58 protein-coding genes, 1 tRNA gene and 1 pseudogene (2 of these 60 only partly in view) are annotated in these 55163 nt (G+C 64.6%); 27 read left to right on the top strand and 33 right to left on the bottom strand.

Annotated features, from left to right (window positions below):
- Positions 1-56, top strand: the final stretch of a protein-coding gene (locus Q4G22_RS01115) for a helix-turn-helix domain-containing protein (RefSeq protein ID WP_303384053.1). The gene continues 1207 nt to the left of window position 1, outside the view; 56 of the gene's 1263 nt are visible here — the last part of the coding sequence; its start codon lies beyond the left edge, outside the window; it ends in the stop codon at positions 54-56.
- A gap of 63 nt (positions 57-119) precedes the next feature.
- Here the strand turns inward: Q4G22_RS01115 and miaB are convergent, their stop codons facing one another.
- A complete protein-coding gene (gene miaB, locus Q4G22_RS01110) occupies positions 120-1436 on the bottom strand; it encodes a tRNA (N6-isopentenyl adenosine(37)-C2)-methylthiotransferase MiaB (RefSeq protein WP_303384052.1) in 1317 nt (438 codons plus the stop codon).
- A gap of 63 nt (positions 1437-1499) precedes the next feature.
- Between miaB and Q4G22_RS01105 the strand changes: the two genes are divergently transcribed.
- Both Q4G22_RS01105 and Q4G22_RS01100 read left to right on the top strand, forming a co-directional pair.
- The gene (locus Q4G22_RS01105) at positions 1500-1832 is read left to right on the top strand and encodes a TfoX/Sxy family DNA transformation protein (RefSeq protein WP_303384051.1); all 333 of its coding nucleotides are present in this window, start codon (positions 1500-1502) and stop codon (positions 1830-1832) included.
- 126 nt (positions 1833-1958) lie between these two features.
- A complete protein-coding gene (locus Q4G22_RS01100; protein ID WP_303384050.1) occupies positions 1959-3329 on the top strand; it encodes an aminotransferase in 1371 nt (456 codons plus the stop codon).
- Positions 3330-3355: 26 nt separating this feature from the next.
- On the opposite strand, the gene Q4G22_RS01095 is transcribed toward Q4G22_RS01100, so the two are convergent.
- Complete coding sequence (locus Q4G22_RS01095) at positions 3356-5572, bottom strand: ComEC/Rec2 family competence protein (protein ID WP_303384049.1); 2217 nt, start codon at positions 5570-5572, stop codon at positions 3356-3358.
- Positions 5573-5676: 104 nt separating this feature from the next.
- Between Q4G22_RS01095 and gltX the strand changes: the two genes are divergently transcribed.
- The 3 genes from gltX to Q4G22_RS01080 all read left to right on the top strand — a co-directional run bounded on the left by gltX (position 5677) and on the right by Q4G22_RS01080 (position 9326).
- Positions 5677-7068 carry a glutamate--tRNA ligase gene (gene gltX / locus Q4G22_RS01090; protein WP_303384048.1) on the top strand — a complete coding sequence of 464 codons (1392 nt, stop codon included), beginning with the start codon at positions 5677-5679 and terminating at the stop codon, positions 7066-7068.
- A 66-nt stretch (positions 7069-7134) separates the two neighbouring features.
- A complete protein-coding gene (gene gltA, locus Q4G22_RS01085; protein WP_303384047.1) occupies positions 7135-8427 on the top strand; it encodes a citrate synthase in 1293 nt (430 codons plus the stop codon).
- Between the two features lie 236 nt (positions 8428-8663).
- Complete coding sequence (locus Q4G22_RS01080) at positions 8664-9326, top strand: SDR family oxidoreductase (protein WP_303384046.1); 663 nt, start codon at positions 8664-8666, stop codon at positions 9324-9326.
- 40 nt (positions 9327-9366) lie between these two features.
- Here the strand turns inward: Q4G22_RS01080 and Q4G22_RS01075 are convergent, their stop codons facing one another.
- Entirely contained in the window at positions 9367-10413 is a 1047-nt protein-coding gene (locus Q4G22_RS01075) for a dipeptidase (protein WP_303384045.1), read from the bottom strand.
- Between the two features lie 96 nt (positions 10414-10509).
- On the opposite strand from Q4G22_RS01075, the gene Q4G22_RS01070 reads away from it, so the two are divergent.
- From Q4G22_RS01070 to parA, 5 genes are all read left to right on the top strand, one after another.
- A complete protein-coding gene (locus Q4G22_RS01070; RefSeq protein WP_303384044.1) occupies positions 10510-11562 on the top strand; it encodes a TRAP transporter substrate-binding protein in 1053 nt (350 codons plus the stop codon).
- On the top strand, positions 11559-12056 hold the full coding sequence (locus Q4G22_RS01065; RefSeq protein ID WP_303384043.1) for a TRAP transporter small permease: 498 nt from the start codon (positions 11559-11561) through the stop codon (positions 12054-12056). Before Q4G22_RS01070 ends, Q4G22_RS01065 begins: the two co-directional genes overlap by 4 nt.
- Positions 12053-13363 (top strand): TRAP transporter large permease, encoded by a 1311-nt coding sequence (locus Q4G22_RS01060; protein ID WP_303384042.1) that lies wholly within the window; start codon positions 12053-12055, stop codon positions 13361-13363. The genes Q4G22_RS01065 and Q4G22_RS01060 overlap by 4 nt, the downstream gene beginning before the upstream one ends.
- Positions 13364-13409: 46 nt before the next feature.
- Positions 13410-13733 (top strand): antibiotic biosynthesis monooxygenase family protein, encoded by a 324-nt coding sequence (locus Q4G22_RS01055; RefSeq protein WP_303384041.1) that lies wholly within the window; start codon positions 13410-13412, stop codon positions 13731-13733.
- A gap of 66 nt (positions 13734-13799) precedes the next feature.
- Positions 13800-14435 (top strand): ParA family partition ATPase, encoded by a 636-nt coding sequence (gene parA, locus Q4G22_RS01050; RefSeq protein ID WP_303384040.1) that lies wholly within the window; start codon positions 13800-13802, stop codon positions 14433-14435.
- A gap of 104 nt (positions 14436-14539) precedes the next feature.
- Here parA and Q4G22_RS01045 read toward each other — a convergent pair whose 3' ends face one another.
- The 5 genes from Q4G22_RS01045 to Q4G22_RS01025 all read right to left on the bottom strand — a co-directional run bounded on the left by Q4G22_RS01045 (position 14540) and on the right by Q4G22_RS01025 (position 20198).
- On the bottom strand, positions 14540-16342 hold the full coding sequence (locus Q4G22_RS01045; protein WP_303384039.1) for an aminopeptidase P family protein: 1803 nt from the start codon (positions 16340-16342) through the stop codon (positions 14540-14542).
- Entirely contained in the window at positions 16339-17031 is a 693-nt protein-coding gene (locus Q4G22_RS01040) for a metal-dependent hydrolase (protein ID WP_303384038.1), read from the bottom strand. The genes Q4G22_RS01045 and Q4G22_RS01040 overlap by 4 nt, the downstream gene beginning before the upstream one ends.
- Positions 17032-17130: 99 nt before the next feature.
- Entirely contained in the window at positions 17131-18867 is a 1737-nt protein-coding gene (gene recJ, locus Q4G22_RS01035; RefSeq protein WP_303384037.1) for a single-stranded-DNA-specific exonuclease RecJ, read from the bottom strand.
- 70 nt (positions 18868-18937) lie between these two features.
- A complete protein-coding gene (gene glpX, locus Q4G22_RS01030; protein WP_303384036.1) occupies positions 18938-19903 on the bottom strand; it encodes a class II fructose-bisphosphatase in 966 nt (321 codons plus the stop codon).
- 37 nt (positions 19904-19940) lie between these two features.
- Positions 19941-20198 carry a BolA family transcriptional regulator gene (locus Q4G22_RS01025; protein WP_303384035.1) on the bottom strand — a complete coding sequence of 86 codons (258 nt, stop codon included), beginning with the start codon at positions 20196-20198 and terminating at the stop codon, positions 19941-19943.
- 70 nt (positions 20199-20268) lie between these two features.
- On the opposite strand from Q4G22_RS01025, the gene Q4G22_RS01020 reads away from it, so the two are divergent.
- On the top strand, positions 20269-20898 hold the full coding sequence (locus Q4G22_RS01020) for a J domain-containing protein (RefSeq protein ID WP_303384034.1): 630 nt from the start codon (positions 20269-20271) through the stop codon (positions 20896-20898).
- Positions 20899-21014: 116 nt separating this feature from the next.
- On the opposite strand, the gene lnt is transcribed toward Q4G22_RS01020, so the two are convergent.
- From lnt to Q4G22_RS01005, 3 genes and pseudogenes are all read right to left on the bottom strand, one after another.
- The gene (gene lnt / locus Q4G22_RS01015) at positions 21015-22547 is read right to left on the bottom strand and encodes an apolipoprotein N-acyltransferase (RefSeq protein WP_303384033.1); all 1533 of its coding nucleotides are present in this window, start codon (positions 22545-22547) and stop codon (positions 21015-21017) included.
- Between the two features lie 495 nt (positions 22548-23042).
- Positions 23043-24500 (bottom strand): annotated as a pseudogene (locus Q4G22_RS01010) (DEAD/DEAH box helicase); the annotation flags it as partial.
- Positions 24501-24717: 217 nt separating this feature from the next.
- Complete coding sequence (locus tag Q4G22_RS01005; RefSeq protein ID WP_303384032.1) at positions 24718-26247, bottom strand: calcium-binding protein; 1530 nt, start codon at positions 26245-26247, stop codon at positions 24718-24720.
- A gap of 177 nt (positions 26248-26424) precedes the next feature.
- Here Q4G22_RS01005 and argS point away from each other — a divergent pair, with 177 nt between their 5' ends.
- From argS to Q4G22_RS00970, 7 genes are all read left to right on the top strand, one after another.
- Positions 26425-28167, top strand: coding sequence for an arginine--tRNA ligase (gene argS, locus Q4G22_RS01000; RefSeq protein ID WP_303384031.1), 1743 nt, complete (start codon positions 26425-26427; stop codon positions 28165-28167).
- A gap of 73 nt (positions 28168-28240) precedes the next feature.
- Positions 28241-29407, top strand: coding sequence for an SPOR domain-containing protein (locus Q4G22_RS00995; RefSeq protein WP_303384030.1), 1167 nt, complete (start codon positions 28241-28243; stop codon positions 29405-29407).
- On the top strand, positions 29404-30375 hold the full coding sequence (locus Q4G22_RS00990; RefSeq protein ID WP_303384029.1) for a glycoside hydrolase family 3 N-terminal domain-containing protein: 972 nt from the start codon (positions 29404-29406) through the stop codon (positions 30373-30375). Before Q4G22_RS00995 ends, Q4G22_RS00990 begins: the two co-directional genes overlap by 4 nt.
- Before the next feature lie 168 nt (positions 30376-30543).
- The gene (locus tag Q4G22_RS00985) at positions 30544-31350 is read left to right on the top strand and encodes a ScpA family protein (RefSeq protein WP_303384028.1); all 807 of its coding nucleotides are present in this window, start codon (positions 30544-30546) and stop codon (positions 31348-31350) included.
- Complete coding sequence (gene scpB, locus Q4G22_RS00980; RefSeq protein ID WP_303384027.1) at positions 31347-32012, top strand: SMC-Scp complex subunit ScpB; 666 nt, start codon at positions 31347-31349, stop codon at positions 32010-32012. Before Q4G22_RS00985 ends, scpB begins: the two co-directional genes overlap by 4 nt.
- Positions 32009-32212: a hypothetical protein gene (locus tag Q4G22_RS00975; RefSeq protein WP_303384026.1), complete on the top strand. Its 204-nt coding sequence runs from the start codon at positions 32009-32011 to the stop codon at positions 32210-32212. The genes scpB and Q4G22_RS00975 overlap by 4 nt, the downstream gene beginning before the upstream one ends.
- A 56-nt stretch (positions 32213-32268) precedes the next feature.
- Positions 32269-32427 (top strand): hypothetical protein, encoded by a 159-nt coding sequence (locus Q4G22_RS00970; protein ID WP_303384025.1) that lies wholly within the window; start codon positions 32269-32271, stop codon positions 32425-32427.
- A 94-nt stretch (positions 32428-32521) separates the two neighbouring features.
- Here the strand turns inward: Q4G22_RS00970 and Q4G22_RS00965 are convergent, their stop codons facing one another.
- The 4 genes from Q4G22_RS00965 to ihfA form a co-directional block, all read right to left on the bottom strand.
- Complete coding sequence (locus Q4G22_RS00965; protein WP_303384024.1) at positions 32522-33589, bottom strand: 2'-deoxycytidine 5'-triphosphate deaminase; 1068 nt, start codon at positions 33587-33589, stop codon at positions 32522-32524.
- Between the two features lie 54 nt (positions 33590-33643).
- Positions 33644-33721, bottom strand: a tRNA-Pro gene (locus tag Q4G22_RS00960).
- A gap of 85 nt (positions 33722-33806) precedes the next feature.
- Complete coding sequence (locus Q4G22_RS00955; protein WP_303384023.1) at positions 33807-34499, bottom strand: MerR family transcriptional regulator; 693 nt, start codon at positions 34497-34499, stop codon at positions 33807-33809.
- 11 nt (positions 34500-34510) lie between these two features.
- Positions 34511-34813 carry an integration host factor subunit alpha gene (ihfA, locus tag Q4G22_RS00950; protein WP_303361732.1) on the bottom strand — a complete coding sequence of 101 codons (303 nt, stop codon included), beginning with the start codon at positions 34811-34813 and terminating at the stop codon, positions 34511-34513.
- Positions 34814-35005: 192 nt separating this feature from the next.
- On the opposite strand from ihfA, the gene Q4G22_RS00945 reads away from it, so the two are divergent.
- Positions 35006-35281, top strand: a complete 276-nt coding sequence (locus Q4G22_RS00945) for a DksA/TraR family C4-type zinc finger protein (RefSeq protein ID WP_303384022.1) — start codon at positions 35006-35008, stop codon at positions 35279-35281.
- Between the two features lie 44 nt (positions 35282-35325).
- Here the strand turns inward: Q4G22_RS00945 and Q4G22_RS00940 are convergent, their stop codons facing one another.
- On the bottom strand, positions 35326-36528 hold the full coding sequence (locus Q4G22_RS00940) for a pyridoxal phosphate-dependent aminotransferase (protein ID WP_303384021.1): 1203 nt from the start codon (positions 36526-36528) through the stop codon (positions 35326-35328).
- Between the two features lie 84 nt (positions 36529-36612).
- On the opposite strand from Q4G22_RS00940, the gene Q4G22_RS00935 reads away from it, so the two are divergent.
- The 6 genes from Q4G22_RS00935 to Q4G22_RS00910 all read left to right on the top strand — a co-directional run bounded on the left by Q4G22_RS00935 (position 36613) and on the right by Q4G22_RS00910 (position 40385).
- On the top strand, positions 36613-36972 hold the full coding sequence (locus tag Q4G22_RS00935) for a helix-turn-helix domain-containing protein (RefSeq protein ID WP_303384020.1): 360 nt from the start codon (positions 36613-36615) through the stop codon (positions 36970-36972).
- The gene (locus Q4G22_RS00930; protein WP_303384019.1) at positions 36965-37252 is read left to right on the top strand and encodes a succinate dehydrogenase assembly factor 2; all 288 of its coding nucleotides are present in this window, start codon (positions 36965-36967) and stop codon (positions 37250-37252) included. Before Q4G22_RS00935 ends, Q4G22_RS00930 begins: the two co-directional genes overlap by 8 nt.
- 98 nt (positions 37253-37350) lie before the next feature.
- Positions 37351-37881 (top strand): MarR family winged helix-turn-helix transcriptional regulator, encoded by a 531-nt coding sequence (locus Q4G22_RS00925; RefSeq protein WP_303384018.1) that lies wholly within the window; start codon positions 37351-37353, stop codon positions 37879-37881.
- Positions 37882-37952: 71 nt separating this feature from the next.
- A complete protein-coding gene (locus Q4G22_RS00920) occupies positions 37953-38726 on the top strand; it encodes a LamB/YcsF family protein (protein WP_303384017.1) in 774 nt (257 codons plus the stop codon).
- Complete coding sequence (locus tag Q4G22_RS00915) at positions 38723-39403, top strand: allophanate hydrolase subunit 1 (RefSeq protein ID WP_303384016.1); 681 nt, start codon at positions 38723-38725, stop codon at positions 39401-39403. Before Q4G22_RS00920 ends, Q4G22_RS00915 begins: the two co-directional genes overlap by 4 nt.
- Positions 39396-40385, top strand: coding sequence for a biotin-dependent carboxyltransferase family protein (locus Q4G22_RS00910; protein ID WP_303384015.1), 990 nt, complete (start codon positions 39396-39398; stop codon positions 40383-40385). The genes Q4G22_RS00915 and Q4G22_RS00910 overlap by 8 nt, the downstream gene beginning before the upstream one ends.
- Here Q4G22_RS00910 and chrA read toward each other — a convergent pair.
- The 8 genes from chrA to Q4G22_RS00870 all read right to left on the bottom strand — a co-directional run bounded on the left by chrA (position 40326) and on the right by Q4G22_RS00870 (position 48114).
- Positions 40326-41588 carry a chromate efflux transporter gene (gene chrA, locus Q4G22_RS00905; protein ID WP_303384014.1) on the bottom strand — a complete coding sequence of 421 codons (1263 nt, stop codon included), beginning with the start codon at positions 41586-41588 and terminating at the stop codon, positions 40326-40328. The two genes, Q4G22_RS00910 and chrA, sit on opposite strands and share 60 nt — an antisense overlap.
- A 183-nt stretch (positions 41589-41771) precedes the next feature.
- A complete protein-coding gene (preA, locus tag Q4G22_RS00900; RefSeq protein ID WP_303384013.1) occupies positions 41772-43070 on the bottom strand; it encodes an NAD-dependent dihydropyrimidine dehydrogenase subunit PreA in 1299 nt (432 codons plus the stop codon).
- A 24-nt stretch (positions 43071-43094) separates the two neighbouring features.
- Positions 43095-43484: a hypothetical protein gene (locus tag Q4G22_RS00895; protein ID WP_303384012.1), complete on the bottom strand. Its 390-nt coding sequence runs from the start codon at positions 43482-43484 to the stop codon at positions 43095-43097.
- A complete protein-coding gene (locus tag Q4G22_RS00890; protein WP_303384011.1) occupies positions 43481-44824 on the bottom strand; it encodes an NAD(P)-dependent oxidoreductase in 1344 nt (447 codons plus the stop codon). The genes Q4G22_RS00895 and Q4G22_RS00890 overlap by 4 nt, the downstream gene beginning before the upstream one ends.
- A 144-nt stretch (positions 44825-44968) precedes the next feature.
- Positions 44969-45697, bottom strand: a complete 729-nt coding sequence (locus Q4G22_RS00885) for a VPLPA-CTERM sorting domain-containing protein (RefSeq protein ID WP_303384010.1) — start codon at positions 45695-45697, stop codon at positions 44969-44971.
- A gap of 124 nt (positions 45698-45821) precedes the next feature.
- Entirely contained in the window at positions 45822-47120 is a 1299-nt protein-coding gene (locus tag Q4G22_RS00880) for a HAMP domain-containing sensor histidine kinase (protein WP_303384009.1), read from the bottom strand.
- Positions 47117-47788 (bottom strand): response regulator transcription factor, encoded by a 672-nt coding sequence (locus Q4G22_RS00875; RefSeq protein WP_303384008.1) that lies wholly within the window; start codon positions 47786-47788, stop codon positions 47117-47119. Before Q4G22_RS00875 ends, Q4G22_RS00880 begins: the two co-directional genes overlap by 4 nt.
- The gene (locus Q4G22_RS00870; RefSeq protein ID WP_303361751.1) at positions 47785-48114 is read right to left on the bottom strand and encodes a PepSY domain-containing protein; all 330 of its coding nucleotides are present in this window, start codon (positions 48112-48114) and stop codon (positions 47785-47787) included. Before Q4G22_RS00870 ends, Q4G22_RS00875 begins: the two co-directional genes overlap by 4 nt.
- Before the next feature lie 135 nt (positions 48115-48249).
- On the opposite strand from Q4G22_RS00870, the gene Q4G22_RS00865 reads away from it, so the two are divergent.
- Complete coding sequence (locus Q4G22_RS00865; protein WP_303384007.1) at positions 48250-49101, top strand: hypothetical protein; 852 nt, start codon at positions 48250-48252, stop codon at positions 49099-49101.
- Positions 49102-49143: 42 nt separating this feature from the next.
- On the opposite strand, the gene Q4G22_RS00860 is transcribed toward Q4G22_RS00865, so the two are convergent.
- The 9 genes from Q4G22_RS00860 to hydA form a co-directional block, all read right to left on the bottom strand.
- Positions 49144-49749, bottom strand: coding sequence for a YitT family protein (locus Q4G22_RS00860; protein ID WP_303384006.1), 606 nt, complete (start codon positions 49747-49749; stop codon positions 49144-49146).
- Positions 49750-49854: 105 nt separating this feature from the next.
- Positions 49855-50841, bottom strand: coding sequence for an ABC transporter substrate-binding protein (locus tag Q4G22_RS00855; RefSeq protein ID WP_303384005.1), 987 nt, complete (start codon positions 50839-50841; stop codon positions 49855-49857).
- 33 nt (positions 50842-50874) lie between these two features.
- Positions 50875-51822, bottom strand: a complete 948-nt coding sequence (locus tag Q4G22_RS00850; protein WP_303384004.1) for an ABC transporter permease — start codon at positions 51820-51822, stop codon at positions 50875-50877.
- Positions 51819-52682 carry an ABC transporter permease gene (locus Q4G22_RS00845; RefSeq protein WP_303384163.1) on the bottom strand — a complete coding sequence of 288 codons (864 nt, stop codon included), beginning with the start codon at positions 52680-52682 and terminating at the stop codon, positions 51819-51821. The genes Q4G22_RS00850 and Q4G22_RS00845 overlap by 4 nt, the downstream gene beginning before the upstream one ends.
- Positions 52679-53122, bottom strand: coding sequence for a GNAT family N-acetyltransferase (locus tag Q4G22_RS00840; protein ID WP_303384003.1), 444 nt, complete (start codon positions 53120-53122; stop codon positions 52679-52681). Before Q4G22_RS00840 ends, Q4G22_RS00845 begins: the two co-directional genes overlap by 4 nt.
- Before the next feature lie 58 nt (positions 53123-53180).
- The gene (locus Q4G22_RS00835; RefSeq protein ID WP_303384002.1) at positions 53181-53957 is read right to left on the bottom strand and encodes an ABC transporter ATP-binding protein; all 777 of its coding nucleotides are present in this window, start codon (positions 53955-53957) and stop codon (positions 53181-53183) included.
- Positions 53954-54652: an SDR family oxidoreductase gene (locus tag Q4G22_RS00830; RefSeq protein WP_303384001.1), complete on the bottom strand. Its 699-nt coding sequence runs from the start codon at positions 54650-54652 to the stop codon at positions 53954-53956. Before Q4G22_RS00830 ends, Q4G22_RS00835 begins: the two co-directional genes overlap by 4 nt.
- A 13-nt stretch (positions 54653-54665) precedes the next feature.
- Positions 54666-55142, bottom strand: coding sequence for a hypothetical protein (locus tag Q4G22_RS00825; protein WP_303384000.1), 477 nt, complete (start codon positions 55140-55142; stop codon positions 54666-54668).
- On the bottom strand, positions 55142-55163 hold the 3' portion of the coding sequence (gene hydA, locus Q4G22_RS00820) for a dihydropyrimidinase (protein ID WP_303383999.1). The gene runs 1433 nt beyond the window's last position; 22 of the gene's 1455 nt are visible here — the last part of the coding sequence; the start codon falls outside the window, past its right edge; the stop codon is at positions 55142-55144. The genes Q4G22_RS00825 and hydA overlap by 1 nt, the downstream gene beginning before the upstream one ends.

Here is a 55163-nt window from a genome sequence, read left to right as displayed (position 1 = left end):
CACAGATGGTGGCAGTTGCACAGATCGCCCCGGCGCCGGGTTTGCGGGACGAATAGGCTTACTTCGGGGGAGAAGTCGCGCCCCCGAAGATGCGTGTTGGGCAAACAGGAAGCCGCAGGTCAGTTAACCAATTCACCGCGCAGCGAATTCGGCGCGCTTTCGGCGATGCGCACGGGCAGCAGGTCGCCGACCTGCGCATCGGGTGCCTGGACAAAGACGGCGTGCAGGTAATCGGATTTGCCGACCATCTGCCCCGGTTCGCGGCCCTTTTTCTCGAACAAAACGCCAAGAGTGCGGCCGACCATACCGTTTTGCGCGGCTTTTTGCTGGCGGGTCAGCAGGGCTTGCAATTCGTGCAGGCGGGCATCCGCGACGGCATCGGGCACAGGGTCGCGCCCGGCGGCGGGTGTTCCGGGGCGGGGCGAATATTTAAAGCTGAACGCCGTGCCAAAGCCGACCTGTTCGATCAGGCGCAGTGTGTCGGCGTGATCCTGATCCGTTTCGCCGGGAAAGCCGGTGATGAAATCGCTGGTTAGCATGATGTCGGGGCGGGCGGCGCGGATGCGGTCGATCAGGCGCAGGTAATCGTCTGCGGTGTGTTTGCGGTTCATCGCCTTCAGCACGCGGTCGCTGCCGGATTGAACTGGCAGGTGCAGATAGGGCATCAGCTTGGCCACGTCGCGATGCGCGCAGATCAGATCGTCGGCCATGTCATTGGGGTGGCTGGTGGTATAGCGGATGCGGTCCAGCCCGTCGATTTCAGCGATCTGGCGGATCAGGTCGCCAAAGCCGGACGCGCCTTCGCCATGCCAGCCGTTGACGTTCTGGCCCAGCAGGGTGATTTCGCGCACGCCGCGCGCCACCAGATCGCGCGCCTCGGCCAGAATGCGGGCGGCGGGGCGGCTGACTTCGGCGCCGCGGGTGTAGGGGACGACGCAAAAGGCGCAGAATTTGTCGCAACCTTCCTGCACGGTCAGAAAGGCCGCCGGGGCGCGGCGGGTTGCGCGGTTCTCGGTCCTGCGGGGCAGGTGGTCGAATTTGTCTTCCTCGGGGAAGTCGGTGACGATGGCCGGTGCCTCGCCCCGCGCCATGGCGGGCAGGCGGTGATAAGCCTGCGGGCCGACGACCAGATCGACCAGCGGCATCCGGCGGGTGATTTCCGCCCCCTCGGCCTGCGCGACACAGCCGGCGACGCCGATCTTCAGATCAGGCCGTTCTGCTTTCAGCGGTTTCAGCCGGCCCAGGTCGGAATACAGCTTTTCGGCGGCCTTTTCGCGGATATGGCAGGTGTTCAGCAGCACCATATCGGCCTGTGCCTGATCCTCGGTCAGTTCATAACCTTCGGTGGCCATCGCCTCGGCCATGCGCTGGCTGTCATAGACGTTCATCTGGCAGCCATAGGTCTTGATGAACAGCTTTTTCGGCGCGTCGGTCATGGGCGGGTTCCTTGCGGTAATCCGTGCTGATACACCAGTCGGGCCAGTAATGCAAAGGATGCGATGAGCGATCTGACCACCATTCCGAACATCGGTCCGGCCACGGCGCGGGCGCTGATCGCGGCGGGCGTGCCGGATGCGGCAGCGCTGCGGGCCATGGGGGCGGATGCCGCCTATGCCGCGCTGCTGGCCTCGGGCGAGCGGCCGCATTTCATTGGCTATTATGTGCTGCATATGGGTTTGCAGGGGCGACCGTGGAACGATTGCCGGGGCGCGGAAAAGGCGGCGCTGCGGGTGCGGTTTGATGCGCTGGTCGGCGGTTCAGGCGCGATTCCGCCGGGGATCGAGGCGGCACTGGACCAGATCGGACTGCCTGCGGTGCGGCGATCTGTCTGATCGGCTGGGCGTTTGGCAGCGGATTGGTCGGCAGGGCAGGCAGATTGCCCGGCGCTGATGCGGCCCCATTGAACGGGCTGGCGTGCGCAGATAGCTTGGACAAAATCTTTCCGACAGGAGCCGAAGATGAACGAGGTCAAACCGCAAAGCTGGGAAGCGCGTGCCGAAGAATATTCCATGTATGGCTTCACCGACCTGCCCAGTGTGCATCAGCGCGGAACTGTGGTGGTGACGCATGGCGAGGGGCCGTATATCGTTGATACCAATGGAAAACGCTATCTGGATGCGAATTCCGGCCTGTGGAACATGGTGGCGGGCTTTGACCACAAGGGGTTGGCTGACGCGGCCAAGGCGCAATATGATCGGTTCCCCGGCTATCACGCCTTTTTCGGGCGGATGTCGGATCAGACGGTGTTGCTGTCGGAAAAGCTGATCGAGGTGTCGCCATTCTCGCGCGGCAAGGTTTTCTATACCAACTCGGGGTCCGAGGCGAATGATACCATGGTGAAAATGCTGTGGTTTCTGCACGCCAGCGAAGGCAACCCGAAACGGCGCAAGATCCTGACCCGCTGGAACGCCTATCACGGGGTGACGGCGGTTTCGGCCTCGATGACCGGCAAACCCTATAACGAAGTGTTCGGCCTGCCGTTGGACGGTTTTATCCACCTGACCTGCCCGCATTATTGGCGCTTTGGCAACGAGGGCGAGACCGAGGCGCAGTTCACTCAGCGGTTGGCCGATGAGCTGGAGCAGGTGATCGCGCGCGAAGGGGCCGACACCATCGCCGGGTTCTTTGCGGAACCTGTGATGGGCGCGGGCGGGGTGATTCCGCCGTCCGAGGGTTACTTTCAGGCGATCCAGCCGATTTTGCAGAAACACGGCATCCCGCTGATTTCCGACGAAGTGATCTGCGGTTTCGGGCGCACCGGCAACACCTGGGGGTGTGAGACCTATGGCTTTGTGCCCGATGCGATCATTTCGTCGAAAAACCTGACCGCCGGGCTGTTCCCGATGGGTGCGGTGATCCTTGGGCCAGAGCTGTCCGACCGGATGGATGTGGCGGTCGAAAAGATCGAGGAATTCCCGCATGGCTTCACCGCCTCGGGGCATCCGGTGGGCTGTGCGATTGCGCTGAAAGCCATCGACGTGGTGATGAACGAGGGGTTGGCCGATAATGTGCGCCGCCTGGCCCCCCGTCTTGAGGCGGGGCTGCGTGCGATTGCCGAACGGTCTGATAACATTGGCGAAGTCCGTGGTATCGGCTTTATGTGGGCGCTTGAGGCGGTCAAGGACAAGGCGACGAAAACCCCATTTGACGGCAAGCTGTCGGTCAGCGAACGCATCGCCAACACCTGCACCGATATGGGGTTGATTTGCCGCCCGCTGGGTCAGTCCATCGTGCTGTGCCCGCCGTTCATCCTGACCGAAGATCAGATGGATGAGATGTTCGACAAGCTGGAACAGGCGCTGCACAAGGTCTTTGCCGAGGTCGCCTGATCCGTCCCTGATATGCGGCGCGCGGCTCAGCGCGCCGCCCATGGATAGCGCGCGCCGGTTTCGGCGGCGCTGACGATAACTGGCGCGCCGTCCGGGCCAAGGTTGATCGCCAAAGATCCGGTTTTGCGCAGGCTGCCCTGGTGAATCAGCAGGCAGACAGGGCGTTCCGGGGGCGGGCTGATCGGCGCGGCGACCACCAGAATGCGGTTCGGCTGACACTCGGGCAGGGCGCGTTCGTCTGCCCCTTTGCCGGTGAAGTGCCAGACCTGCCAGACGCCGCCGGGCAGGTCGGCCACGCGGTCACGGCGGTCGCCCCGCCATGCCGGGCGGGCGGCGGATTGTTCCTGTGTGGCGATGTCGCCATCCTCGGTCAGCCAGTTGCCAACGACAAACGCCCCGCCCGAGGGTTTTGACATGGCGCGGCCCGCCGGGGTCATCAGGCCCACGGCCTCGCCTTCGGGTGCGATCAGCAGTAGCGGGCGCTGGACCATGGCCCAGCCGATTGTGCCCGCAGCGATCAGCATCAGCCCGGTGGCAAACCCTGTCAGCGCCGCGCCGCGCCGGCGCATATGGCCGCGCCGCCACGACAGCACGCACAGGCAGCCACCAAAGCACATGACCGGCATTACCCAGAACGGCGGCAGCGGCAGCCCCGTTACGGCCCCCCGCAGCGCGGCGACCTGCTCGGCCACGATCAGCATCCATTCGGTGCCGACCCCCATCACCCACAGCGCAGGCCCCGCCAACCCCAGCGGAGCCAGCAGCGCGGCAATCACCCCGGCTGGCATGACCAGCGTGCCCATGACCGGCACCGCCAGCAGGTTGGCGATCAGCCCGTAATGCGCCATCCGGTTGAAATGTGCCGCCGCCATGGGCGAAGTGACAAAGCTGGCCACCAGCGAGGTCGCCAGCAGCATCAGCGGTCCGCGAGAGATCGGCGGCAGGCGCTGCGCGAACCGCGCCCACGGCCCGGCCATCAGGATCAGCGCCAAGGTGGCGCCAAAGCTCATCTGAAAGCCCGGCGAGGCGACCGATTCGGGACTGTAGATCAGGATCAGGACGGCCGAAACCGCGATGGTGCGCAGCGAGATCGCCCGCCGGTCCGCCAGAATCGCGCTCAGCATCACCGCCACCATCAGAAAGGAACGCTCGGTCGCGACGCCACCGCCCGACAACCACAGATAGATCGCGGCCGCGATCAGCGCCGCCAATGCGGCGATCTTGTGCCCCGGCCAGCGCAGGCGCAGCCCCGCCCCTGCGGCTGCTGCCAAAGGAATGCGCATCGCCGCATAAACGAACCCGGCCAGCATCCCCATATGCAGCCCGGAAATCGAGATGATGTGATACAGGTTCGAGGCGCGCATCACCTCATTCGTGGCCTCGTGGATGCCGGATCGGTCGCCGGTCATCAGCGCCGCCGCGACCGCGCCAGCCTGTCCGCCGATGCGGTCCTGCATCGCGCGCGACAGGTCCATGCGGACGCGGTGCATGGCCCAGATGCCCCCCTCGGGCGGGGTGACGGTCATTACCGGCGTGCGGGCATAGCCGACGGCGCCGATCTGTTCGAACCATGCCATCAGTCGGAAATCAAAGCTGTAGGGGCTGGCCGGGCCGGGCGGTGGCCCCAGATGACCCGTCAGCATCACCCTTTGCCCCGGCGCAGGCAGGTTGTCGGTGGCCTGATCCATCAGCGACAGCCGCACTTTGACCGGGGTGCGCAGGGGCGACATATCGCGCAGCACCACCTGATCCAGCGTCAGTCGCATCCGGTCGCGGCCAGAGCGGTCCACCATGACCACCCGCCCCTCAACCGGGCCGTAATAGCGGAATTCGAGCACCGGGGCGGCGGTCATATGGGCGCGCAGCCCCGACAGCCCCAGCCCCGCCGCGATCAGTGCCGTCGCCAGACCCGTGTGACGCAGCCATTCCGCCGCCGTCCAGCCAAGCCGCCCGGCATCGGCCCAATGCGGCGCGCGCCAGGCAAGCGCCAGCCCGGCCGTGCCGGTCAGCGCCACCGCGACCCAGATCGCCGCATGCTGCACCGGCGCGGTCAGCCAGATGGCGATGCCAACCGACAGCAGCACCGGCACCCACGGCAGCAACCCGGCCCGCGTGGCGGCGGCTGGCCGGGGGGGCTGCGGCGTGTCGCGCCGGTCGGGCACCCGCACCTGCTGTGCGACCACCGCCCGCAGCCGGTTGGCGCGGGTTTGCGGCGGGGCAGGGGGATCGGCCAGAGTGGCCATTCTTGTCCTTTCTTAACCGGGACTTTACCTCTGCTGTGCAAGATGGCACGACGATCCTTTCAAAAGCGTTAACGCCCCTGCCACATCCGACTGAAAGACCCGCCATGACCGATGCCCCCGTTGTCACCCGCTTTGCCCCTTCGCCGACGGGCTATCTGCATATCGGCGGCGCGCGGACGGCGCTGTTCAACTGGCTGTTCGCCCGCGCGCGCGGCGGTCAGTTTCTGCTGCGGATCGAGGATACCGACCGCGCCCGTTCCACCCCCGAGGCGACCGAGGCGATTTTGAAAGGGCTGCGCTGGCTGGGGCTGGACTGGGACGGCGAACCGCTCAGCCAGTTCGCTCGCAAGGACCGTCATGCCGAGGTGGCGCGGGCGATGCTGGACGCCGGGCGGGCCTATAAGTGCTTTTCCACGCCCGAAGAGATTGCGGCATGGCGCGAGGCGAATCCGAACCAGCCGTTCCTTAGCCCATGGCGCGACCGCACCGACCACCCGGATGCTCCCCATGCCATCCGCCTGCGTGCCCCGCGCGAAGGGCAGACGGTCACGCATGATGCCGTTCAGGGTGATGTAACAGTGCAAAATCAGCAGCTTGACGATATGATCCTGCTGCGCAGCGACGGCACGCCGACCTATATGCTGGCGGTAGTGGTGGACGATCATGACATGGGTGTGACCCATATCATCCGCGGTGACGATCACCTGACCAACACGGCGCGGCAGATCCAGATCTATGAGGCGATGGGATGGGATCTGCCGGTTTTCGCACATATCCCGCTGATCCATGGCGAGGATGGCAAAAAGCTGTCGAAACGCCACGGCGCGGTCGGGTTGCATGAATTCGCCGCACTTGGCTATCCGCCGGCGGCGATGCGGAATTATCTGGCCCGACTGGGCTGGAGCCACGGCGACGACGAATTGTTCACCGATGCCCAGGCGCGGGACTGGTTCGACCTGTCGGGGATCGGACGCGCGCCCGCGCGGCTGGATTTCAAAAAGCTGGAACATGTCAGCGGCTGGCACATCGGGCAGATGGATGATGCCGCGCTGATGGCCGCGCTGGACGATTTCATCGCCGAAACCGGCGGCGAGGCGCTGACCGGGGTGCATCGCGCGCGGGTTCAGGCGGCCCTGCCGGTGCTGAAGGAAAAGGCCCGCACGCTGCCCGCGCTGCTGGAACAGGCGCGTTTCGCGCTGATCGACAGGCCGGTAATTCCCGACGAAAAAGCCTCAAATACGTTGGATTCGGTATCCCGTGGTATGCTGAAAACATTGACTGCCGCAGTGCAGCATGGTAGCTGGAACCGGAGCGATCTGGAGGAGGCCGCGAAAGCCTTGGCCGAGGAAAGCGGCATCGGACTTGGCAAGATTGCAGCCCCGCTGCGGGCTGCCTTGGCGGGACGAACCTCGACCCCCAGCGTGTTTGATATGATGATTGCACTTGGCCGCGATGAAACTGTGGCCCGGCTGCGGGATCAATTCGACCGGGCCTGAACGGCCCCCTATTTTGCAGCCCCCGCGACTGCGGTCGGGCTGCCCCAGCAGAAAGGAAGTCGCAACATGGCAGACCCGAAGCCCGCCACGTTGACCATTGATGGCAACGACTATGAACTGCCGCGCCTGCGTCCGACCGCAGGCCCGGACGTTCTGGATATTCGCAAACTCTATGGTCAGGCGGACGTTTTTACCTACGATCCCGGTTTCACCTCGACGGCAAGCTGTGATTCGACGATCACCTATATTGATGGCGACAAGGGCGAGCTGTGGTATCGCGGCTATCCCATCGAACAACTGGCCGAAAAATCGCATTATCTTGAGGTCTGCTATCTGCTGCTGCACGGCGAATTGCCGAACCGTGCGCAGATGGAGGATTTCGAAACCCGTATCACCCGTCACACGATGGTGCATGAACAGATGCACTATTTCTTCCGCGGGTTCCGCCGCGACAGTCACCCGATGGCAACCATGGTCGGTGTCGTCGGTGCGATGTCGGCCTTTTACCATGATTCGACCGACATCAGCGACCCGTGGCAGCGCGAGATCGCCTCGATGCGGCTGATCGCCAAGGTGCCGACGATTGCGGCGATGGCCTATAAATATTCGATCGGCCAGCCGTTCGTGTATCCCAAGAATGAACTGGATTACGCCAGTAACTTCTTGCACATGTGCTTTTCGGTCCCGGCAGAACCCTATCATGTGGACCCGGCGCTGGCCCGCGCGATGGACCGCATCTTCACGCTGCACGCCGATCACGAACAGAACGCCTCGACCTCGACCGTGCGTCTGGCCGGGTCGTCGGGTGCGAACCCCTTTGCCTGTATCGCGGCGGGTATCGCCTGTCTGTGGGGACCGGCTCATGGAGGCGCGAACCAGGCTTGCCTGGAAATGCTGCGCGAAATCGGAACCGTGGACCGCATCCCGGAATATATCGCCAAGGCCAAGGACAAAGACGATCCGTTCCGCCTGATGGGCTTTGGCCACCGTGTCTATAAGAACTTTGACCCGCGCGCCAAGGTGATGAAGGAATCCGCCGACGAGGTTCTGGACTTGCTGGGGGTTCACAACAACCCGACGCTGCAAGTCGCCAAGGAACTGGAACGGATCGCGTTGGAAGACGACTATTTCGTTTCGAAAAAGCTGTATCCGAACGTCGATTTCTATTCCGGCATCATCCTTGAGGCGATGGGCTTCCCGACCAGCATGTTCACGCCGATCTTTGCGCTGTCGCGCACCGTCGGCTGGATCTCGCAGTGGAAAGAGATGATCGGCGACCCGCAGAACAAGATCGGTCGCCCACGCCAGCTGTATATCGGCTCGGATCGTCGCGATTATGTGGATGTGGACGCGCGTTGAACCGCGTGAACAATTGGAAAAGCCCCCGCATGTTGGGGGCTTTTTATGTCCGTGTCGTGCCCCAAGGCCGGGGGCCAGCCCCCGGACCCCCGGGATATTTATTGAACGAAAGACAAAGCGGGGCGCGGCGATGATCTTGGGACGCTGCTCTTGCGCTGAATAGCCGCAGCGTGTGGGCCGTCTTTTGACGGCGTTTGCCTCTTGCGGGTGGGCGCGACGGGTGGCAAGGGCAGAGTATGAGTAAAGATCCCGAACAGAAAATCGCCCTTGTGACCGGGGCATCGCGCGGCCTTGGTGCCGCCATGGCCGAGGCTTTGGGGGCGAAAGGCTGGCACATTCTGGCTGTCGCCCGCACCACCGGCGCGCTGGAAGAACTGGATGACCGCATCCGCACCGCCGGGGGCAGTGCGACCCTTGCCCCTATGGATGTCACCGTCCCCGAGGCGATGTTACAACTGAGCAAGGCCACGCTGGACCGCTGGGGCGGGTTGGACCTGTGGGTGCATTGCGCCATCCACGCCGCGCCGCTGTCGCTGGCTGCGCAGCTTGACCCCAAGGATTGGGCCAAGGCCGTCGCCACCAATCTGGATGCCACACGCGGGCTGATGTCGCTGATCGAACCCTTGCTGCGTCTGCGCAACGGGACGGCCATGTTCTTTGACGATCCGCATGCCGGACAGGCCTATTACGGCAATTATGGTGCGACCAAAGCCGGTCAGATCGCACTGGCCCGCAGTTGGGCGGCGGAAACCGCCCGGCTGGGGCCGCGCGTGATCGTGGCGGAGCCGGCACCGATGGCGACGGCTGTTCGTGCCCGCTTTCACCCCGGCGAGGATCGCGGCAAGTTGACCTCTTGTCGCGACGAAGCTGCGCGCATCCTGTCTGATGCGGGATATTAACGGGTTTCGTGCTTGCTGAAATGCCTCGGGGTGCCAGGCCTTAGCCACCCCAGGTTCGTTCCAACACCGATAACCAATTGTCCAGCGCGATCTTGCGGATCAGTGCGTCGTCATAACCATGCGCGCGCATCGCGGCGATCAGCCCCGGCAGCTGATCAACTGAAGCCAGATCCTGCGGCACCAGCGCGCCGTCAAAATCAGACCCGAGCGCCACGCCCGCCTCGCCCAGCCGGTCCAGCAGATGATCCAGATGGCGCAGCATCGGGTCAAAGCCCTTGAACGCCAGACGCCGCCCGTCCTCGCGCAGAAAACTGACCGCGAAGTTCAGCCCGACAAGGCCGCCGCTGTCGGCGATGGCGTCCAGCTGGCGGTCGGTCAGGTTGCGCGCGCTGGCGCTGATCGCATGGGCGCAGCTGTGGCTGGCGACCAGCGGCGCGTCTGACAGGCGGGCCACGTCCCAGAAACCTGCCTCGTTCAGATGCGACAGATCCAGCATGATCCGCAGCCTATTCGCGACTCGCACCAGATCCCGCCCCGCCTGTGTCAGCCCTGCGCCAATATCGGGCGAGGCCGGAAAGGCGAAGGGCACCCCATGCCCGTATCGCGTCGGCCGCGACCACACTGGACCCAGCGAGCGCAACCCCATCGCATGCCACAGATACAGTGCATCCGGGGTGTCCAGCGCCTCGGCGCCCTCCATATGCAGGATGGCGGCGATGCGCCCGATGGCGATGGCGCGGCGAATCTCGGCCACGCTGCGCACGATCTCCAGCGTGCCGCTGCGCGCCATGGCCATCAGCGCCGAGGCCTGCGCCATCGCATGAGGCAGCGCCACGCCATAGGGGACGGGCGGCGGCAAAGGCATGGAAAACGGCGGGTTTTCCATCGTCTGTGCGGTGGCGGGATCGTTTGGCCCATCCTCGACCGGAATCCAGATGGCAAAGAAACCGCCGGCGAAGCCACCCCTTCGTGCGCGCGGCAGGTCCAGATGGCCGGTGCCGTCGCCATTCATCCACAGCGCCGCGGCATCCGGCACGGCGACGGCGCGTTGCAGAAAGTCGTTATGGCCGTCAAAAACCGCGATCATGGGTGATTCCTTAACCTGTTGCTGTCAGGTTGCATCTTTGCAGGGCGTGGACAATGCCTGCGGCACGCAACATAAATCGCGAAAAAGGAGACCCGGATGACCCTGCTACGCCGCATGATTGCCGCCGTTGTCATGATGCTGGCACCGCTGGTTGCCACCGCGCAGGAAATCACGTTGCGGTTGCATTATTTCCTGCCGGAAAACAGCTTTGTCCCGGCGCAGATCCTGACTCCTTGGGCCGACCGGATCGAGGCGGAATCTGGTGGGCGGATCAAGGTAGAGCGTTATCCCTCGATGGCGCTTGGCGGGCGGCCTGCGGATCTGGTCGATCAGGTGACGGATGGTGTTGCCGATGTGGTCTGGACGCTGCCGGGCTATACCCCCGGTCGTTTTCCGCATACCGAAGTGGCGGAACTGCCTTTTATTTCGCGCGATGCAGGGGCGACTTCGGCGGCGCTGTGGAATCTGGCGCAGGGCTGGCGGGACAGTGATTTCCGTAACCTGCATCCGCTGGGTATCTGGGTCCATGGGCCGGGTGTGATCCATTCGGCACGCCCCGTTGCAGATCTGTCGGATATGGCAGGGTTAAAGCTGCGGGCACCGTCGCGCGCGGCCTCGATGCTGCTGGAAAAGGCCGGTGCCGCGCCTGTCGGAATGCCCGCCCCTGCTGTGCCCGAGGCGTTGTCCAAAGGTGTGATCGACGGCGCGCTGTTGCCGTGGGAGGTGACGTCATCTGTCCGCGTGCAGGAATTCGTCAAAAATCATACCGAGTTTGAAGGTCCGGCCATCTATAATGCCGTTCTGATGCTGGTGATGAACAAAGGAGTTTACGACCGGCTGCCTGACGATCTGAAGGCGGTGATTGACGCCGCGTCGGGCGCAGCATTCAGCCGTCATGCCGGTGCGATCCAGCAAAATGCCGACCAACCGCAGCGTGCGGAAACCCTTGCGTCGGGCGGCACCATTCTGACTGTCGGTGCCGATCAGATCGAACCGTGGCACGCGCTTGGCGATCAGGTCATCGCTGAATGGGCCGCTGCGGCGCGTGGATTTGACGGTGCGGCATTGGTCGCGCAGGCACGCGCCGCCATTGCAGAGGCCGAGGCGCAGGGCTTTGGCGCACCGGGCGTGGAATCTGTGATGCCGTGAACAGGATCGTCGTTTTACTGGCCCGTATCAGCGCGCTGACAGGGGGGGCGATCCTGCTGGCGCTGGTGGCTGTCACCTGCGTGTCGGTGCTGGCGCGCGCGGGGCTGACGGTTTCCACGATGGCTGATCTGCCCGCGTGGTTCAGCCGGTTGCGCCCGATACGCGGCGACTATGAGCTGATCGAATTGGGGAGCGCGATTGCCATCTGCGCCTTTCTGCCATGGTGTCATCTGGCGGCGGCTCATGCACGCGTCGATTTGCTGGGCGGGCGGTTCGCGCGCGGGCTGGATCGGTTCTGGGATGCGGCCATCGCGGCCTGTATGGCGTTTCTGGCCTGGCGGATGTGGGACGGGATGCTGACCAAGCGGTTGAACGCCGAAACCACCTTTCTGCTGCATATTCCGGTGTGGTGGGCCTTTGCGGCCTGTGTGGCGGGGCTGGCCGCGGCGGCGCTGACAGGTCTATGGATGGCCGCACGGGGGCGTGCGGCATGAGCAATTTTGAGCTTGGCCTGTGGTCCTTTCCCGCGCTTTTGGTGCTGATCCTGCTGCGCGCCCCCGTCGGGCTGGCGATGTTCATCTGCGGTGCGGGTGGGCTGTGGCTGGCCACCGGCAGCCCGGCGATGATGCTGGCGCGGATGAAAACCGAAACCTTTTCAACATTTTCCAGCTATTCCTTGTCGATCATTCCGATGTTTCTGCTGATGGGCCAGTTTGCCACTCGCGGCGGGATGAGCGAGGCGCTGTTTCGTGCAGCAGGTGCCTTTGTCGGGCACCGGCGCGGCGGGCTGGGGATGGCTGCCATCGGGGCCTGCGCGGGCTTTGGGGCCATTTGCGGATCGTCGCTGGCCACCGCCGCGACCATGGGGCAGGTCGCCTTGCCTGAGTTGCGCCGGGCAGGCTGGTCGGGCGGGCTGTCCACTGCCATCATTGCGGCGGGCGGCACGCTGGGTATCCTGATCCCGCCCTCGGTCGTGCTGGTGCTGTATGCGATCCTGACCGAGCAGAATATCGGCAAGCTGTTTCTGGCCGCCTTCGTCCCCGGCATTCTGGCGGCGCTGTTTTATATGCTGGTGATCCGCCTGTATCTGGTCGCCCGCCCGATCGAAGGTGGAACCGCGCCGCGCGTGCCCTGGCGGGGGCGCTGGCGCGCGCTGGCCGGGGTCTGGCCGGTTCTGGCGGTATTTTTCCTGGTGGTTTTCGGTATTTACGGCGGCTGGTTTACCCCGACCGAGGGCGCGGCCATCGGGGCGGCGGCGACCGGGCTGATCGCGCTGGCATCGCGGCGGCTGAACTGGCGCGGACTGGGCGAGGCGCTGATGCGCACTGCCGAAGGCTCGGGCATGGTGTTTTTTATCATTCTGGGCGCGGCGGTGTTCAACGGCTTTCTGGCGCTGGCGCAGGTGCCGCAAACCCTGTCGGGCTGGGTTATCGTCGCCGGGTTGCCGCCGCTGGCGGTGCTGGTGCTGATCCTTGCCGTCTATGTGCTGCTGGGGATGCTGATGGACAGTATGTCCATGATTTTGCTGACCGTCCCGATCTTTTTTCCGGTGGTCATGGCGCTGGATTTCGGGTTGACGCCGGAACAGACCGCGATCTGGTTCGGTATTCTGGTGCTGGTCGTGGTCGAGGTCGGTCTTATCAGCCCGCCGGTCGGGATGAACCTGTTCGTGCTGGCTGCGATGGCACCGGATACGCCGGTTGCGGCTACCTATGTGCGCGTTGTCTGGTTCGTGCTGGCCGATCTGATCCGGGTGGCGCTGTTGGTGGCGTTCCCGGTCATCGTGCTTTTCGCCGTGTGAGAATTGGCCTAATCTGATCGGGAAACCCAGCTTGAGGAGGCCAGAGATGCCAGATATTCGCAAGGATTTCAATGGGCAGACCGTCATCGCAACATTTGACGTGACACCCGGCACCGCGCAGGATGTGCTGGAACTGCTGACGGATGCCTGGACCAATGTCATCAGCAAGCAGCCCGGCTTTATGTCTGCCGCGGTGCATCTGAACGACGCGCAGACCCGCATCGCCACCTATTCGCAATGGCGCGACCGCAAGGATTATCAGGCCATGCTGCGCACCCCCGAAATGCGCGAACGGAACCGCGTTATTCACGGCATGTGCAAAAGTTTTGAGCCGGTGATGTACGAGGTGGCCGAGGTCTATCGCAGTTAAGGCAGGATTGGCCCTTTTCAACACGACGCGCGGGGTTATGCTGCACTGCGATATAAGGGGGGACATATGGCCGGACGCATTATCACCGTGGCTCAGCAAAAGGGCGGTTCGGGCAAGACGACGGTTGCTGTCAATCTGGCAATCGCGCTGCGGCAGGCGGGCTATCGTGTCGCGCTGATCGACACCGATCCGCAAGGCAGCATGGGGCGCTGGTTCATCGAACGGCTGGGGCGCGTGGGCGAGGATGACGATCTGGAGTTTTCCACCTCGTCGGCCTGGGGGGCGTCTTATGAATCGGACAAGCTGAAAAAGCGTTTCGATTTCGTCATCATTGACACTCCGCCCAAGATCGACAGCGATCTGCGCCCGGCGCTGCGCGTGGCCGATCTGGTGCTGGTGCCGGTTGCGTCAAGTCATGTCGATCTGTGGGCAACCGAAGGTGTGCTGGATCTGGCCCGACGTGAAAAGGCGCCGGTGCTGGTGGTGTTGAACCGCACCCGCCCGAACACCCGGCTTGGGGCGGAAGTAGCTGAAAAGACGGTCGAACTGGGGGCGACGGTGGCGGGTGCGCAACTTGCCAACCGCGTTGCCTATGCCGAGACGCTGGGGCTGGGTCTCGGTGCGATCGAGCGGGCCGGCGCGGGGCCAGCACGGGATGAGATCGCCGCCCTGCGCGATGAGGTTCTGGCGGCTTGCGATTGATCCACCGGATCGGAGGATTCCACATCCCCCTTCGGCGGGAAAAGGCCCGCTGGACTTTTTTCCGATCCGCCTCATCCTATGATTTGCAGGCCAAAGATGCCTGCCTAGGTCAGCGGGCTGGTCTGCCCGATCAGCCAGTCGCGGGCGGTGCCATCCAGCAGAGGCAACAGTTCTTTACGAACGTGCAGATGATAGGCGTCCAGCCAGTCGATTTCCTCGGACGACATCCCGTCGCTGTCGATCAGGCGGCGGTCAAAGGGGCACAGCGTCAGCGTGTCAAAACCCAGCATCTCGCGCCCCGGTTCGGCTTGGGTGGGGGTGACGGCGATCAGGTTTTCCAGCCGGATGCCGAATGCGCCCTCGCGATAATAGCCGGGTTCGTTTGACAGGATCATGCCGGGTTCCAGCGGCAGGGTGCTGATGCGGCTGATCCGCACCGGGCCTTCGTGGACACACAGCGCCGCGCCGACGCCGTGGCCGGTGCCGTGATCGTAGTCCAGCCCCTGTGCCCATAGGAATTGCCGCGCCAAAGCGTCGATATGCGCACCCGCCACGCCCTTGGGAAAGCGGGCGCGGCTGATCGCGATCAGGCCACGCAGCACGGCGGTATAGGGTGCACGCGCCGCATCGGGCGCGGCGCCAAGGCTGACCGTGCGGGTGATGTCGGTGGTGCCGTCGGCATATTGACCGCCCGAATCCAGCAGCAGGATCTGATCGGCGGACAGGGCGCGGTTGGTGGCCTCGGTTACGCGATAGTGGATGATCGCGCCGTTCGGCCCCGCGCCGCAGATGGTATCAAAGCTGATGTCCAGCGCGCCTTCGGCCCGGCGTTCCTGTTCCAGCCGCTGCACCACGTCGATTTCGGTCAGTTTGGCCGGGTCTTGTGCATCCAGCCACGCCAGCAGCCGCACTATTGCTGCCCCATCGCGGCGGTGCGCGGCGGCCATGCCGGACAGTTCGGCGGCGGTCTTGCGCGCTTTGGGCAGGATGGCGGGGTCGCGATCGCGGGCGATCTCGGTCCCGGCTTCGGTCAGGATGCGAAAGGCGGCCTCGGGGGCGGTCTGTGGGTCAAGGCGCACCGGGCCGGGCAGGTCGCGCAGCGCGGCGGTCAGCGCGTCGGGGGGCAGGATGCTCACCTGATTGCCCAGATGCGTTCGCAGCGCGTCGTCGAATTTGCCCGCGTCGGCGAACAGCGCGACATGACCACCGTCGGACACCACCGCAAAGGATTGCACCACCGGATTGCGGGGAATATCGCTGCCGCGGATATTCAGCAGCCACGAGATCGAATCGGGCAGCGTCAGCAATGCCGCCGTTTGACCCGCGTCGCGCAGGGTTTCGGCAAGGCGCGCGCGGCGGGTTGCCGCGCTTTCACCCGCCAGCGAGTCATCATGAATCCGCGCGGGGCCGACAGGTGGGGCAGGGCGGTCGGGCCAGATCGCATCGACGAGGTTGCGCTCCGTGGCGATCAGGCCAATGCCCGTGCCGGTCAGGCCCTGCTCCAGCGCCTCGATTTCGGCACGGGTGTGCAGCCACGGATCAAAGCCCACGCGCCCGCCGCCGGGCAGCGCCTGCCGCAGCCAGTCGGCGGGCCTGGTTTCGGGCCAGTTGACCGGAGCATAATCGGCGGCGTCCACCTCGGCCCGGACCTGCACGCGATAGCGACCGTCGATGAACACGCCCGCCGTATCCGTCGTGACGATGGCAAAGCCCGCGCTGCCGGTGAACCCGGTCAGCCATGCCAGCCGTGCATCCGAGGGGGCGACATATTCGCCCTGATGCGCATCGGCGCGCGGCACGATAAAGGCATCCAGCCCGGCATCAGCCATTTGTGCCCGCAGCGCCGCCAGCCGGGCAGATCGGTTTTGCCCTGCCTCGGGCGCATCAAAACTCTGCCAGCCGCTCACAGGGTCACAGTCTCCATCACGTCGGGGGTCAGCACCTTCACGCCGGGCAGTGCGTCCACTAACGGCTGCGCCGATTGCGCCAGCAGCGGGAAGGTTTTGTAATGGCAGGGGACCACAGTCTTGAAATCAAAATATTTCTTTGCTGCCCACGCCGCGCGTGCCATGTCCATGGTAAAATGTCCCCCGGCGCACAGGATACCGATGTCGGGCTGGTGATATTCGCCCATCCACGCCATATCGGCCATGATGTCGGTATCGCCGCTGACATAGATCACACGCCCCTCGCCCGCGATCATATAGCCCGATTCGTGGCCTGCGTAGATCGGCCCGTCCGGCCCGTCCAGTGAACTGGAATGCGCCGCGTTCACCATCGTCACCTTGGCCCCGCCCAGATCGACCGTGCCGCCCTTGTTAAAGCCCACGCCCTCGATCCCGGCGGTTTTTTCCCAGTGGCTTATCAGGTCATAGATGCCGACGACGGGAATGCCCCGCTCCTTGGCGATGGCCAGCGTGTCGCCGGTGTGATCGCCATGGCCGTGGGTTATCAGAATATGGGTGGCACCGCTCAGCGCCTGATCGCGTTGATCCTGTGGGAACAGCGGATTGCCGGTCAGCCACGGGTCGATCAGGATCACCGCCTGTTCGATTTCAAGACGAAAGCCGGAATGGCCAAGCCAGGTCAGTTTCATGCAATCCTCCTGTGCCGTTTGGGGACAGGTTAGCGGGGTCGGCTGCGAGGGGCCAGCCCCGGATCACGGTATTCAGGCAAGCAAGGCATGTGGGCGTCATCAGACCGGGGCTGCGTCATCCAGCCGCAGCCGCACCCGTTCGCGCCCGTTCCAGGTGGTCAGTTCCAACCTGCCCGCAAGGTGAAACCGGCGGCCCTTGGCCCCGATCAGCGCCGGGCCAAGCGGGCCGTTCATCGCGCCCCAGCCCACCGCCTCCAGCGAGGGGCCGCCGGGGGCACGAAACGACAGGCGGAGGTGTCCGTCGCCCATCTGGCCAGCACTGTCGATCAACTGATCGGCAAAGGCAAAGCGCGGCGCGGCGGCCGCCTGCCCGAATGGTCCGGCATCGGCGATCAGCCGCATCAGCTCGGGCGTGGCGGCGGCGGGTTCGATCAGGCTGGAAATGCGCAGATCGCCCGCACCGCTGCGGGCGTTCAGATCGGCGGTGATCAGATCGGCCAGCCGGGCCATGGCGGCGGGGATCGCCTCTTCGGCGACGGTCAGGCCCGCCGCCATCATATGCCCGCCCCCCTTGAGGATCAGCCCCTCGGCCGCCAGTCGCTGCACCGCGCGGCCCAGATCAACGCCAGGCACCGAACGCGCGCTGCCCTTGCCGATGCCGCCTTCGATGCCGATGACGACCGAGGGCAGATTGGTTGCCTCTTTCACGCGGGCTGCAACGATGCCGACGACGCCGGGGTGCCAGCCCGCGCCTGCCGCCCACGCCAGCCGGCTGTCCCCCCGCGCCTCGACCTGCGCCAATGCGGCTTGCCGCACTTCGGCCTCGATGGCGCGGCGGTCACGGTTCAGATCGTCAAGCTGCGCGGCCAGCCGGTCGGCGGTGGCGTCATCGGTCGCGGCCAGTGCGCGCGCCCCCAGATCGGCCCGCCCCACGCGCCCCCCGGCATTGATGCGGGGGCCAAGCAGAAATCCCAGATGAAAGGCACTTGGCGGCCCGTCCAGCCGCGCCACATCGGCCAAGGCGCGCAATCCGGGGCGGGCGCGGCGGGCCATCACCTCCAGCCCGGTGCGCACAAAGGCGCGGTTCACCCCGACCAACGGCGCCACATCGGCAACGGTCGCCAGCGCGACCAGATCCAGCATCTGGATCAACGGCACCTCGGCCCGGCCCTGCGTGCGCAGCACCCGGCCTGCCTGCACCAGCGTCAAAAACACCACGCCAGCAGCACAGAGATAGCCCAGATCGCCGGATTCATCCGCGCGGTTCGGGTTCACCACCGCAAGGGCAGGGGGCAGCGTTTCACCGCCCAGATGGTGATCCAGTACGATGACATCCGCCAGCCCTTGTGCCGCCGCCAGCGCATCATGCGACAGCGTTCCGCAATCGACACAGACAATCAGATCATGCGCCGTCGCCAGCCCGGCGATAGCAGGCGCATTCGGGCCATAGCCCTCGTCGATGCGGTCAGGAATATACAGCGTCGCATCGCGACCCTGTGCCCGCAACCAGTCCAGCAGCAGCGCCGCCGAAGCCCCACCATCGACGTCATAATCCGCAAATATCGCGATACGCTGATCCAGAGCGGCCACCAACCGTTCCGCCGCCACAGCCATGTCGCGCAGCGACAGCGGATCAGGCAGCAGATCACGCAGCCGCGGATTGAGAAAGCCGGGTGCCCCGTCAGCCTCGATCCCGCGCTCCGCCAGAATCCGCGCCACTGGCAAAGGCAGCTGCGCGGATTGCGCCAAGCCCTCAGCCCGGCGGATCAGGGCGTCGTCAGGTCCGATCCACCGCCGCGCGGTCAACGATTGTTCAACCCCCAGAAACGCGCTCATGTCGTCTTTCGTTTATAAATATCCCGGGGGGAATCCGGCCCCTTGGGGCCGGATGGGGGGCTGGCCCCCCTTACTTGATCGGGTTGCGATAGATCACACGGCGCACCGAACCCGTTTTCGACCGCATCAGGATCGTTTCGGTCTCGATGAAATGCGGCTCGCGTTTCAACCCGCGCACGATGGACCCGTTGGTGACGCCGGTGGCCGAGAAAATCACATCCGCCGTCACCATCTCGTCGCGGGAATAGATGCGGTTCAGGTCGGTGATTCCGGCTTTCGCAGCCCGTCCACGCTCGTCATCGTTGCGGAACAGCAGGCGGCCCCACATCTGCCCGCCCATACATTTCAGCGCGGATGCGGCCAGAACGCCCTCGGGCGCGCCGCCGGAACCCATATACATGTCGATCCCGGTCTTTTCCGGTTCGGCGACATGCATCACACCCGCCACATCGCCATCAGTAATCAGCCGGATCGCGGCACCGGTCGCGCGGACCTCGGCGATCATGTCCTCGTGCCGGGGGCGTTCCAGGATGCAGACGGTGATGTCCTCGGGCTGGACGCCCTGCGCTTTGGCCAGCGCGTGAACGCGCTCGGTCGGGGTCATATCCAGATTCACCACGTCCTTGTCATAACCCGGCCCAACCGCCAGCTTGTCCATATACACATCGGGGGCATGCAGCAGCGTGCCGCGCGGGGCCATGGCGATCACGGTCAGCGCATTCGGCATGTCCTTGGCGGTCAGGGTGGTGCCTTCCAGCGGGTCAAGCGCGATGTCCACCTCGGGGCCGTTTCCGGTGCCGACCTCCTCGCCGATGAACAGCATGGGGGCTTCGTCTCGCTCGCCCTCACCGATGACAACGACGCCGCGAATGTCCAGAATATTCAACTGTTCGCGCATGGCGTTCACGGCGGCCTGATCGGCGGCCTTTTCGTCACCACGGCCGATCAGCCGGGCCGAGGCATGGGCCGCAGCCTCGGAAACGCGGGCGAGGCCCAGGGACAACATACGGTCGTTAAAATCGGTTTTGGCGTTCATGGCCATTCCTCTACAAGATGGGCGCGTCGGCGCTGTCTTAGGCCGTGGGGGTATCAAGCTCAAGCGCAAGCGCATGGATGCGCGGCACGATGTCGCCTAAGGCGGCATGAACCATCCGGTGCCGGTCAATCCGTGATTTCCCTTGAAAGTCAGGTGAAATCAGACAGATACGGAAATGCGTCTGCCCCCCTTCGCGCCAGCCGGCATGGCCCTGGTGCTGTTCGCTTTCATCGGCAATTTCCAGCACCACCGGGTTCAGTGCCATCAACCTGTCGCGCATGTCATCCGCTATCATTTCTTTGCCCCCCTTTCATGTCGCGCCAAAACCCCTAAACTCCTGTTCCCGAGTCGCAAAGGGCAAACATATGACCAGTAACGACCCGTTCGGTTTCGACATTTCCGCCGCCAAGGATAAAAAACGGCGGTCCAAGGGCAGACGCGGTATGTCGGGCGCGATCGAGACATCGACCCGGACCTGTGACAAGGCGGGTTGTGACCTGCCCGGCCAGTATCGCGCGCCCAAAAGCCCGCGTAACCTTGAGGACTATTACTGGTTCTGCAAGGATCACGTCCGGGAATACAACCTGAACTGGAACTATTTTCAGGGGCAAAGCGAGGCCGAGTTCCAGCAGTTTCTGGACAATGCCACGGTGTGGGAACGCCCGACCAAGCCTTTTGGCCGCGCCGCGCAGGAGCAGGCCTGGGCACGCCACGGCATCAGCGACCCCATGGAGATTTTGGGCGACAATGCCACCAGCCCCGAGGTGCGCGCCAAGACCGCTGCGCGCAAGCTGCCCCCGAACGAACGTCGTGCCATCGACATTCTTGAGGCCAAAGACAGCTGGACCCGTGCCGAAATTCGGAAACAATACAAATCCTTGGTCAAGGATCTTCATCCTGACATGAACGGCGGCGACCGTTCCGACGAGGATCGTCTGGCCGAGGTCGTCTGGGCGTGGGAACAGGTCCGCGAAAGCCGGTATTTCCGCGATTGACCGCCTGCTTTGCGTCCAGCGCCGGGCCGGAGGCACCCCCATTCATCAGGGAAAAGGTCCATCGGACCTTTTTCTGATCCGCCTCATCCGTCGGATATTTATGGACAGAAGATACGTCAGACGCGGCGGCGCAGGCTGGCGGCGGTCAGGATCAGCGCCAGCAAGACCAGCGCCGGGGTGTCGCCCCAGTGCCACCATGTCGTGGCCGGTAGGGCGGCGGGCAGGGCGGCGTCGATCTTGCCCATCTGATTCAGGGGCAGGCTGGCGCGAGTGTTGCCATGGGCGTCGATGACGGCGGATATGCCGGTGTTGGCCGACCGGATCAGCGGCAGGCCGCTTTGAATCGTGCGCAGTCGCGCTTGGGCGAGGTGTTGATAGGGGCCTGAGAACCGGCCAAACCATGCGTCATTGGTGATCTGCAACAGCCATGCCGGGCGTGGGCCGTGGCGCAGATGCTGGGGGAAGATCGCCTCATAGCAGATCAGCGGCTGGAATTCGGGCAGGGCGGGCAGGTTCAGCACTGCGGGACCGGGGCCGGGGGAATAGCCGTTGCCCTGCTGCGCGGCAAAGGCGGTGATGCCGAACCGGGCCAGCGCGTCGCCCCATGGGATATATTCGCCAAAGGGGACGAGGTGGAACTTGTCATAGGTGGCGGTAACGCTGCCATCCGGGGCGATCACGGCGAGGCTGTTGAAAAAGCGTGGATATTCCGCGCGCTGAATGCCAAGTATCAGCGTTGCCCCACCTGCCGAAGCGGCCATTTGCGGCAACACCGCCTCGGCATCGTTCAGCAGAAAATTCACCGCGGTTTCGGGCCAGATCACCACATCGGGCGCCCCCGGTTGTGAGGACAGATCCAGCAGGCGGCGATAGAATTCCAGCGACCAGTCGGGGTCCCATTTCAGCGCCTGCTGCGCATCGGGTTGCACCACGCGCAGCGTGACTGGCGTATCGGGCGGCAGCGGCGTGGCCAGACGCGCCAGCCCCGCCGCCCATAGCGCGCCGGTCAGGGCAATGCACAGCGCCGCGCCGGGCAGGGCGCGGGCAGCGGGTTCCGCGTGGGGGCGGCGCAGCAGGCCGGGCAGGGCGGCCAGCAGCATCGTCAGCGCCGACAGGCCAGTGGCACCGATCACGGCGGCTGATTGCGCGACAGGGGTTGCGATCCAGATATGCCCGGTCAGCGCCCAGGGAAAGCCGGTGAAGATCCAGCCGCGCAGCCAGTCAGACAGGGCCAGCACGGCGGCGATGGCCGCGATTCGAGACGCGTGGCGGGGGGCGGCCAGCCGCCACGCGACGGCGGCGGGGATGGCCCAGAACAGCCCGCCCCCCAGTGCCATCAGCACCAGCGCAAAGGGGGCCATCCAGCCGTAAACCTCGGGCTGGACCAGAAACGGTTCAACGATCCAGACCAGTGCCAGTGCGAACCAGCCGACCCCGGCGGCCAGTGCCTGCCAAAAGACGGTGCGGGCCGTGGGCGCGCGCGCCACGCGCCACAGGATCAGCGCGATGGCGGGCAGAGCCAGAAACCACAGGTTCAGCGGTGCCAGCCCCGTCGCCGCGATGGCACCCAAGCCCGCATCCCCCGCCAACCGTCGCAGCGGTGGGCGGTAACGGCGGCGAATCTGGGGCGGGGTCAGGGGATCGCGCATGGCTGCGCGTCAGATTTCCGGGTTGGCAGAATTGGTCGGGCTGGCCTCGGGCGCGTCTGCGGGGGCCTTTGCTTCGGCCCTGCGGCGGCGGCGCGGTTTTTTGGCGGCTTCGGATTCCGCATCGGCCTTGGCTGCGGCTTTGACGGCTGCGGCCTCGGCTTTGGCGGCCTTGTCGGCCTCGATTTCGGCCTTGGTGCGGCGGCGGCGCTTTTTCGGTGCTTCCACCGGGGCATCGGTTGCCCGGGTATCGGTTTCGGCCTGAGGCACGGCAGGTGCCGCGTCGGCGCTGTCCTGCGCAGTGACCTCATCCTGCGCGATGACCTCGGTCGGTGCTGCCACTGCTTCGGGGGTCGGATCGGCTGCCTTGGGCTTGCGATCAGCGCGTTTGCGACGCTTTTTCGGTTCTTCGGCGGCGGGTTCGGCGGCGGCGACCGGGGCTTCCGGTTCATCCGGCTGCACCGGCTTTTCGATATAGCCGGGGCGGAACACATTGTTCAGGAATTCCGGCACATGGTCGCCCAGGCCGACAATCACCGAATCGCGGCGGTTGTCGCGGTCGTGATCGCGGCGGTCACGCCGGTCGCGGCGATCGTCACGATCCTCGCGCCGGTCATCCCGTCGCTCTTCGCGTTTCTCAGCGCGCGGGGTTTCCGCAGCGGCCGGTGCGGCGGCATCGCGCGCCGGACGGTCGTCATGGCGGCGGCGGTCACGGTCGCGATCCCGACCGTTGCGCCCACCCTTGCGATCATCGCGCGGGCGCGGGGCAGAGGTCGCCGCCTCGGACAAGGCAAAACCGGCCGGAATGTCGCCACGCGGTAGGGTCTGTTTGATAAGCGTCTCAATCGCGGTCAGATATTTTTCATCGGCGGGCGTGGAAATGCTGATCGCGGTGCCCAAGCGTCCGGCGCGGCCCGTGCGGCCAATGCGGTGAACGTAGTCTTCGGCGTGCGAGGGCAGGTCAAAGTTGAACACATGGCTGACCGCCGGAATATCCAGCCCGCGCGCCGCCACGTCGGAACAGACCAGCAGCTTCAGCGTTCCATCGCGGAAACCGTCCAACGTGCGCATCCGCTGCGACTGGTCAAGGTCGCCATGGATCGGAGCCGCATCAAAGCCATGCTTTTTCAGCGACTTGGCAACGATGTCCACATCCGTCTTGCGGTTGCAGAAAATCATCGCGTTGGTCAGCGCACCTTCGTCACGGGTCTGTTCGGCCTCAATCAGCGCGCGCAGCAGTTCGCGTTTCTGCTTGGCGGCCTGATCGCGGCGGGTGGGCGTGATCTCGATCAGCTTTTGCGTGATGGTTTCGCTGGTGGTGGCCTGACGCGCCACCTCGATCCGTTCGGGGCTGTGCAGGAAGGTGTTGGTGATCCGTTCGATTTCCGGCGCCATGGTGGCCGAAAAGAACAACGTCTGGCGCGTGAACGGGGTCAGCTGGAAAATCCGTTCAATATCAGGGATAAAGCCCATGTCCAGCATCCGGTCGGCTTCGTCCACGACCATGATCTGAACGCCGGTCAGCAACAGCTTGCCGCGTTCGAAATGGTCCAGCAGACGGCCCGGCGTGGCGATCAGCACGTCAACGCCGCGATCAATCAGCTTGTCCTGTTCGCCAAAGGACACACCGCCGATCAGCAAAGCCTTGGTCAGCTTGGTGTATTTTGCATAAATATCAAAGTTTTCCGCGACCTGAGCCGCCAGTTCCCGCGTCGGGCACAGCACCAGCGAGCGCGGCATCCGCGCGCGCGCGCGGCCACGGCCCAGCAGGGTAATCATCGGCAGGGTAAAGCTGGCGGTTTTGCCGGTGCCGGTCTGGGCGATTCCCAGCACGTCGCGCCCTTCCAGCGCGGGCGGAATCGCACCGGCCTGAATGGGGGTGGGCTGGGAATACCCGGCCTCGTCAATGGCTTGTAAAACCTTGGGGTCCAGCTTGAGATCGGAAAACAGCGTCATTCGGGGCTTTCGTTACTGTCGCGCCTGCGGCGCGGTTACGCGTCCGGCCACGGATCGCGCCGCGGCCTGTCAGGGACGCTTGCGCACGCCCCGCATCATTTGCCCACCGGATGCAGGCACGCGTCGCCTAGACGAAACCAGACCGCGCGTCAATGTTTTCGCGCTTTTTGCGCGCAATGGGCTGTTTAAAAAGCAACTAGACCACCGGGGCGGGCGGTTACAGGATCAGGTCTCCGGCCTCGATCTGAGCAACATTGGCAAGCTGGATGGCCAGATCGGTGATTCCGTCGCCGGTTGTATCTGCGCGCAGCAGCAGGTCAGTGCCGCTTTTGACGGTCCAGACGCCATGGGCGGTGGCGCGATCCGCCCGGATAAACGCCTGATCGCCGCCCTGATCCGGGTTGGCGTCGATCTGCGATAGGTCCAGCCGATCCTCGCCAGTCGCAAAGTCGGTGATGACATCGCGCCCGCGCCCCACAGGGCTGTCGGCCGTGAAATGGAACGCAAAGGTATCGCGCCCTGTGCCGCCGGTCAGCCGGTCGGCCCCCGCACCGCCCAGCAGCCAGTCCCTGCCGCTGCCGCCATCCAGACGGTCATCCCCACCCAGCCCGACCAGCGAATCGTGACCGGCGCTACCGATCAGGCGATTGGCCAGCCCGCTGCCGTGCAGGCGGTCATGGCCCGCGCCGGTTGTGGCATTCTCAACGCTGTCAAAGCTGTCCAGCCCCTGACCCGTCTGCACCTGAAGCTGCGCGCCAAGGTCGATGTAAAAGCTGTCGCTGCCCTGAAAGAGCACCGTGTCGATCCCATTGCCGCCGAAGAGCTGGTCATCGCCGCTGCCCCCGATCAGCGTGTCATTGCCCGCACCGCCATCGAGTCTATCTTTGCCCGTACCGCCGATCAGATAATCATGCCCGTCGCCGCCTTGCAGCGTATCGTTGCCGCTGCCGCCTGTCAGACGGTCGGAGCCAGCCCCGCCTTCGATCAGATCATTGCCGTTGCCACCTGCAACAGTGTCGCGGCCAATGCCGCCCAGCAGCGTGTCATTTCCTGCGCCGCCGGTCAGCCGGTCATTGCCGCCGGCACCAGCCAGCAGATTGACGTTGCTGTCGCCTGTCAGCGTATCGTTGCCCTCGCTGCCGACGATCCCCTCGATCCCGGTCAGGCGGTCGATGCTGGTGCCGGTGTTCTGATAACCCGCCTCTGCCAGTGAGACGATAACGGGCGTATCGTCAGAATAGACTGCCAGATCAAAGCCTTCGCCGCCATACAGCGCATTGCGCCCGGTCCCGCCAATCAGCACATCATTGCCGTTGCCACCGTCCAGAACATCATCACCCTCGAGCCCGAACAACTGATCCGAACCGTCCTTGCCGCTGATCCGGTCGTTTCCGGCCAAGCCGATCAGCGTATCATTTCCCGATGATCCAACGATCACATCATCGCCCTGAAGCGCCAGATAAAGTATCGACGCGGGCCGGTTCATGGTGATGGCTGCCGCAATCACGCCCGATTCGATGGAAATTTCGGTGATCTTCATCACCGGCGTGTCGGACACCAGCAACGTGGCCGAGGTCGCGGCCCCGACGGGCCGCAAGGCGGTATCATAGCTAAAATCACCCTCGTAACGAGTTGTTATTAGGGCATTCTGAACCTCGAATGCCTTGGCGTCGCGCCGTGTGATGGTGCCGCCAAGGGCAGCGGTGTTCAGCATGTCAAGCGGGCTGAAGGCGGTCAGTCTGGCCATGGCGAAAATCCGGTGAGCAGGTGTCTGCATATTGCGCCGGGCGCTGATAGCGTCACCGGGATTTTGCATCGCCGCGATCACGATTTGTGACACAAGCGCAGCCCGCCGCGTGATGGCGCTGTTGACCTGCCCCCCTTGCTGGCGCTAACCGGAAAGCCGCAAATTCAGGTGAGCGTGATGAACCTTTTTACCGAAATGCGCGGGCGTGTGATCGCGGCGCTGGATGCAATGGTGCAGGCGGGCGATCTGCCGCAGGGGCTGGATTTTGCCGCTGTGACGGTCGAACCGCCGCGCGATCCGGCGCATGGCGATATGGCCACCAATGCCGCGATGGTGCTGGCCAAGCCCGCCGGGAAAAAGCCGCGCGACATCGCCGATGCGCTGGCCGCGCGCCTGACCGGTGGCCCGATCACAGCGGCCGAGGTGGCGGGACCGGGCTTTCTGAACCTGCGGCTTGACCCGTCGGTGTGGCGGGATGTGACCCGCGCGGCGCTGATGCAGGGCGCGGATTACGGGCGCTCGGACCTTGGGGCGGGGCAAAAGGTCAACGTCGAATTCGTCAGCGCCAACCCGACCGGCCCGATGCATGTCGGCCACGTCCGGGGCGCGGTGTTCGGCGATGCGCTGGCCGCGCTGCTGGATTTCGCCGGTTATAACGTGACGCGCGAATACTATATCAATGACGGCGGCGCGCAGGTCGATGTGCTGGCCCGCTCGGCCTATGAACGCTACCGCGAGGCGCATGGGCTGGAACCGCAGATCGTCGAAGGGCTGTATCCCGGCGACTATCTGATCCCGGTCGGGCAGGCGCTCAAGGATAAATATGGCGACAGCCTGCTGGACAAGCCAGAATCCGATTGGCTGACCCTGGTGCGCGATTTTGCCACCGAAGCGATGATGCAGATGATCCGCGAGGATCTGGAACTCCTGAACGTGCGCATGGACGTCTATTCATCCGAACGCGCGCTTTATGGCTCGGGCCGGATCGAGGCGGCGATTGCGCGGCTTGAGGCGGCGGGCCTGATCTATCGCGGCGTGCTGGAACCGCCCAAAGGCAAGCTGCCCGAGGATTGGGAAGCGCGCGAGCAACTGCTGTTCCGCGCCACCGCGCATGGCGATGATGTGGACCGCCCGATCCAGAAATCGGATGGCAGCTGGACCTATTTCGCCCCCGACATCGCCTATCACTGGGACAAGATCGGCCGCGGCTTTGACCAGCTGATCGACGTGTTCGGCGCCGACCATGGCGGTTACGTCAAGCGGATGAACGCCGCCGTCAAGGCGCTGTCGAATGGCCGGGTGCCGCTGGACATCAAGCTGATCCAGTTGGTGAAATTGTTCAAGAACGGCGAGCCGTTCAAGATGTCGAAACGCGCCGGCACCTTTGTCACGCTGCGCGATGTGGTGGATGAGGCGGGGGCCGATGTGACCCGCTTTATCATGCTGACCCGCAAGAACGACGCGGCGCTGGATTTCGACTTTGCCAAAGTGCTGGAACAGTCCAAGGACAACCCGGTCTGGTATGTGCAATACGCCAGCGCGCGCACCCATTCGGTGCTGCGCCGTGCGGCGGATATGGGGGTCGATACGTCTGATTCTGCGCTGGCAGGGGCCGATCTGTCGCGGCTGACCCATCCGGCGGAAATCGACCTGATGCGCAAGCTCGCCGAATGGCCGCGCCTTGTCGAACATGCCGCCCGCGCGCATGAACCGCATCGGGTGGCGTTTTTCCTGTATGATCTCGCCTCTGACCTGCATTCGCTGTGGAATCGTGGCAATGACGAAATCGCGCTGCGATTCGTGCAGGATGGCGATAAGGACACAACCGCGTCGAAAATCGCATTGGCACGTGCGGTTGGCGTTGTGATTTCCTGCGGTCTTGCTATCTTGGGGGTTGCTCCGGCAAAAGAAATGCGCTGACAACAGGCGCCGCTGCCAGAGCAGGTATCGAGCAGGTAACAGCGACCGGGTTTAACCGGCGGGCAGGCAGGCTATGGCAGTGATGGACTTCCGCGAGGGCGGATTTGGTTTCACCTTTTCGCGTCAGCGTGGACGGCGGGATTACGACTTCGAAGAACGCGGCTGGGATGATCTGGCCGATGATTCTGGCCATTCGGCACAGGCGCAGCCAGAAGGGCTGTCGGTGCGTCTGGCGCGGCTGACGCATTATCTGGGTGCTGTGATCTCGGTCGGGCTGATGATCGGTCTGGTTTACTGGGGGTGGCAATTGGTGATGCGCGATGTGTCGGGGGTGCCGGTCATCACCGCGCTGTCAGGCGATGCCCGCACCGCCCCCGCCGATCCGGGCGGGGAATTGACGTCTTACACCGGCCTTGCGGTGAATGGCGTTGCCGCCGGTGGTCGCAGCGAACCTGCCGCGCAGGTCGCCATTGCGCCATCCGCCACCGGCCTGACGGATAGCGATGTGGCCATGGGCCAGCTTGGCGCCACTGCGCGTGAGCCGGCCGCTGGGTCCGACCCCGCGATCAGCTTTGACACCGACCCGATGATCGCCCAGAGCGATGCTGATATGCGTGCCGAACTGGCCGCGGCCGAGGCGCTGGCCGCCGATCAGGCCGTGGCTCAGGCCCAGATCATGGACGCCCCGGCCAGCGAAGGCCCGGTCAACGCCGCCGTGCTGGACGAAAATGGCCAGCAAGCGCAGGCCATGGCGATTACCGATGCGCTTGCGCAGGCTCAGGCGCAGGGCGGTCTGACGGCATCTGTCCGTCCGGCCCCGCGTCCGCGCCGCGCTGCTGCGGTTGCCTCTGCTGCGGCAACCCCGGCGCAGGCCCCGGCTGCTGCCACGGTCGGGGCCGGTTCTGCCGATGCCCCCGCTGCCCGTCCGGCCGCAGTGCAACAGGCCAGCGCAGAGCCTGCCCCCGCACCGCGCGCCGCCACCGCCCCGTCGGGCGCACCACTGGCGCAGATCGGTGCCTTTGACAGCAATGCCATCGCCAACAGCGAATGGGCACGCCTGTCGGGCAAGTTCGGGTCGCAGTTCAGCGGCAAGGCCCCGGTTATTCAGGAACACCGCGCGAATGGGCGCACCTTCTGGCGGCTGCGCGTGGCCGGGTTCGATTCGCGCGACGACGCCCGCCGCTTTTGCGAGGCGCTGAAGTCCGGCGGCACCGACTGTATCCCGGCGACGGCGCAGTGACCGGCGCCACGATTCTCGGCGGCATTGCCGGGACCACCCTCACACCGGTCGAGCGGGACTTCTTTCGCTCGGCCGATCCGTGGGGGTTCATTCTGTTCGGGCGCAATGTCGAAAACCCGGATCAACTCCGCCGCCTGACCGCCGAGCTGCGCAATGCTGTGGGCCGCGATGCCGTCATCACCATCGACCAGGAAGGTGGCCGTGTGCAACGCCTCCGCGCCCCGCACTGGCGCGACTGGCCCGCCCCGCTGGATGATGCCGCGCGCGGCGAACGCGTTATCTGGCTGCGCCACCGCCTGATCGGGGCGGAACTGCGTGCTGCCGGAATCGACAGCAACTGCGCACCAACGCTGGACGTGGCACAGCCCGAAACACATCCGTTCCTGCGCAACCGCTGTCTTGGCACCGACCCGGAAACAGTTGCCCGGCTTGGCCGCGCCGCCGCCGACGGTCTGCTGGCCGCAGGTGTGCTGCCGGTGATGAAACATATGCCCGGCCACGGTCGGGCCACCGCCGACAGCCACCTTGAAACCCCGCAGGTGACAGCGCCGCTGCCGGAACTCGACCTCTGCGATTTTGCCCCGTTCCGCGCATTGGCCGATCTGCCGATAGGGATGACGGCGCATATCCGCTTTACCGCGATCACCGATCAGCCTGCCACAGCCGCGCCACAAGCCATCGCGCTGATCCGCGACCAGATCGGCTTTGACGGGCTGCTGATGACGGATGACATCGGCATGAACGCTCTGTCCGGAACTCAGGCCGACCGCGCGCGCGCCGCCATCGCGGCAGGCTGTGATCTGGTCCTGCATTGCAACGGCGACATCGCGGCGATGGAGCAGGTGGCCGCCGCCGCCGGTCCCTTGTCTGCCGCCGCCACCTGCCGCGCCGATGCCGCACTGGCCATGCGCCGCGCCCCGGATGCCGCCGATCTGGCCGCGCTCGCCGCTGAATATGACGCGGCATAGGGCATCTTTGGTCTGTAAATATCCTTTGGGGGTGAGGAGGATCAAGCAAAGCTCCAGTGGGCCTTTTCCCCGACGAACGGGGCGAAGCGCCCCCGGTTGCCAACGCTGCGCCTTGACTCACACCCTGCTTCGGCGGACTCTGCGGGCCTGACCAATCAGACCCGCGCCATGACCACCCGACCGCAAGCCCCCTATCTGCGCCCTGTCGCTACCGTGCCCGAGGCCGACGACATTGCCGCCCGCCGCGTGGACGAGGCGTTGATCGTTGATGTGGACGGGTTCGAAGGCCCGCTGGACCTGCTGCTGACACTGGCGCGGACGCAGAAACTGGACCTGATGAAAATCTCGGTTCTGGCATTGGCCGAACAATACCTAGCCTTTGTCGAACAGGCCCGCCGCCTCAGGATCGAACTGGCCGCCGATTATCTGGTCATGGCCGCCTGGCTGGCGTTCCTGAAATCGCGCCTGCTGCTGCCCCCCGACCCCGAGGCCGAAGGCCCAAGCGCCGAGGATATGGCCGCGCATCTGGCCTTTCAATTGGAACGGCTGAACGCCATGCGGCAGGCGGCGGCGAACCTGATGGCGCGCGACCGGCTGGGGATCAGCCGTCACCCGCGAGGGGCACCCGAAACCGTGACACGCAGCAGACAGACCGAGTGGCAGGCCGGGCTGCTGGACCTGATGCGCGCCTATGCCCGGCTGCGCACACGCGATGAATTCCGCCCCTATGCCTTTGATCGCAAAGACCTGTTCACTATGGAACAGGCGCTGAACCGGCTGCGCGGGCTGATCGGCTATGCCGGTGACTGGACCGATCTGTCCGAATTTCTGCCCGACGGCTGGGACGGCGCGCGGTCTGCATCTGCCCGCGCGGCGACCTTTGCCGCCTCGCTGGAACTGGCGCGTCAAGGCCGGATCGAGATCCGCCAGCCCGAAATGTTCGCCCCTATCAGCATCCGCCGCAGGCCGACATGACCGAGGCTGACCCGACCCGCTTTCCCCCGCCGCCGCTGCCGGAACAGGCCCGTATGGTCGAGGCGCTGCTGTTCGCCTCGGCCACGCCCATGCCCCTGCGCGAGATCGCCGCGCGCCTGCCCGCCGGTTGCGATGCGCCCGAAGCCCTGGCGCATCTGCGCGGCCAATACGACCGGCGCGGGGTGGTGCTGGAACGCATCGGTGATGCTTACGCCTTTCGGACCGCGCCCGACCTGTCCTTTCTGATGCAGGATACCACCACCGAACAGCGCCGCCTGTCGCGTGCGGCCACCGAAACGCTGGCGATCATCGCCTATCACCAGCCCGTCACCCGCGCCGAGATCGAGGAAATCCGCGGCGTCGCGGTCAGTCGCGGCACGCTGGATCAGTTGCTGGACATCGGCTGGATCCGTGTCGGTCGCCGCAGGATGACGCCGGGCCGCCCCGTTACCTTTGTCGTGACCGAAAGCTTTCTGGACCATTTCGGCCTTGAAAGCGCCCGTGATCTGCCGGGCTTGACGGAATTGCGCGCCGCAGGGCTGCTGGAATCGACCCCGCCCGATGCACTGCTGCCGGGGCTGGATTTGCCGCGCGACCAAGACGAGGATGACGACATTCCGTCCACCGACGCGCCTGACGATTTGTTCGAGGACGAGCCATGAACATGAACCAACTGACGCGGATGCTCAGCCGGTTTCTGCTGAACTGGGGTGTGAACGCCGGTATCAGGCGCATGGGCCAGACCCAGCCGCGCCCCGGTGAAACCCGCGAAGAAGCCCGCAAACGCCAGCAGGTCGCCCGGCAGAACAGCAGTCGCACCCGGCAGGCCATGCGGGTTCTGCGCCGCTTTATCCGCTTCTGAAACGCCAGAGCGGTGCGGCTGAATTATGCTGTCCGCCGCAGATTCGAGGGTCCGGGATGAGCCTGAAAGACATTGTGAAGCGCCTGAAAACCATGATCGGCGGATCAGATCAAACCACAGCCAAGCCTGCCGCCCCGGCGCAAAAGCCGCAGGCCAGGCGTGCGGATGTCAAACGCGCCCGACAGGCCGCGCGGACCACCCGCAAACGCGGTTGAGCGCGTAGCCGGACATGTGGCGCAGGGGCGCCGGGTGACAGGCGTCGTGCCTCACGTGGGATTTCGACAGGCAGGAAAGATCCGGGCAGGTGCGTTAGCGAAATTGTTTCGCCAGCTTCAGCCCTTGTCCCTGATAGTTCGAGGCGATGTCGGCACCATAAAGGCGATCGGGGCGCGCCGCCATCCGCTCATAGACCAGCCGCCCGACGACCTGACCGTGTTCCAGCGCGAAGGGGGCCTCGTGGCAGCGCACCTCAAGCACACCCCGCGCGCCGGTGCCACGCTGGCCGACGCCGAAGCCGGGGTCAAAGAATCCGGCGTAATGCACCCGGAATTCGCCGACCATCGCCAGATAGGGGGCCATCTCGGCGGCGTAATCGGCGGGGATCGCCACCGATTCGCGGCTGACGAGGATATAAAACGCGCCGGGGTCCAGAATCAGCCGCCCATCATGGCTGCGCAATTCGTCCCAGAAATCGGCGGGGTCATAGGCCGCGATCCGGTCGAGGTCGATCACCCCGGTATGGGGACGGGCGCGATAGCCGACGAGATCGCCCTTTGCCGGGCGCAGATCGACGGAAAAGCCCAAACCTTCGTCGATCAGTGCCTCGCCGTTGACCAGCGGTTCGGCCCGATGCAGCGCGGCGAGGTCGGCATCAGACAGCACTGCTTGGCCCTGCCGCAGCCGAAGCTGGTTCAGCCGCATCCCCGGACGCACCAGCACGGAAAAGCTGCGCGGGCAGATTTCGGCATAAAGCGGGCCGTCATAGCCAGGGGGCAGACGGTCGAATTCGGTCCCGCCATCGGCGATCAGCCGCGTCAGCAGGTCCAGCCGCCCGGTCGAGGATTTGGCGTTTGCCACCGCCGTCAGCCCATGGGGCAGCGCCAGCCTTTCCATCAGCGGGACCAGATAGACGCAGCCCTTTTCCAGCACCGCACCGCCAGTCAGGTCCATCTTGTGCATTTCGAAATCGGCCAGCCGGTCCATCACCCGCTGCCCTTTGCCCGCCAGAAAGCTGGCGCGCAGCCGGTAAGCCACGGTCCCCAGCCGCAGGTCAAGGCTGGCGGGCTGCACCTGTGCGTCGGTCACGGGCGGATCGGCGGTGATTGCGCCCTGCGCGATCAGGTTGCGCAAAAGGCTGTCTGGCAGAACCCCGTTCATCGCTTCCCCCGGATATGCGAACGCCCACCCCGTGAAGGGTGGGCGTTGTCGAAATGGTCGGGCCGGCGAGATTCGAACTCGCGGCCTTCCGCCCCCCAGACGGACGCGCTAACCAGGCTGCGCCACGGCCCGACGGGGGCCATATAGGGCCAAGCCGACGACCTGCACAAGAGGCCGCAGACGGATTTCTTGTGCGAATTTTGAGACATGTCGCAGGTCAAAGCCGCGCGGCGATCTGATCCAGCAGATGCAGCGCCGGTTTGCGGGCTGCGCGGGGCAGGGGGGCGGGGCTGTTCCGCAGCGTTGCTGCCAGCGCCCCCAGCCGGGGCAGCCATTCCACAGGCGCAACGGCAAGGGCCTGCGGTGTGGCGGGATTATCCTCGGGCGTGGCAAGGTCAGGAAACAGTGGCAGCGGCTCTGCCGTCGGGCGCCGCCGATGGCGTTCACGGCTGCGGGGGGCATGTGGCAGGTCGTCGTCATGATCCTGAATGTGATTCTGCGTTGACAGAATCGCTGCCGGTTCTGGTCTGGGTGCAGACGATGCCGCAGCCGGTATGGCCGTCATTGCATCATTGGCGGTCGCGTCGGTGGTGCTTTCCTCATCCTGCGGCATGGCCACCCCGATCGCCTCGCCCAAGCGGGCCGCCCCACGGGCGCGGATCATCGCGCCGCGATCCCGCGCCAGCATCTTGCGCGCACCACGAATGGTCAGCCCCTCATCGCGCAGAATTTCGCACAGGCCAGCGGCCAGCCGCACATCATCGGGGCGGTAATAGCGCCGCCCATCCCCGCGCTTGACGGGCTTTAGCAGTGAAAACTGGGTTTCCCAATAGCGCAGCACATGTGGTGCCACGCCGATCAGTTTTGCCACCTCACCGATGGAGCGGAATGCCTCTGCGCCCTTCTCCATCGTCGGCGGTCTCAGCCTTTGTTGCCAGCGGCGACACGATCTTTCATCAGATGCGAGGGGCGAAACGACAGCACCCGGCGCGGCGTGATTGGCACTTCTTCGCCGGTTTTGGGGTTGCGCCCGACGCGTTCGTTTTTGTCACGAACCGAAAACGTGCCAAAGGATGAAATTTTCACCTGCTCGCCCCGGACGAGTGCGTCAGAGATATGACCCAGCACACTTTCGACCAGCTGCGCTGATTCGTGGCGTGACAAACCGACATCGCGGAAAACCGCTTCGGCCAGATCCATGCGTGTCAGGGTTTTTTCACTCATATCATGTCCTTTCGGATTCAGCATAAGGATGAGTGGATTCGCAAGGTCTGTCAACAACAGGCAGGGTAAAATCGTTCCTGTGCGGAAACAAAATCCAAAGCATTCTCATTGCTTACCCCTTTCGCGCCGGGGATTTGAACGGCAGCATAGGGGTGATTATATCGAAGCCGTCACAAAAGGGGGGGCGGCGATATGGCTGGCGGTTGGGCGCGCGACGATGCGGTAAACGATCAGATCGAGGTTTCCACGAACGAGGCTATCGCCCGCGCCCGTCTGCGCGCCGCCAGACCAAGCGCAACCGACAGCGCCGAATTCTGCGCCGAATGCGACGAACCGATTCCGCAGGCGCGCCGCGATGCCATTCCCGGCGTGCAACTGTGCGTGGCCTGTCAATCTGGCCGCGACCGTGCCTTTCGCCCACAAGCAGGAATCAACCGGCGTGGCAGCAAGGATTCACAATTGAAATAAAGGGCTTGCTGTTTTCCCCAATACGCCCCCTTGGGCATGGCGGTTCAGCGGCAACCCTGACAGAAGTCCTTGATCCGGCGGCAGGCCTCGGTCAGTTCCGCGTCAGAGGTGGCATAGCTGATGCGGAAATGCGGTGACAGGCCAAAGGCCGCGCCAAAGACCACCGCGACGCCGGTTTCTTCCAGCAGAGCATTGGCGAAGGACTCGTCATTCGCAATCACTGTTCCGCCGGCGCTGGTCTTGCCGATCAGCCCGGCGATCGAGGGATAGACGTAAAACGCCCCCTGCGGCACCGGACAATCAATACCGGGGCAGGTGTTCAGCGCCGCCACCACCAGATCGCGCCGCCGCTGAAACACGGTCAGGCTTTCGCTGATGTAACCCTGCGGTCCGTTCAGCGCCGCCAATGCTGCATATTGGCTGATGCTGCTGGGGTTCGAGGTGGATTGCGATTGCAGCTTGGCCATCGCCCGGATCAGCATCTCTGGCCCGGCGCCATAGCCGATGCGCCAGCCGGTCATCGCATAGGATTTGCTGACCCCGTTCATGGTCAGGGTGCGATCCTTCAGGCGCGGTTCGACCTGGGCGATGGTGGCGAATTCCAGCCCGTCGAACATCAGATGTTCATAGATGTCGTCGGCCAGCACCCAGACATGCGGATGATCCAGCAGCACGGCCGCCAGCGCGGCCAGATCGTCGCGCGAATAGGCCGCGCCCGACGGATTGCCGGGGGAATTCAGGATCAGCCATTTCGTGCGCGGCGTGATTGCGGCGGCCAATGCAGCCGGGGTCAGGCGGAACCTCTGATCGGCGGTGCAGGACACAATCACCGGATCAGCGCCGCCCAGACGAACCATGTCGGGATAGCTGACCCAATAGGGCGCGGGAATAATCACCTCATCCCCCGGATTCAGCGTGGCGATCAGCGCGTTATACAGGATCTGCTTGCCACCCGTGCCGACCGTTACTTGCGACGGCGCGTAATCCAGCCCGTTTTCACGCGCGAATTTATCGGCGATGGCCTTTTTCAGTGCCGGCATCCCATCGACCGAGGTATAGCGCGTATGCCCTGCGTCAATCGCCGTCTTGGCCGCGTCGCAGATATGGGTGGGGGTGTCGAAATCCGGTTCTCCGGCCGACAGGGAAATGATGTCGCGCCCTTGCGCCTTCAGCTCGGCGGCGCGGGCCGTCATGGCGATGGTGGGCGAAGGCTTCACCCGCCCCAGATTGTCGGACAGAAATCCCATGACAGCTTTCCTTTGGCAGCCTGTTTGAATCAGACAATGGCATGTCTTAGGGTGCGCGGGCAAAGGCAGCAAGCAAGGAACAGCATGGAACCCGACTGGTATGCCGACGACAAGGCCACTTTGGGCGATCGCATCACCGCCGCGCGGGAATCGGCGGGACTGGAGCGGCGCGAACTGGCGCAGCAACTGGGTGTGCGGCTGCGCACTCTGCGCGGGTGGGAACATGACGAACGCGAACCGCGCGCCAATCAGGTGCAGATGCTGGCCGGGATGCTGGGCGTTTCGCTGATCTGGCTGATGACCGGGCGCGGCGAAGGCCCTGTGCTGGCCTCGTCCGATGGCGGCAATGCCGGCACGTTGGCCGAGTTGCGCGCCCTGCGGCAGATGTTCAAGGCCGCCGATCTGCGGCTGGCCCGGCTGGAAAAGGTATTGGCCAATGACTGAAGATCACGACACCCGCCTGCGCCGCTTGCGGATGCGCAGCTGGCGGCGCGGCACCAAGGAAATGGACCTGATCCTTGGCCCCTTCGCGGATGGCCCGATGGCCGCGCTGGAACCTGCGATGCTGGATTTCTATGAACAGTTGCTGGCCGAAAACGATCAGGATCTGTATCCGTGGATCACTGCGCGCATTAACGGGCGCACAGCCGGGCCGCAGGAACTGGCGCCGGTGCTGGACCTTGTGGCTGCCCATGCCGCGCGCCACCTTTCCCCGGATCGATAGAGTTTTATGAAATCATGGCGAAAAAACTGTCGGTGATTAACTGAACCTTCGGGATTTTCTGCAAATGTTCTGTCAAGGACGACAAGACAGGACAGGTTATGACGATGTTTGCCCCGGTGCCGCACAGCGGCTTTCATCAGCGCGACGACCAATTGACCCGGCACGAGGCGGCAAATGCCGCCGCCTATCTGGAAACGCTGCAATTGCTTGACCGGATGCATCGGCTGATGATGGACCTTATCAAGGATGAATTCGAACGGTTGGGCCGTAACGATCTGAACCCCGTGCAGGCGCTGATCCTGTATAATCTCGGCACGTCCGAGGTGACGGCGGGCGAACTGCGTTCGCGCGGGATGTATCAGGGGTCGAATGTGTCGTATAACCTGAAAAAGCTGGTGCAGATGGGATATGTGCATCACGAACGCTGCGATCAGGACCGGCGCTCGGTCCGGGTGCGGTTGACGGAATCGGGGCAGGCGGTGCGCGACGCGGTGATGAACATGTTCACACGCCACGCTGAAGGGTTGGCCATGTCGGGGGTGCTGGACGATCCGCCGCTGCTGGCGGTGAACCTGCAAACCCGCCGTATCGAACGGTTCTGGGCCGAACAGATCAGATATATTTACTGACGATTGCTGCCTGCCGGGGGCTTTCCCGCCCCCATCCGATACGCCATAGTCACCGAAAACAGGGGGATGTCATGGCGGTTATCGACCTCAACTCCGATCTGGGCGAGGCGTTCGGGCCTTGGGTCATGGGTGATGACGCGCATATTCTGGAACTGGTCACATCGGCCAATATTGCCTGCGGTGGTCATGCGGGCGACCCGGATGTGATGTTTCATACACTGCGCCGCGCCGCTGATCTGGGGGTCGGTATCGGCGCGCACCCTGGCTATGCCGACCGGCAGGGCTTTGGTCGCCGGGTGATCCCGATGACGCCTGATGAAATCAGCCGCATGGTTGCGGCTCAGGTCGGGGCGTTGCAGGGCGTGGCGGCCTTGGCCGGGGCGCGGGTGGCCTATGTCAAGGCGCATGGCGCGCTGGCCAATCTGGCCGCCGCCCGGCGCGAGGTAGCGGATGCCGTGGCGCGGGCCGTGGCGGCTTTGCCCGGTGATCTGGCGCTGCTGGCGATTTCGGGCACGGAACTGGAACCGGCGGGGCGCGCCGCTGGGCTGCGGGTGTTTTCGGAAATCTTTGCGGATCGCGGCTATCAACCCAACGGCCAGCTGGTCCCGCGTGGTCAGCCCGGCGCGATGATCCATGATGCGGCGCAGGCGGCGGACCGGCTGTTACGGTTTCTGGACGGCGGCCTGATGCCGGTGGTGGGCGGCGATTCCATTCCGCTGGCGGCGCAGTCGATCTGCGTGCATGGCGACAGCGACCAGGCCGTTGCGATGGCGCGCGAAATCCGCCTGCGTCTGACGGCGGCGGGTGTCGGCCTTGCGCCCTTTTGTGGCACCGTGCCGGGATGAGCGGCTTTCCCCGGCTGATTGCGGTCGCCGATCACGCGCTGCTGATCGAATGGGCCGAGGCGCTGGACGATGCCGCCCATGCGCAGGTGCTGCGGCTGGACCGGGCCTTGCAGTCGGACCCCGCGCCGGGGCAGCAGGCGGTGATCCCTGCCTATGTCAGCCTGTTGATCCAGTTCGACCCGCTGCACAGCGATCACGCTGCGGTGCAGGCTCATGCCCGGCGGTTGATGGCGTGCCCCGGCTCTGACAGCGCACAAGGCCGTCTGCGCGAAGTTCAGGTCTGTTACGACGATGATCTGGCCCCCGATCTGCCCGAGGTCGCGGCCCGCTGTCGAATGACTCCGCAGCAGGTGATCGACTGCCATCTGTCAGGCGATTACCGCGTCTATATGTATGGTTTCGCGCCCGGCTATGCCTATCTGGGCGGTGTGCCCAAACCCCTGCAACTGGATCGCAAGCCAGCACCGCTACGCGGTATTCCGGCGGGCAGCGTTATCATCGCCGGGCCGCAGTGCATCGTCACCACGCTGACCATGCCGACCGGCTGGTGGATCATCGGACGCTCGCCCACGCGGATACTGGATGGCAGCGCCGACCGGCCATTTCTGTTCGAGGTAGGCGACCGGGTGCGTTTTCGCCGCATCAGCCGTGCCGAATGTCAGGTGTCTGATGGCTGAGGCGCTGTTTCGGGTCATCCATGCCGGGCCTTATCTCACGGTGCAGGACAGCGGCCGTCTGGGCTGGCAGCGGTTTGGCGTGACTGAATCCGGCCCGATGGATCGCGCTGCGGCGGTGATGGCGAATATCGCCGCCGGAAACCCCGCCGATGCGCCGCTGATCGAGGTCTCGATCGGCGGGCTGATCCTTGAATGCGAGGTCGGGCCCGTCACCATCGCCATCGCGGGCGGCGGTTTTATCGTGACGCTGGACGGGGCACGGTTCGGATCGTGGCAAGTGCTGACGGTGCAGGCAGGGCAAAGGCTGGTGATCCGCCCCGGCCCTTGGGGCAGCTGGACCTGCCTTGCTTTCGCGGGTGAACTGGACTGTCCGCTTTGGCTGGGCAGTGCGGCGACGCACGGTCTGTCGGGTCTGGGCGGCGGGCGGCTGGCCAGGGGTGATCTGCTGCGTATCCGCAATCCGCGTGTTCGCCCCACACCCCCGCGCGCGATCCCGTGTCCGGTCTGGGCGCGCCCACGCACGACGGTGCGCGCGACGCTTGGCCCGCAGGACCGGCATTTTACGCCACAGGCCATTGCCGCGCTGCGCGGCGGCACCTTTCGGCTGACCAGCGCCTATGACCGCATGGGCGTGCGCCTGTCCGGCCCGCCGCTGGATCTGGCCGGGGCGCTGTCGATCCCGTCCGAGGCGGTGCTGCGTGGCTCGGTTCAGGTGGCGGGCGACGGGGTGGCGACGGTTCTGCTGGCCGATCACCAGACGACCGGCGGCTATCCCAAGATCGCGACGGTGATTTCCGCCGATCTGGACGGGTTCGCGCAATGCCGCAGCGGGCAGGCGGTGCGTTTTCGGCTGGTCACGCCCGATCAGGCCGTGGCGCTGACGCGGGTGCGGATGCGGGCGGTGCAGGCCACGCTGGTGCGATTACGCCAGCAGATGCAGCCCGATACCGCCTATGGCCGCGATGATGACCACCGCCCATGAGGGCAGCTTCCACGCGATCAGCAACACGGCGCAGGCCAGAGCCAGCGCGAAATCCGGCATCCCGTGCACCGCGCTGGTGAACACCGGCGAATACAGAGCGGCGCCCAGAATGCCGACCACGGCGGCATTTGCCCCCTGCATCGCGGATTGCGCGGCGGGGCGGCGGCGGACATCATTCCAGAACGGCAGCGCCGCGATCAGCAGCAGAAAGCCCGGCAGGAACACCGCCAGCAGCGCGACGGTTGCCCCTGCCAGCCCCGCCGGGGCGGCGACTGGCGCGCGGCCCAGTATTCCCGACAGCAGCCCCGGCGCAGCCTGCACGGGTTCAGACACCGCGCCCAGATAGGCGGCAAAGGTGAACAGCGGGCCGGGCACCGCCTGCGCCGCGCCGTAACCGGCCAGAAATTTGTCGGCACTGACCCAACCGGGACGCACGACCTCGGCCTCCAGCAGCGGCAGGACCACATGGCCACCGCCAAAGACCAGCGATCCAGCGCGGTAAAAGGCGTCGGTCAGCGCCAGCAGGTGCCTGCCGTCTGCCGCCATTGGCAGCAGCAACAGCAACAGTGCAAAGGTGGCCAGTGCTGCCAGCCCGACCCGGCGCGACACCGGCACGGGCAGGGCGGCTGCGTTTTGGGTGGCCTGACCGCGCCCCAGCAGCAGACCGGCCAGCCCGCCCACCACAATTGCGCCGATCATGCCAAGCGCACCGGGCAGAAACGCCAGCATTGCCACGGCCAGCACCGCGATGGCAGCGCGTTCGCGGTCGGGGCACAGGCTGCGCGCCATGCCCCAGACTGCCTGCGCGACGATGGCGACGGCGGCGATTTTCAGCCCGTGCAATGCGCCTTGCCCAACCGGCCCGCTGAGCCACGCGGCCCACAGCGCAAAGCTCATCAGCAACAGCGCGGATGGCAGGGTAAAGGCCACAAAGGCCGCCGCTGCGCCTGCCCATCCGGCCCGTGTCAGCCCAAGCGCGAACCCCACTTGCGACGAGGCCGGGCCGGGCAGGAACTGGCACAGCGCCACAAGGTCGGCATAGGCCGGGTCGCTTAACCATTGGCGGCGGGTCACGAATTCGTCGCGGAAATAGCCCAGATGCGCCACCGGCCCGCCAAATGCGGTCAGCCCCAGTTTCAGAAAGGCGGCAAAGACTTCGGGCGCGGTGCCTCTCGTCCGGTTCGCATATGCTGGTCCGGCCATGGTCTGCCCCTGATTCCCGCAGTCGCGCGCAGGGTGGCGGTGCAGGGCAAGGGCGTCAACCCGTTCGCGGTCCTCTGCCCAGCACGTTCATGTCCTTGGCGGCGTTGTGTGGCCGGGTTCGTTACCCCGCCAGCCAAACCCCAGCAGCGCATCCACGCAGCCCGGCGGGCAAGGGCCACCGCCTTATTCCGCCGCCCGAGCCATCGGGTTGTTCGGATGCGAGGTCCAGTTGGCATAGTCGCCGCGTGTCCGCCCGGTGCGCAGGTCAGTTTCGCCGGGGGCCAGTTCGCGCATGGTGATACAGTCCTGAACCGGGCAGACATCGACGCACAGGTTACAGGCGACGCATTCTTCCTCGATCACCTGAAACACCCGGCCCGGTTTCATAGCGATGGCTTGGTGCGAGGTATCCTCGCACGCGGCAAAGCAGCGGCCGCATTTGATGCACTGATCCTGGTCGATCACCGCCTTGGTGACATAATTCAGGTTCAGGTATTGCCAATCGGTGACGTTCGGCACGGCGCGCCCGATCAGATCGTTCAGCGTCATGTCATGGCTGTCCAGATAGTCGCGCAACCCCGAGATCATTTCCTGCACGACCTTGAAACCATAGGTCATCGCCGCCGTGCAGACCTGCACATTTCCGGCCCCAAGCGCCATGAATTCAGCCGCGTCGCGCCATGTGGTGATGCCGCCGATGCCGCTGATGGGCAGACCGCGCAGGGCTGGGTCGCGGGCAATTTCGGCGACCATGTTCAGCGCAATCGGTTTCACCGCCGGGCCGCAATAGCCGCCATGCGCGCCTTTGCCGTCAATGGTGGGTTCAGGGGCGAACAAGTCCAGATTGACGCTGGTGATGCTGTTGATCGTGTTGATCAGGCTGACCGCATCAGCCCCGCCGCGCTTGGCCGCCTCGGCCGGTTTGCGGATGTCGGTGATGTTGGGGGTCAGTTTCACGATACAGGGCATACGCGAGTGCTGTTTCACCCATCGTGTCACCATTTCGATATAGTCTGGCACTTGACCGACGGCGGCGCCCATGCCGCGTTCGCTCATGCCGTGGGGGCAGCCAAAGTTCAGCTCGACCCCATCCGCGCCCGTGTCCTCGATGGCGCGCAGAATGTCGATCCACGATTGTTCGTCACAGGGCACCATCAGGCTGATAATCAGCGCCCGGTCGGGGTAATCGCGCTTGACCGATTTGATCTCGCGCAGGTTCACCTCTAGCGGGCGGTCGGTAATCAGTTCGATGTTGTTCAGGCCCAGAACGCGCCGATCCGCGCCATGGATCACGCCATAGCGCGGGCCGTTGACGTTCACGACCGGCGGGCCTTCGCTGCCCAGGGTTTTCCACACCACACCGCCCCAACCAGCCTGAAAGGCGCGGCGGACGTTATATTCCTTGTCCGTTGGCGGGGCCGAAGCCAGCCAGAACGGGTTGGGCGATCTGATGCCGATAAACTCGGAGCGAAGGTCAGCCATCGGCCAGGTCTCCTGCCAAGGGGGTCAAACGACGATTTCGGATTCGTATTCGCGCAGAATTTCGGGGTGCTTGTCGCGCGCCGCACCGCGCAGCGCCTCGGTCAGTTTGCGCAGGCGGGGCGTGCCGATCATCAAGTAACGGCTGGGCATGATTTCATCGAAATCATAGGCGGCACCGGCGGGAATAAAAACGGTTGACGCGGGGGGCACATCGACGTTTCCATCCGCCAGCCGGAACCGCAGCCTGCCGGAAATCAAATGAAAGGCCACGTCATCCTGCGGGTGGCGGTGCAGATAGCCGGGGCCACTGCCCGACATTTCGATGATCTGAAAACCGTCGCTGGAAGCCAGCGGAACCGGGTTTTCACCGTCACGAGACGTGTGGATCGTCACCTTTTTGGCAGTGTCTGTCATGGGGCGTCCTCCATCAATGTCGCGTGAATATCTTCAGCGGCATCGCGCCCCTGTGCAACCGCCGTCACGGTCAAATCCTCGCCACCTGCCGCGCAATCGCCGCCTGCCCAGACCCCCGCGGCCGAGGTGCGGCCCGGCCCGGATACGGCGATCTTGCCCCCTGACAGCGCCAGCCCGTCGGGCACGCCGTTCAGCCGTTGACCGATGGCGCGAAACACCTGATCGGCCTTGATGCGGAAATGCTCGCCCGTGTTCAGGCTGCCGTCGGGCAGATCCTGCGTATAGGCGAACTCGATTTCCGCCACCGCGCCGTTGCCGTGAATCGCAACGGGCATGGCATTGCAGATGATGCGCACGCCGCTGCTGGTGGCGTGGTCCTGTTCGTGCTGGCTGGCCGACATGCGATCCTGCCCGCGGCGATAGGCGATGGTGACGTTTTCCGCCCCCAGCAGTTTCGCCTGAACCGCAGCATCCACAGCGGTCATGCCGCCGCCGATCACCACCACATCGCGGCCCACGGGCAGGGTGGCCAGATCGTCGGCCTGCCGCAGTTCGGCGATGAAATCCACCGCGTCGCGGATGTTGTCGCGATCTTCGCCCTCAATCCGCAGCGCGTTGACGCCGCCCAGACCGATGCCCAGAAACACCGCGTCATATTGTGCCCGCAGACCGTCCAGCGTCATGTCATGGCCCAGACGGTGCCCGGTTTCGACGGTGATGCCGCCGATGCGCAGCAGCCATTCGACTTCGGCCTGCGCAAAGCCATCGGTCGCCTTATAGCTGGCGATGCCGTATTCGTTCAGCCCACCCGGTTTGCTGCGCGGGTCATAAATCGTCACCTCGTGCCCCTTGGCGGCCAGCCGGTGCGCGCAGGACAGGCCCGCAGGCCCGGCACCCACCACGGCGATGCGCCGCCCCGTCGGTTCGCCGCGCCGGAACGGATGCCCCTCCGCCGCCATCAGCCCATCAGTGGCATAGCGTTGCAGCGCGCCGATCTGAACCGGCTCGCCCTCGGCCTCCATGCGGACGCAATCGCCTTCGCAGAGGGTTTCGGTCGGGCAGACGCGGGCGCACATACCGCCCAGGATATTGCTGTGAAAGATCGTCAGCGCGGCGGCGTCGGGCGTGCCGGTGGCGATCTGGCGAATGAACAGCGGAATGTCGATGCCGGTGGGGCAGGCCGTGATGCAGGGCGCGTCATGGCAGAAATAACAGCGATCCGCCGCAACCTGTGCCTGATGATCGTCCAGCGGTGGCGCGACATCGGCGAAATTGATCTGATATTGTCCGGGCATCAACCGGCCCGGTGTAACTCCGGCTGTCAGCTTGGCTTGGGTCATCATACTCCCCCTGGCACGGCCTGTTCCAGAAGGCTGGCACAGGTCAAAAATTTTATCAAACGATAAAATCACGGTGGGCAGCGGAATGGAAAACGGGGCGCAGAATCGGGCGCCCCGTTTATGATTTGCCTGAAAAAGCGGCGATCAGGTGGTTTTGCGGCGGCGCAGGACCAGTGCGGCCAGCCCGCTGACCAACAGCAGCCCACCGGCCGGCAGTGGCACTGGCGCCGGTGGCGGCAGCGAGCCTTCGTCGAGCAGCGCATATTTCACATGACCGCCCGCGACCAGATATTCACCAAATCCATCGCCCCAGAATGACACGGATGTGAACGAGCCGCTGTCATCGAATGCGGCGACAAAGATTTCATAGACGTTGAGGTCTGGATTGTTTTGCGATGGGAAAAGCCCGTCATCATAACTTATCGCATTTGCAACCTGAATCGGTGCGCCGCCGTCAAACGACATGAACAAAGCCGATGGATGGCAGCAGGTCGCCCAATCCCCCACCTCGAACCCAAGCGCATTCACCGGGTTATCAAAGGTAAATGTAATGCCGCTGTCAAAAGCCCCCATGCCCGGCCCGGTTCCGTTGGGGCTGATGTCCACCGTGCCACCGCTGAGAGAGCCATAACCATTAGGCCCCCAGAAAGAACCACCATTATTGCGAGTTACTTTATATTCTCCGAAATCCAGTTCCGTGCCAGATCCGGCGGTGCTCCAGATTGAGTTATGGACAACGCCACCTGCTGCGGCGACGGTCGAATTGAATGAAGTCTTGCCAGCGGTGACTCCATCAAAAACGGTTAAGGTTGTGGCGCCTGCCGCCCCGGCCATGGCCGAGAAAGCCAGCGCAAGGCTGATACTTTTAAACATGGGTAGATCACTTTAAGGGTGCACACAAGATCGCAACGGGGATAATATTATGTTATATTGAATAATTTTCAATAATTATTTGCCGAACGCCGTGCGTATTAATAATGGCCCGTCAAGCCTGTGTTTATTCGGGTAAATAAATTTCCGCAGCCAAGCCACCCAGTTCCTGCGATCTGTCCAGCCGTAATTCGCCGCCATGCAAAGCAGCCAGGTCCGCGACGATGGCAAGGCCCAGCCCGGTGCCCGGCGGGCCTGATTCGTCCAGACGTGCGCCCCGGATCAGGGCACGGGGGGCGTCGGTGCCGTTCATGCCGGGGCCGTCATCCTCGATCCGCAGGGTCAGGCCGGGACGGGCGGTAATCGCCAGCCGGGTGCGCCCCCATTTCACCGCATTGTCGCACAGATTGCCGATCAGCTCCTCAAGATCCTGCCGCTCGCCCGCAAAGGTCAGATCAGCCGGGCAGGTGACGGTGGCGGTCATGCCCTTGTCCTGCATCGGATGGCGCAGCACCAAAAGGATGTCGTCGATCACCGGAGCGACCGGCGTGCGCTGACCCAGAACGCGCGGCTGCGCGGATCGTGCGCGGCGCAGATGCCAGCCGATCAGCCGGTCCATCCGCGCGATCAGCGCCTGACCGGGATCACCGGGCGGCAGGTCGTTTGACAGCGCCGCCAGCGGTGTTTTCAGCGAATGCGCCAGATTGCCCAGATGCTGCCGCGACCGGGCCAGCAGCGTGGCGTTCTGATCCAGCGCGGCGTTGATTTCAGCCACCAGCGGGTCAAGCTCGCTGATGCCGGGGCGGGGCAGGCGGTCGGCGCTGCCGTCGCGGACGCGGCGCAGATCCTGGCCCAGACGGTTCAGCCCCGACAGGCCGCTGCCCACCTGCACCGCCACCGCCACAGCCAGCCCGACCCCCAGCACCGCCAGCGACACGGCCAACGGGCGGCGCACCTCGCGCAGACTGCCCAGCATTTCCCGCGCCGGAGCCGTTACCGTCAGCATCAGTGAATCATCGCTGTCGGGCAGAGTCAGCGGCTGGTTCAGCACGCGCAAAGGTTCGCCCATCGGGCCGCGCCCGCGTCCGGTGCCCGTCTTGTCCGGGTCGCGCGAAACCAGTTGCGCATCCGCCAGCGAGGCCGATTTCGCCACCACCACACCGCCCGCGCGCAACTGCCAATACCAGCCCGACAGCGGAGTGCCGAAACGCGGATCGAGCGGGGTGTTTTCCACCTCGATCCCGCCCGCATTGTTTATCACCATCCCGGCCATGACCTGATCGGCCATCGCCTGCATTTCGCTGTCATAGCGTTCGGCGACGAAACGATCCAGAACCGCGCCGATCACCAGAAAAGCCGCTAATAATGCCACGGTAATCCAGACGGCTGCCAATAACAGCAACCGTGCGCGCAGCGACCGGATCATGCGACCCCACCGGCAGCGCGCAGAATATACCCCTCGCCCCGGCGGGTTTCGATGATGCCCTCACCGATTTTCTTGCGCAGCCGGCCGATGACCACCTCGATGGATTTAAAATCGCGGTCGGTGTCGGCCTCATACAGATGTTCCGATAACTCGGTGCGGCTGACGATGCGATCCTGATGCAAAATCAAATAAGATAAAATCCGCGTTTCAAAGGCCGTCAGTTTCAGCGCCACCCCGTCGCGGGTAATCACCCCCAATTGCGAATCGAGCGACAGAACCCCGGCCCTGATAACCGTGCGCGCATGACCGGCCGCACGGCGGATCAGCGTTTGCGCGCGCAAAACCACTTCGTCCAGCCGAAAGGGTTTGACGGCATAATCATCGGCCCCGGCGCGAAAACCGGCGACCTTATCCGTCCAGTCGCCGCGCGCGGTCAGGATCAGCACCGGCATCGTCACCCCGCCGTCGCGCCAGCGGGTCAGCACCTCGATCCCCGGCAGACCGGGCAGACCAAGGTCCAGCACCGCCACGTCATAGGTTTCGGTCGCGCCCAGAAACTCGCCCTGTTCGCCATCATGGGCGATGTCGGTGACAAAGCCCGCGTCCTGCATTGCCGTCGCCACCTGCGCGGCCAGGGTGCGGTCATCCTCGACGATCAATGCTCTCATTTGCGTGCCTCGGTCTGGCCTATGCCTGCCACCTCAAGAAAGCGCCCGTCGCGCGCGTCCAGCCGGATGGTCAGCAGATTGCCCTGCGGGGTCAAAAGCCGCAATTCGCGCACCAGTTCAACCCCAAGCGCGGATTCGTGTGGCGCGGGAAAGGACAGGCGGGCGGCGATCAACCGGCCCTTATAGCGGGCGGTGGCGATTTCGGCGGCCTCGTGCAGAGGCAGGGGGCGGAAATCCTGCGGCAGCGGCGACAGATCCTGTGCGGGCGCGACCGTCGCAAGCAGCGCGGCCAGCAGGCAGGCAAGGGGGGCAGGGGCGATCCGCATGGCCTTTTGTGCCACGGCGAACCCAAACGGAAAATAAACGGACCATTCGCCTTTGGTTCGGTTCCGTTGGGCTAAAAGCGATTCGTCAGCGGGGGCCATGTCGCCCTCGCAATGGTGAAACGAAAGGAAAAACCTATGAGCAGATTCACCCTCCGTCATTCGGTCGCCGCTTTGGCGCTGGTCTCGGTTCTGGGCAGCGGCGTGGCCGCTGTGGCGCAGACCGCAACCCCCGAGGCCCCGGCTGCCACGCAACCCGCAGCGCCGACTCAGACCCCGGCGCTGACCGCCGAAACACTGCCCGAGGCGCTGCGCGCGCTGAACATGTCGGATGTCGAGATCCGCACCGGCCAGCGCGGCGGATCGCGCGTCACCGGCACGCTGGCCGATGGCACCGAGATTCAGGCGATGGTGGCCAATGACGGCACGCTGCGCGGTGTTCGCGCCGATGATGATGCGGCGCTGCCGCAATCGCTGGTCGATGCGGTGCTGCCTGCCCCGGTGCGTGGCAATGCCATCATCCAGCAGTTCGCGCTGATTTCCGGCTTTGGCGTAATGCCCGATATGGTGATGGTTGGCGGTCAGGATGCCGACGGTCAGAAACTGCGCGCCGGCTTTGCGACTGATGGCACGCTGATGCGTTTTGGCCGGGGTGATGATCGCGGACCGGGGATGCACGGCGACCGTGACCGGGGCGGCAAGCGCGGCTTTGACGGTCGTGGCCATGATCGTGGCAAGGGCGAGTATCGCGGCCCGCGCGGCGACCGGGGCGAGCGCGGGGATGCGCCTGCCCGCATGGATCAGCGCGGCCCGCAGGTCGATGAATCGGCGCTGCGTCAAAGCCTGACCGATGCCGGTTACACCGATCTGGGCGACTTTGCCCGTCAGCAAGGTCGTGGTCTGACCGTGAACGCGGTCAACGCAAGTGGTGAAAACGTCACGCTGGAACTGAATCGCGCCGGTGATGTGATCCGCGAAACCGCCCGCTGAGGCAGGCGGTCAGGCAGGGGGCGCGCCCGCAGCCCCCTGCCGTTACGTTGCAACATAACGGTCGCGGCGGTGGTTGATGGCGATGACCAGATTAACAACGACCGCGCCCAGAAAGCTCCAGGCGACCAGATGCCAGTCGCGCAGGAACAGCGCGGCGGTAAAGACCAGCGCATCAAAGGCCAGCTGCACCCATCCGGCGCGAAAGCCGGTCGCATCCTGAACATACAGCGCCAGCACACCAACCCCGCCAAGGCTGGCCCCGTGCCGGAACAGCGCCAGCAGTGCCGATCCGGTCATGGTGCCGAACAGGATCGCGCCGACGGCGGGGTTGATCGCCCCGAATTCCAGCCATCGCGGCAACAGCGCCACCAGCGCCGACATCAACGCCACGGCGGCAAAGCTTTTCCACACGAAGACCCGGCCAAAGCGGCGATACCCCAGCCAGTAGAACGGCAGGTTGATGACAAAGAACACCGGCGCAAAGCCCCAGCCGGTTGTATAGGAAATCAGGATCGCCAGCCCCGCCGTCTGCCCGGTGACAAAGCCCAGATGCGTCAGCAAAACCACCGCCGCCGCCGCCATAAAGCTGCCATAGGCGATGCCTTGGGCATCGTCGATTATACCGTGCTGTAGCTTGCTTTGATCCATGCCGCTCTGATGCCTCCGTAACCCGTGATCCGCAAGGGCCAACGGATATTCAGGCAAACAGGCAATGTTTCCTGTTTGCCTGAATACGCAACTTTGGGCGGGCGCTTAATTCAGCGCCTTGTCGGTGATCGCATGGGTCCACGCCCCTTCGGGTGCGGCGGTAATCACCGGGTCGGAACCGCCGCTCATCAGCGTGTCAACCGTGCGCTGATAATCGGCCTCGTCCAGCGTGCCGTTGGACCCGGCGGTCAGTTTCGCCACCTCGGTCATCATGCGGGTCTGGTGCTCGATGGTCTGCGCGCCGGTTTCGTCGTTGTCCAGCACGATTTCAGCGGCTTCCTCGGGGTGTTCCTCGGCGTATTTCCAGCCCTTCATGCTGGCCCGGACAAAGCGCGCCAGCTTGTCTTCGGTCAAAGGATCGGCCAGCGCGGTTTCCAGAACGTAAAGCCCGTCCTCCAGCGTGGCGACGCCCTGATCCTCGTATTTAAAGGTTATCAGGTCATCTTCACTGATCCCCGCATCCAAGACCTGACCATATTCGTTATAGGTCATGGTGCTGATGCAGGCCGCCTGCTTTTGCAGCAACGGATCGACGTTGAACCCCTGTTTCAGCACGGTGACACCATCAGCCCCGCCCGCGGTCTGAATGCCCAGATGGTTCATCCATGACAGGAAGGGGTATTCGTTGCCAAAGAACCAGACGCCCAGCGTCTTGCCGGGGAAATCGGCGGCGGGGTCGGTGATGCCGCTTTCCTTAAGACAGGTCAGCATCATCCCGGACGACTTGAACGGCTGTGCGATATTGACGATGGGCAGGCCCTTTTCGCGCGCTGCCAGCGCGGCGGGCATCCATTCCACCGTCACATCGGCCCCGCCCCCGGCCAGCACCTGCACCGGCGCGATGTCGGGGCCGCCCGGCTTGATGGTGACGTTCAGGTTTTCCTCGTCATAGAATCCCTTGTCCTTGGCGACATAATATCCCGCGAACTGCGCCTGTGTGACCCATTTCAGTTGCAGCGTCAGATCGTCTGCCGCCTGCGCGGCCCCGGCCAGCAGCGCAAGACCCGCCGCCGAAATCATCAGTCTGGTCATTTTCCACTCCACTGTTGAGGGGCGTTTCGCCCGTTATTGGCGCTGCGAGGGGTGCCAGAAGGTCATCCGGCGCTCGGCCAGCGCGACAATGCCATAGAACAGCGATCCGGCAATCGCCGCCATCAAAATCTCGGCCCAGACCAGCGCAAGGTCCATCTGGCCCACCGAGGTCGAGATCCGAAAACCCATGCCACGCGTCGGGCTGCCAAAGAATTCGGCCACGATGGCGCCGATCAGGGCCAATGTGGTGGTGATCTTCAGCCCGTTGAACAGAAAGGGCAGGGCAGCGGGCAAGCGCAGTTTCACCAGCGCCTGCCAATAGCCCGCGCTCCAGGTCGCCATCTGGTCGCGTTGCAGCGCATCGGTGGCGGCCAGCCCGGCAACCATGTTCACAAGGATCGGAAAGAACACCATCACCACGACGACCGCCGCCTTGGACTGCCAGTCAAACCCGAACCACATCACAAGGATCGGCGCGATGCCGACAATCGGCAGGGCGGCGACGAAATTGCCGATGGGCAGCAGCCCGCGCTGCAAAAACGGGCTGCGGTCGATGGCAATCGCCGTGACCACCGCCGCGCCCGCGCCAATCAGCCAGCCGCTCAGCGCGCCCTTGAGCAGCGTCTGGATCAGGTCGCCCCAGATCATTGGAAAGCTGGCAATGAACCGCGCCCCGATGACCGAGGGCGCGGGCAAGATCACCTGTGGGACCGCATAAAGCGTGACGACCGCTTCCCAGAACGCCAGCACCGTCAGGCCAAAGATCGCGGCCACGGCGATGCGGCGGGGGCGTTCCCAACTGGGCGCAACCGGCAAGGTTGCCAGCCGCGCATTCAGCGTCCAGAACAGCAGCCAGAACCCGACCAGCGCCAGCGCGCGGGCACCCGACAGCGCCCCCGCGACCGCCAGCGACACTGCGACGCCACCGGCCACCAACAACAGCCCCAGATTCAGCCCCCGCCGTATGGTCGCCCCGCTCATCGCGCCAACCCCATGCGGGTCAGCACCACTCTCTCGATCAGGCCAATCAGCCAGACCAGCCCGGCCGCCATGATCGCGGCCGTGAATAGTGCTGCCCAGATCTGGATCGTCTGCCCGTAATACGATCCCGACAGCAGTCGCGCCCCCAGCCCCTGTGTCGCTCCGGCGGGCAGTTCAGCCACGATGGTGCCGACCAGAGCCGCCGCAATCGCCACCTTGAGCGAGGCGAACAGATAGGGCAGCGAAGACGGCAACCGCAAATAACGCAGCACCTGTCCGCCGCTGGCATTCCACGACCGCATCAGGTCCAGCTGCATGGCATCGGGCGCGCGCAGCCCCTTGACCATACCGACCAGCACCGGAAAAAACGACAGCCAGGCCGAAATAAATGCTTTGGGCAGCAGCCCGGTCACGCCCGCGCTGGCGAACACCACGATCACCATAGGTGCAATCGCCAGAATCGGCACCGTCTGGCTGGCCACCGCCCATGGCATGATCGACATGTCCATCGCCCGGTTATGCACGATTCCCACCGCCAACAGCACCCCCGCCGCCGTGCCAATCGCAAACCCCGCCAGCGTGGCCGACAGCGTGATCCAGCCATGCCAGACCAAAGACCGGCGCGAGGTCACAGCCTGCCCCGCCAGCCCGTCCCACAGCCCCGCCGCCACCTGATGCGGCGCGGGCAGCACGGGCCGCTGCTGGCCCATCGTATCGGCAACCAGTTCGGCGGTGGTCAGTTCAACCCCCGCCCGCGCCGCCTGATCCCGCGCCCATGGCGCGTTCATCCAGACTGCCGCGAGATACCAGATCGCCACGATAGCCAGCAGAACGGTCAGAACGGGCAGGATACGGTTCATGGCGCAGCCCAGTGCATATGCCACACGGGCAACCCATCCGCATCGGTCCCCTCGCCGGTCAGGACCAGCCCCTCACGTCCATAAAATCGGCGGGCAGCGGGGTTGGCGCACCATACGGTCAGATCAAAGCCCAACAGTGCCTCGGCCTTGACCGCATCCAGCAGCAGCTTGCCCAACCCATTCCCGCGCACCTCTGGCCGCAGATAAAGCGCAGGTAGGAAACGCGCCGCGCGATCATAAGAAGCGTAACCCAGCACGCGGCTGCCATCATCGACCACCATCAGACAGCGGCTATCCAACATCTCCGGCGTAAACATCGCGGCGATTTCTTCGGCAGATTTGCTTCGCGGCAGCCATTCGGTGGCGTCAATATAGTCGTTAATGATCTCGGCGCAGCCAGGCAGATCCTCTGCCCGCGCAGGGCGAAGGCGGATAGGCATCTTCTGTCCGGAAATATCCTCGGGGGTCCGGGGGTGGAAAACCCCCGGCTTGGGCGCGTCAGTCATAGCTATGCCCCTCCCTCAACCCCTCGCGCACCTCATGCGCCAGGGCGATGAACGCGGGCGTGTCGCGAATATCCAAGGGGCGCTCGCGCGGCAGGGTGCTGTCGATCACGCGGGAAATCCGCCCCGGTCGCGGCGACATGACGACGATCTTGGTCGAAAGATACACCGCCTCGGGGATGGAATGGGTGACAAAGCCGATGGTCTTGCCCGTTCGCGCCCACAGCTTCAGCAGTTCTTCGTTCAGCCGGTCGCGCACGATTTCATCCAGCGCGCCAAAGGGTTCGTCCATCAGCAGAATATCGGCATCAAAGGCCAGCGCGCGGGCAATCGAGGCCCGCTGCTGCATACCGCCCGACAATTGCCACGGGTATTTCCCGCCAAAGCCCGCCAGATCGACCAGATCCAGCACGCGCCGGGTCCGCTCGGCCCGGTCCGCGCGGCTGAACCCCATGATCTCCAGCGGCAGCGAGATATTCCCCGCAATCGTCCGCCACGGATAAAGCCCCGGCGCCTGAAACACATAGCCATAGGCGCGCGCGCGCCGCGCCTGATCCGGGGTCATGCCGTTCACGGTCAGACTGCCGCCGGTCGGCGTCTCCAGCGCCGCCATCGTCCGCAGAAACGTCGTCTTGCCGCAGCCCGAAGGCCCGATAAAGCTGACGAAATCGCCCTGATTGATGGTCAGATCGACGCCTTTCAGTGCATGAACCGGCCCGTCAGCGGTTTGAAAGGTCAGATCGACGCCGCGCGCCTTTATCACTGCCGTCATACCGACCTCATCAACCCGCCATCGACGCGGATGTTGTGGCCGGTGATGTAGCCCGCGCCGTCCGAGGCAAGAAAGGCGACAGTCGCGGCGATTTCCTCGGACGTGCCATAGCGACCCATCGGCACCATCTCGCGCCGTTCCTCGGTCGCGGGCAGGCTGTCGATCCAGCCGGGCAAGACATTGTTCATGCGGATATTCTGTGACGCATATTGATCGGCGAACAGCTTGGTAAAGCTGGCCAGCCCGGCGCGGAACACGGCAGAGGTCGGGAAATTCGCCGCCGGTTCAAACGCCCATGCGGTCGAGATATTGATGATCGCGCCCCCGCCCGCCGCCGCCATATGCGGGGTGACAAGCCGCGCCGGACGCACGACGTTCAGGAAATAAACCTCCATTCCCTGATGCCAGTCCTCATCGGTCAGCTCCAGAACCGGGGCGCGCGGCCCGTGGCCTGCGCTGTTCACCAAGACGTCGATCCGCCCCCAGCGGTCCATCGCCCCATCCACCAGCCGCGCCAGATCCTCCGGCGACTGGTTCGAGCCGGTGACGCCAAAGCCGCCCAGCTCATCGGCCAAAGCCTCGCCCTTGCCCGAGGATGACAGGATGCCCACCGCGAACCCGTCCGCCGCAAGCCTGCGCGCGCAGGCCGCGCCCATGCCGGACCCGCCGGCGGTGATGAGGGCGGTTTTGGTCATCGCATCTCTCCTGTCATGGTTCACCCTTGCGATACAGCCGCATGGCCAGCAGCGGCGCAATGCTCAATGCGGCAGGCGTGCCGTAAAGTGCGACAAGCAAAAGCCCCGCGCGCATCTCGCCTGTCGCCAGATTATTCCCGATCCACCAAAGGCCAGGCGCGATGCTAAGCACCGTCAGGATGCTGCCCGCGACCAGGCGAGTCTTTTCGCTTAGCCCCGCACGGGTGCCAAACGCCCAGACCCCCGCCCAGATCACCGCCGCAAAGGGCAGGGCCGTCAAGGCGAGGACTGAGGCAAAGATCAGAAACTTGCCCACCGCCCCAAGCACCGCCAGCGCGCCGCGCGCGAAGGTCACGTCAACCGGCCTGACCAACGTGTCGAGCAGGAACAGCAGCAAAGCACCCGAAGTCAGCAAGGCGCTGTCAAGCGCCGTGCCGAACAGCAGCAGCAGAAAGCGGCGATCAAAAGCCGGGTTTACCGCCGCCGCCATCACACCCCGCTTGCCGGAATA

Source organism: Paracoccus sp. (in: a-proteobacteria), assembly GCF_030538655.1.
Classification (GTDB): Bacteria; Pseudomonadota; Alphaproteobacteria; order Rhodobacterales; family Rhodobacteraceae; genus Paracoccus.
The sequence above is the reverse complement of the archived record's forward strand: the minus strand, read 5'-3'. Positions and strand labels throughout refer to the sequence as shown.

Coding starts and splice junctions, on each gene's coding strand:
- Q4G22_RS00845 (WP_303384163.1), bottom strand. CDS start 52,682: ATGAACCGTATCCTGCCCGTTCTGACCGTTCTGCTGGCTATCGTGGCG.
- Q4G22_RS01095 (WP_303384049.1), bottom strand. CDS start 5,572: ATGGCCACTCTGGCCGATCCCCCTGCCCCGCCGCAAACCCGCGCCAAC.
- Q4G22_RS00825 (WP_303384000.1), bottom strand. CDS start 55,142: ATGGCGGCGGCGGTAAACCCGGCTTTTGATCGCCGCTTTCTGCTGCTG.
- Q4G22_RS00880 (WP_303384009.1), bottom strand. CDS start 47,120: ATGATCCGGTCGCTGCGCGCACGGTTGCTGTTATTGGCAGCCGTCTGG.
- Q4G22_RS00915 (WP_303384016.1), top strand. CDS start 38,723: ATGAGCGGCTTTCCCCGGCTGATTGCGGTCGCCGATCACGCGCTGCTG.
- recJ (WP_303384037.1), bottom strand. CDS start 18,867: ATGAGCGCGTTTCTGGGGGTTGAACAATCGTTGACCGCGCGGCGGTGG.
- Q4G22_RS00925 (WP_303384018.1), top strand. CDS start 37,351: ATGACGATGTTTGCCCCGGTGCCGCACAGCGGCTTTCATCAGCGCGAC.
- lnt (WP_303384033.1), bottom strand. CDS start 22,547: ATGCGCGATCCCCTGACCCCGCCCCAGATTCGCCGCCGTTACCGCCCA.
- Q4G22_RS00910 (WP_303384015.1), top strand. CDS start 39,396: ATGGCTGAGGCGCTGTTTCGGGTCATCCATGCCGGGCCTTATCTCACG.
- parA (WP_303384040.1), top strand. CDS start 13,800: ATGGCCGGACGCATTATCACCGTGGCTCAGCAAAAGGGCGGTTCGGGC.
- Q4G22_RS00875 (WP_303384008.1), bottom strand. CDS start 47,788: ATGAGAGCATTGATCGTCGAGGATGACCGCACCCTGGCCGCGCAGGTG.
- Q4G22_RS00840 (WP_303384003.1), bottom strand. CDS start 53,122: ATGCCTATCCGCCTTCGCCCTGCGCGGGCAGAGGATCTGCCTGGCTGC.
- miaB (WP_303384052.1), bottom strand. CDS start 1,436: ATGACCGACGCGCCGAAAAAGCTGTTCATCAAGACCTATGGCTGCCAG.
- Q4G22_RS01055 (WP_303384041.1), top strand. CDS start 13,410: ATGCCAGATATTCGCAAGGATTTCAATGGGCAGACCGTCATCGCAACA.
- Q4G22_RS01105 (WP_303384051.1), top strand. CDS start 1,500: ATGAGCGATCTGACCACCATTCCGAACATCGGTCCGGCCACGGCGCGG.
- Q4G22_RS00995 (WP_303384030.1), top strand. CDS start 28,241: ATGGCAGTGATGGACTTCCGCGAGGGCGGATTTGGTTTCACCTTTTCG.
- glpX (WP_303384036.1), bottom strand. CDS start 19,903: ATGAACGCCAAAACCGATTTTAACGACCGTATGTTGTCCCTGGGCCTC.
- Q4G22_RS01100 (WP_303384050.1), top strand. CDS start 1,959: ATGAACGAGGTCAAACCGCAAAGCTGGGAAGCGCGTGCCGAAGAATAT.
- scpB (WP_303384027.1), top strand. CDS start 31,347: ATGACCGAGGCTGACCCGACCCGCTTTCCCCCGCCGCCGCTGCCGGAA.
- Q4G22_RS00930 (WP_303384019.1), top strand. CDS start 36,965: ATGACTGAAGATCACGACACCCGCCTGCGCCGCTTGCGGATGCGCAGC.
- Q4G22_RS00955 (WP_303384023.1), bottom strand. CDS start 34,499: ATGGAGAAGGGCGCAGAGGCATTCCGCTCCATCGGTGAGGTGGCAAAA.
- Q4G22_RS01080 (WP_303384046.1), top strand. CDS start 8,664: ATGAGTAAAGATCCCGAACAGAAAATCGCCCTTGTGACCGGGGCATCG.
- Q4G22_RS01060 (WP_303384042.1), top strand. CDS start 12,053: ATGAGCAATTTTGAGCTTGGCCTGTGGTCCTTTCCCGCGCTTTTGGTG.
- Q4G22_RS00985 (WP_303384028.1), top strand. CDS start 30,544: ATGACCACCCGACCGCAAGCCCCCTATCTGCGCCCTGTCGCTACCGTG.
- Q4G22_RS00830 (WP_303384001.1), bottom strand. CDS start 54,652: ATGACCAAAACCGCCCTCATCACCGCCGGCGGGTCCGGCATGGGCGCG.
- Q4G22_RS00865 (WP_303384007.1), top strand. CDS start 48,250: ATGAGCAGATTCACCCTCCGTCATTCGGTCGCCGCTTTGGCGCTGGTC.
- Q4G22_RS00895 (WP_303384012.1), bottom strand. CDS start 43,484: ATGACAGACACTGCCAAAAAGGTGACGATCCACACGTCTCGTGACGGT.
- Q4G22_RS00935 (WP_303384020.1), top strand. CDS start 36,613: ATGGAACCCGACTGGTATGCCGACGACAAGGCCACTTTGGGCGATCGC.
- Q4G22_RS00855 (WP_303384005.1), bottom strand. CDS start 50,841: ATGACCAGACTGATGATTTCGGCGGCGGGTCTTGCGCTGCTGGCCGGG.
- Q4G22_RS01020 (WP_303384034.1), top strand. CDS start 20,269: ATGACCAGTAACGACCCGTTCGGTTTCGACATTTCCGCCGCCAAGGAT.
- Q4G22_RS00850 (WP_303384004.1), bottom strand. CDS start 51,822: ATGAGCGGGGCGACCATACGGCGGGGGCTGAATCTGGGGCTGTTGTTG.
- gltX (WP_303384048.1), top strand. CDS start 5,677: ATGACCGATGCCCCCGTTGTCACCCGCTTTGCCCCTTCGCCGACGGGC.
- Q4G22_RS00870 (WP_303361751.1), bottom strand. CDS start 48,114: ATGCGGATCGCCCCTGCCCCCCTTGCCTGCCTGCTGGCCGCGCTGCTT.
- Q4G22_RS00890 (WP_303384011.1), bottom strand. CDS start 44,824: ATGACCCAAGCCAAGCTGACAGCCGGAGTTACACCGGGCCGGTTGATG.
- Q4G22_RS00885 (WP_303384010.1), bottom strand. CDS start 45,697: ATGTTTAAAAGTATCAGCCTTGCGCTGGCTTTCTCGGCCATGGCCGGG.
- chrA (WP_303384014.1), bottom strand. CDS start 41,588: ATGGCCGGACCAGCATATGCGAACCGGACGAGAGGCACCGCGCCCGAA.
- Q4G22_RS00975 (WP_303384026.1), top strand. CDS start 32,009: ATGAACATGAACCAACTGACGCGGATGCTCAGCCGGTTTCTGCTGAAC.
- Q4G22_RS01070 (WP_303384044.1), top strand. CDS start 10,510: ATGACCCTGCTACGCCGCATGATTGCCGCCGTTGTCATGATGCTGGCA.
- Q4G22_RS01075 (WP_303384045.1), bottom strand. CDS start 10,413: ATGATCGCGGTTTTTGACGGCCATAACGACTTTCTGCAACGCGCCGTC.
- Q4G22_RS01005 (WP_303384032.1), bottom strand. CDS start 26,247: ATGGCCAGACTGACCGCCTTCAGCCCGCTTGACATGCTGAACACCGCT.
- Q4G22_RS00920 (WP_303384017.1), top strand. CDS start 37,953: ATGGCGGTTATCGACCTCAACTCCGATCTGGGCGAGGCGTTCGGGCCT.
- Q4G22_RS00940 (WP_303384021.1), bottom strand. CDS start 36,528: ATGGGATTTCTGTCCGACAATCTGGGGCGGGTGAAGCCTTCGCCCACC.
- Q4G22_RS00860 (WP_303384006.1), bottom strand. CDS start 49,749: ATGGATCAAAGCAAGCTACAGCACGGTATAATCGACGATGCCCAAGGC.
- gltA (WP_303384047.1), top strand. CDS start 7,135: ATGGCAGACCCGAAGCCCGCCACGTTGACCATTGATGGCAACGACTAT.
- argS (WP_303384031.1), top strand. CDS start 26,425: ATGAACCTTTTTACCGAAATGCGCGGGCGTGTGATCGCGGCGCTGGAT.
- Q4G22_RS00970 (WP_303384025.1), top strand. CDS start 32,269: ATGAGCCTGAAAGACATTGTGAAGCGCCTGAAAACCATGATCGGCGGA.
- Q4G22_RS00945 (WP_303384022.1), top strand. CDS start 35,006: ATGGCTGGCGGTTGGGCGCGCGACGATGCGGTAAACGATCAGATCGAG.
- Q4G22_RS01025 (WP_303384035.1), bottom strand. CDS start 20,198: ATGATAGCGGATGACATGCGCGACAGGTTGATGGCACTGAACCCGGTG.
- Q4G22_RS00835 (WP_303384002.1), bottom strand. CDS start 53,957: ATGACGGCAGTGATAAAGGCGCGCGGCGTCGATCTGACCTTTCAAACC.
- Q4G22_RS01040 (WP_303384038.1), bottom strand. CDS start 17,031: ATGAAACTGACCTGGCTTGGCCATTCCGGCTTTCGTCTTGAAATCGAA.
- Q4G22_RS00965 (WP_303384024.1), bottom strand. CDS start 33,589: ATGAACGGGGTTCTGCCAGACAGCCTTTTGCGCAACCTGATCGCGCAG.
- ihfA (WP_303361732.1), bottom strand. CDS start 34,813: ATGAGTGAAAAAACCCTGACACGCATGGATCTGGCCGAAGCGGTTTTC.
- preA (WP_303384013.1), bottom strand. CDS start 43,070: ATGGCTGACCTTCGCTCCGAGTTTATCGGCATCAGATCGCCCAACCCG.